This is a genomic window from Pantoea sp. GL120224-02, from assembly GCF_900215395.1.
GTDB classification, from domain to species: Bacteria; Pseudomonadota; Gammaproteobacteria; order Enterobacterales; family Enterobacteriaceae; genus Pantoea; species Pantoea communis.
On record NZ_OBEC01000001.1, the window covers coordinates 1 to 56,148 of the forward strand.

58 protein-coding genes, 1 tRNA gene and 1 pseudogene (1 of these 60 only partly in view) are annotated in these 56,148 nt (G+C 54.8%); 39 read left to right on the top strand and 21 right to left on the bottom strand.

Features of this window, described 5'->3' with window-relative positions; all coding sequences use genetic code 11:
- A pseudogene (locus CRO33_RS00005) lies at positions 1 to 336 on the top strand (IS4 family transposase); the annotation flags it as partial.
- Between the two features lie 37 nt (positions 337 to 373).
- On the opposite strand, the gene CRO33_RS00010 reads toward CRO33_RS00005, so the two are convergent.
- Both CRO33_RS00010 and mgrA read right to left on the bottom strand, forming a co-directional pair.
- Complete coding sequence (locus tag CRO33_RS00010) at positions 374 to 721, bottom strand: DUF2502 domain-containing protein (protein ID WP_058959054.1); 348 nt, start codon at positions 719 to 721, stop codon at positions 374 to 376.
- Positions 722 to 880: 159 nt separating this feature from the next.
- On the bottom strand, positions 881 to 1,873 hold the full coding sequence (gene mgrA / locus CRO33_RS00015) for an L-glyceraldehyde 3-phosphate reductase (RefSeq protein WP_097116532.1): 993 nt from the start codon (positions 1,871 to 1,873) through the stop codon (positions 881 to 883).
- 213 nt (positions 1,874 to 2,086) lie between these two features.
- Between mgrA and CRO33_RS00020 the strand changes: the two genes are divergently transcribed.
- Together CRO33_RS00020 and glk are read left to right on the top strand one after the other, a co-directional pair.
- Positions 2,087 to 3,742 carry an alpha-keto acid decarboxylase family protein gene (locus CRO33_RS00020; RefSeq protein WP_097116533.1) on the top strand — a complete coding sequence of 552 codons (1,656 nt, stop codon included), beginning with the start codon at positions 2,087 to 2,089 and terminating at the stop codon, positions 3,740 to 3,742.
- A gap of 301 nt (positions 3,743 to 4,043) precedes the next feature.
- Positions 4,044 to 5,009, top strand: coding sequence for a glucokinase (gene glk, locus CRO33_RS00025; protein ID WP_097116534.1), 966 nt, complete (start codon positions 4,044 to 4,046; stop codon positions 5,007 to 5,009).
- A 33-nt stretch (positions 5,010 to 5,042) separates the two neighbouring features.
- Here glk and CRO33_RS00030 read toward each other — a convergent pair whose 3' ends face one another.
- The gene (locus tag CRO33_RS00030) at positions 5,043 to 5,768 is read right to left on the bottom strand and encodes a LytR/AlgR family response regulator transcription factor (protein ID WP_097116535.1); all 726 of its coding nucleotides are present in this window, start codon (positions 5,766 to 5,768) and stop codon (positions 5,043 to 5,045) included.
- A complete protein-coding gene (locus CRO33_RS00035; protein ID WP_097116536.1) occupies positions 5,765 to 7,456 on the bottom strand; it encodes a sensor histidine kinase in 1,692 nt (563 codons plus the stop codon). The genes CRO33_RS00030 and CRO33_RS00035 overlap by 4 nt, the downstream gene beginning before the upstream one ends.
- A 457-nt stretch (positions 7,457 to 7,913) precedes the next feature.
- Here CRO33_RS00035 and CRO33_RS00040 point away from each other — a divergent pair, with 457 nt between their 5' ends.
- Together CRO33_RS00040 and alaC are read left to right on the top strand one after the other, a co-directional pair.
- Complete coding sequence (locus tag CRO33_RS00040) at positions 7,914 to 8,438, top strand: GNAT family N-acetyltransferase (protein ID WP_097116537.1); 525 nt, start codon at positions 7,914 to 7,916, stop codon at positions 8,436 to 8,438.
- A gap of 118 nt (positions 8,439 to 8,556) precedes the next feature.
- Positions 8,557 to 9,792 carry an alanine transaminase gene (alaC, locus tag CRO33_RS00045; protein ID WP_097116538.1) on the top strand — a complete coding sequence of 412 codons (1,236 nt, stop codon included), beginning with the start codon at positions 8,557 to 8,559 and terminating at the stop codon, positions 9,790 to 9,792.
- Positions 9,793 to 9,832: 40 nt separating this feature from the next.
- Here alaC and ypdK read toward each other — a convergent pair whose 3' ends face one another.
- The 3 genes from ypdK to CRO33_RS00055 form a co-directional block, all read right to left on the bottom strand.
- Complete coding sequence (gene ypdK / locus CRO33_RS24220; protein WP_100701370.1) at positions 9,833 to 9,907, bottom strand: membrane protein YpdK; 75 nt, start codon at positions 9,905 to 9,907, stop codon at positions 9,833 to 9,835.
- Positions 9,908 to 10,109: 202 nt separating this feature from the next.
- Entirely contained in the window at positions 10,110 to 11,138 is a 1,029-nt protein-coding gene (locus CRO33_RS00050) for an HlyD family secretion protein (RefSeq protein WP_097116539.1), read from the bottom strand.
- Positions 11,139 to 11,143: 5 nt separating this feature from the next.
- Positions 11,144 to 12,745 (bottom strand): MFS transporter, encoded by a 1,602-nt coding sequence (locus CRO33_RS00055; RefSeq protein WP_097116540.1) that lies wholly within the window; start codon positions 12,743 to 12,745, stop codon positions 11,144 to 11,146.
- Between the two features lie 150 nt (positions 12,746 to 12,895).
- Here CRO33_RS00055 and CRO33_RS00060 point away from each other — a divergent pair, with 150 nt between their 5' ends.
- The 4 genes from CRO33_RS00060 to CRO33_RS00075 all read left to right on the top strand — a co-directional run bounded on the left by CRO33_RS00060 (position 12,896) and on the right by CRO33_RS00075 (position 15,491).
- Positions 12,896 to 13,681 (top strand): IclR family transcriptional regulator, encoded by a 786-nt coding sequence (locus CRO33_RS00060; RefSeq protein WP_034825209.1) that lies wholly within the window; start codon positions 12,896 to 12,898, stop codon positions 13,679 to 13,681.
- Between the two features lie 7 nt (positions 13,682 to 13,688).
- Positions 13,689 to 14,141, top strand: a complete 453-nt coding sequence (locus CRO33_RS00065; RefSeq protein WP_034825207.1) for a universal stress protein — start codon at positions 13,689 to 13,691, stop codon at positions 14,139 to 14,141.
- 9 nt (positions 14,142 to 14,150) lie between these two features.
- The gene (locus CRO33_RS00070; protein ID WP_058959045.1) at positions 14,151 to 14,954 is read left to right on the top strand and encodes a hypothetical protein; all 804 of its coding nucleotides are present in this window, start codon (positions 14,151 to 14,153) and stop codon (positions 14,952 to 14,954) included.
- 255 nt (positions 14,955 to 15,209) lie between these two features.
- Positions 15,210 to 15,491 (top strand): lipoprotein, encoded by a 282-nt coding sequence (locus CRO33_RS00075; protein WP_038645632.1) that lies wholly within the window; start codon positions 15,210 to 15,212, stop codon positions 15,489 to 15,491.
- A 68-nt stretch (positions 15,492 to 15,559) separates the two neighbouring features.
- Here the strand turns inward: CRO33_RS00075 and CRO33_RS24480 are convergent, their stop codons facing one another.
- A complete protein-coding gene (locus CRO33_RS24480; RefSeq protein ID WP_166934934.1) occupies positions 15,560 to 15,709 on the bottom strand; it encodes a hypothetical protein in 150 nt (49 codons plus the stop codon).
- 284 nt (positions 15,710 to 15,993) lie between these two features.
- Entirely contained in the window at positions 15,994 to 17,211 is a 1,218-nt protein-coding gene (locus CRO33_RS00080) for an L-lactate MFS transporter (protein ID WP_034825201.1), read from the bottom strand.
- Between the two features lie 266 nt (positions 17,212 to 17,477).
- On the opposite strand from CRO33_RS00080, the gene CRO33_RS00085 reads away from it, so the two are divergent.
- Complete coding sequence (locus CRO33_RS00085) at positions 17,478 to 17,717, top strand: hypothetical protein (protein WP_034825199.1); 240 nt, start codon at positions 17,478 to 17,480, stop codon at positions 17,715 to 17,717.
- Positions 17,718 to 17,754: 37 nt separating this feature from the next.
- On the opposite strand, the gene CRO33_RS00090 is transcribed toward CRO33_RS00085, so the two are convergent.
- Positions 17,755 to 18,654 carry a DMT family transporter gene (locus CRO33_RS00090; protein ID WP_097117238.1) on the bottom strand — a complete coding sequence of 300 codons (900 nt, stop codon included), beginning with the start codon at positions 18,652 to 18,654 and terminating at the stop codon, positions 17,755 to 17,757.
- 182 nt (positions 18,655 to 18,836) lie between these two features.
- Here CRO33_RS00090 and CRO33_RS00095 point away from each other — a divergent pair, with 182 nt between their 5' ends.
- The 3 genes from CRO33_RS00095 to CRO33_RS00105 all read left to right on the top strand — a co-directional run bounded on the left by CRO33_RS00095 (position 18,837) and on the right by CRO33_RS00105 (position 20,597).
- Positions 18,837 to 19,712 (top strand): helix-turn-helix domain-containing protein, encoded by an 876-nt coding sequence (locus tag CRO33_RS00095; RefSeq protein WP_097116541.1) that lies wholly within the window; start codon positions 18,837 to 18,839, stop codon positions 19,710 to 19,712.
- Positions 19,713 to 19,884: 172 nt separating this feature from the next.
- On the top strand, positions 19,885 to 20,157 hold the full coding sequence (locus CRO33_RS00100; protein ID WP_097116542.1) for a hypothetical protein: 273 nt from the start codon (positions 19,885 to 19,887) through the stop codon (positions 20,155 to 20,157).
- A gap of 161 nt (positions 20,158 to 20,318) precedes the next feature.
- Positions 20,319 to 20,597, top strand: coding sequence for a hypothetical protein (locus CRO33_RS00105; protein WP_097116543.1), 279 nt, complete (start codon positions 20,319 to 20,321; stop codon positions 20,595 to 20,597).
- A gap of 119 nt (positions 20,598 to 20,716) precedes the next feature.
- Here CRO33_RS00105 and CRO33_RS00110 read toward each other — a convergent pair.
- A tRNA-Arg gene (locus tag CRO33_RS00110) sits at positions 20,717 to 20,791 on the bottom strand.
- A gap of 86 nt (positions 20,792 to 20,877) precedes the next feature.
- The gene (locus CRO33_RS00115) at positions 20,878 to 21,798 is read right to left on the bottom strand and encodes a formate/nitrite transporter family protein (protein WP_097116544.1); all 921 of its coding nucleotides are present in this window, start codon (positions 21,796 to 21,798) and stop codon (positions 20,878 to 20,880) included.
- A gap of 244 nt (positions 21,799 to 22,042) precedes the next feature.
- Between CRO33_RS00115 and ccmA the strand changes: the two genes are divergently transcribed.
- From ccmA to mlaA, 10 genes are read left to right on the top strand one after another with little or no spacing between them, the layout of a single operon-like run.
- The gene (gene ccmA / locus CRO33_RS00120) at positions 22,043 to 22,657 is read left to right on the top strand and encodes a cytochrome c biogenesis heme-transporting ATPase CcmA (RefSeq protein WP_097116545.1); all 615 of its coding nucleotides are present in this window, start codon (positions 22,043 to 22,045) and stop codon (positions 22,655 to 22,657) included.
- On the top strand, positions 22,657 to 23,316 hold the full coding sequence (gene ccmB, locus CRO33_RS00125; protein ID WP_097116546.1) for a heme exporter protein CcmB: 660 nt from the start codon (positions 22,657 to 22,659) through the stop codon (positions 23,314 to 23,316). The genes ccmA and ccmB overlap by 1 nt, the downstream gene beginning before the upstream one ends.
- 57 nt (positions 23,317 to 23,373) lie before the next feature.
- Positions 23,374 to 24,114, top strand: coding sequence for a heme ABC transporter permease (locus CRO33_RS00130; RefSeq protein ID WP_034825278.1), 741 nt, complete (start codon positions 23,374 to 23,376; stop codon positions 24,112 to 24,114).
- The gene (gene ccmD, locus CRO33_RS00135; protein WP_034825187.1) at positions 24,111 to 24,344 is read left to right on the top strand and encodes a heme exporter protein CcmD; all 234 of its coding nucleotides are present in this window, start codon (positions 24,111 to 24,113) and stop codon (positions 24,342 to 24,344) included. The genes CRO33_RS00130 and ccmD overlap by 4 nt, the downstream gene beginning before the upstream one ends.
- Positions 24,341 to 24,826, top strand: coding sequence for a cytochrome c maturation protein CcmE (gene ccmE, locus CRO33_RS00140; RefSeq protein ID WP_034825185.1), 486 nt, complete (start codon positions 24,341 to 24,343; stop codon positions 24,824 to 24,826). The genes ccmD and ccmE overlap by 4 nt, the downstream gene beginning before the upstream one ends.
- A complete protein-coding gene (locus tag CRO33_RS00145; protein ID WP_045831554.1) occupies positions 24,823 to 26,781 on the top strand; it encodes a heme lyase CcmF/NrfE family subunit in 1,959 nt (652 codons plus the stop codon). Before ccmE ends, CRO33_RS00145 begins: the two co-directional genes overlap by 4 nt.
- Positions 26,778 to 27,335, top strand: coding sequence for a DsbE family thiol:disulfide interchange protein (locus CRO33_RS00150; RefSeq protein WP_038645648.1), 558 nt, complete (start codon positions 26,778 to 26,780; stop codon positions 27,333 to 27,335). Before CRO33_RS00145 ends, CRO33_RS00150 begins: the two co-directional genes overlap by 4 nt.
- Positions 27,332 to 27,787: a cytochrome c-type biogenesis protein gene (locus tag CRO33_RS00155; RefSeq protein WP_034825179.1), complete on the top strand. Its 456-nt coding sequence runs from the start codon at positions 27,332 to 27,334 to the stop codon at positions 27,785 to 27,787. Before CRO33_RS00150 ends, CRO33_RS00155 begins: the two co-directional genes overlap by 4 nt.
- On the top strand, positions 27,787 to 28,998 hold the full coding sequence (gene ccmI, locus CRO33_RS00160; RefSeq protein ID WP_097116547.1) for a c-type cytochrome biogenesis protein CcmI: 1,212 nt from the start codon (positions 27,787 to 27,789) through the stop codon (positions 28,996 to 28,998). The genes CRO33_RS00155 and ccmI overlap by 1 nt, the downstream gene beginning before the upstream one ends.
- Positions 28,999 to 29,033: 35 nt before the next feature.
- Complete coding sequence (mlaA, locus tag CRO33_RS00165; protein WP_045813678.1) at positions 29,034 to 29,801, top strand: phospholipid-binding lipoprotein MlaA; 768 nt, start codon at positions 29,034 to 29,036, stop codon at positions 29,799 to 29,801.
- A 35-nt stretch (positions 29,802 to 29,836) separates the two neighbouring features.
- Here mlaA and CRO33_RS00170 read toward each other — a convergent pair whose 3' ends face one another.
- A complete protein-coding gene (locus CRO33_RS00170) occupies positions 29,837 to 31,348 on the bottom strand; it encodes an MFS transporter (RefSeq protein WP_097116548.1) in 1,512 nt (503 codons plus the stop codon).
- Positions 31,349 to 31,455: 107 nt separating this feature from the next.
- Between CRO33_RS00170 and CRO33_RS00175 the strand changes: the two genes are divergently transcribed.
- On the top strand, positions 31,456 to 32,352 hold the full coding sequence (locus CRO33_RS00175; protein ID WP_097116549.1) for a LysR family transcriptional regulator: 897 nt from the start codon (positions 31,456 to 31,458) through the stop codon (positions 32,350 to 32,352).
- A 45-nt stretch (positions 32,353 to 32,397) separates the two neighbouring features.
- On the opposite strand, the gene fadL is transcribed toward CRO33_RS00175, so the two are convergent.
- Positions 32,398 to 33,681, bottom strand: coding sequence for a long-chain fatty acid transporter FadL (gene fadL / locus CRO33_RS00180; RefSeq protein ID WP_097116550.1), 1,284 nt, complete (start codon positions 33,679 to 33,681; stop codon positions 32,398 to 32,400).
- Between the two features lie 358 nt (positions 33,682 to 34,039).
- Here fadL and CRO33_RS00185 point away from each other — a divergent pair, with 358 nt between their 5' ends.
- The 4 genes from CRO33_RS00185 (at position 34,040) to sixA (ending at position 38,621) form a co-directional block, all read left to right on the top strand.
- Positions 34,040 to 34,336, top strand: coding sequence for a YfcZ/YiiS family protein (locus CRO33_RS00185; protein ID WP_072226461.1), 297 nt, complete (start codon positions 34,040 to 34,042; stop codon positions 34,334 to 34,336).
- A gap of 167 nt (positions 34,337 to 34,503) precedes the next feature.
- A complete protein-coding gene (gene fadI, locus CRO33_RS00190) occupies positions 34,504 to 35,814 on the top strand; it encodes an acetyl-CoA C-acyltransferase FadI (protein ID WP_097116551.1) in 1,311 nt (436 codons plus the stop codon).
- Complete coding sequence (fadJ, locus tag CRO33_RS00195) at positions 35,814 to 37,943, top strand: fatty acid oxidation complex subunit alpha FadJ (protein WP_097116552.1); 2,130 nt, start codon at positions 35,814 to 35,816, stop codon at positions 37,941 to 37,943. The genes fadI and fadJ overlap by 1 nt, the downstream gene beginning before the upstream one ends.
- A gap of 195 nt (positions 37,944 to 38,138) precedes the next feature.
- A complete protein-coding gene (gene sixA / locus CRO33_RS00200; protein WP_034825272.1) occupies positions 38,139 to 38,621 on the top strand; it encodes a phosphohistidine phosphatase SixA in 483 nt (160 codons plus the stop codon).
- Between the two features lie 58 nt (positions 38,622 to 38,679).
- Here sixA and smrB read toward each other — a convergent pair whose 3' ends face one another.
- A complete protein-coding gene (gene smrB, locus CRO33_RS00205; RefSeq protein WP_034825165.1) occupies positions 38,680 to 39,228 on the bottom strand; it encodes an endonuclease SmrB in 549 nt (182 codons plus the stop codon).
- Between the two features lie 156 nt (positions 39,229 to 39,384).
- Between smrB and prmB the strand changes: the two genes are divergently transcribed.
- The 6 genes from prmB (at position 39,385) to CRO33_RS00235 (ending at position 44,259) form a co-directional block, all read left to right on the top strand.
- Entirely contained in the window at positions 39,385 to 40,317 is a 933-nt protein-coding gene (gene prmB, locus CRO33_RS00210) for a 50S ribosomal protein L3 N(5)-glutamine methyltransferase (RefSeq protein ID WP_034825163.1), read from the top strand.
- A 45-nt stretch (positions 40,318 to 40,362) separates the two neighbouring features.
- Positions 40,363 to 41,448 carry a chorismate synthase gene (gene aroC / locus CRO33_RS00215; RefSeq protein WP_097116553.1) on the top strand — a complete coding sequence of 362 codons (1,086 nt, stop codon included), beginning with the start codon at positions 40,363 to 40,365 and terminating at the stop codon, positions 41,446 to 41,448.
- A gap of 7 nt (positions 41,449 to 41,455) precedes the next feature.
- Entirely contained in the window at positions 41,456 to 42,280 is an 825-nt protein-coding gene (gene mepA / locus CRO33_RS00220) for a penicillin-insensitive murein endopeptidase (protein WP_097116554.1), read from the top strand.
- A 130-nt stretch (positions 42,281 to 42,410) separates the two neighbouring features.
- Positions 42,411 to 43,208 carry a sulfite exporter TauE/SafE family protein gene (locus CRO33_RS00225; protein WP_034825156.1) on the top strand — a complete coding sequence of 266 codons (798 nt, stop codon included), beginning with the start codon at positions 42,411 to 42,413 and terminating at the stop codon, positions 43,206 to 43,208.
- Between the two features lie 67 nt (positions 43,209 to 43,275).
- On the top strand, positions 43,276 to 43,821 hold the full coding sequence (locus CRO33_RS00230) for an elongation factor P hydroxylase (protein WP_034825153.1): 546 nt from the start codon (positions 43,276 to 43,278) through the stop codon (positions 43,819 to 43,821).
- Positions 43,822 to 43,977: 156 nt separating this feature from the next.
- Positions 43,978 to 44,259, top strand: a complete 282-nt coding sequence (locus tag CRO33_RS00235; protein ID WP_034825151.1) for a YfcL family protein — start codon at positions 43,978 to 43,980, stop codon at positions 44,257 to 44,259.
- 30 nt (positions 44,260 to 44,289) lie between these two features.
- Here the strand turns inward: CRO33_RS00235 and mnmC are convergent, their stop codons facing one another.
- Positions 44,290 to 46,302 carry a bifunctional tRNA (5-methylaminomethyl-2-thiouridine)(34)-methyltransferase MnmD/FAD-dependent 5-carboxymethylaminomethyl-2-thiouridine(34) oxidoreductase MnmC gene (mnmC, locus tag CRO33_RS00240; protein ID WP_097116555.1) on the bottom strand — a complete coding sequence of 671 codons (2,013 nt, stop codon included), beginning with the start codon at positions 46,300 to 46,302 and terminating at the stop codon, positions 44,290 to 44,292.
- A 155-nt stretch (positions 46,303 to 46,457) separates the two neighbouring features.
- Between mnmC and fabB the strand changes: the two genes are divergently transcribed.
- Positions 46,458 to 47,678: a beta-ketoacyl-ACP synthase I gene (fabB, locus tag CRO33_RS00245; protein WP_034825147.1), complete on the top strand. Its 1,221-nt coding sequence runs from the start codon at positions 46,458 to 46,460 to the stop codon at positions 47,676 to 47,678.
- A gap of 219 nt (positions 47,679 to 47,897) precedes the next feature.
- On the top strand, positions 47,898 to 49,079 hold the full coding sequence (locus CRO33_RS00250) for an MFS transporter (protein WP_097116556.1): 1,182 nt from the start codon (positions 47,898 to 47,900) through the stop codon (positions 49,077 to 49,079).
- Here the strand turns inward: CRO33_RS00250 and pdxR are convergent.
- Positions 49,042 to 50,478, bottom strand: a complete 1,437-nt coding sequence (pdxR, locus tag CRO33_RS00255; protein ID WP_097116557.1) for a MocR-like pyridoxine biosynthesis transcription factor PdxR — start codon at positions 50,476 to 50,478, stop codon at positions 49,042 to 49,044. The two genes, CRO33_RS00250 and pdxR, sit on opposite strands and share 38 nt — an antisense overlap.
- Positions 50,479 to 50,564: 86 nt before the next feature.
- Between pdxR and CRO33_RS00260 the strand changes: the two genes are divergently transcribed.
- Positions 50,565 to 51,008, top strand: a complete 444-nt coding sequence (locus CRO33_RS00260; protein ID WP_097116558.1) for a rhodanese-like domain-containing protein — start codon at positions 50,565 to 50,567, stop codon at positions 51,006 to 51,008.
- A 1-nt stretch (position 51,009) separates the two neighbouring features.
- On the opposite strand, the gene flk is transcribed toward CRO33_RS00260, so the two are convergent.
- From flk to CRO33_RS00280, 4 genes are all read right to left on the bottom strand, one after another.
- Positions 51,010 to 52,041 carry a flagella biosynthesis regulator Flk gene (flk, locus tag CRO33_RS00265; protein ID WP_097116559.1) on the bottom strand — a complete coding sequence of 344 codons (1,032 nt, stop codon included), beginning with the start codon at positions 52,039 to 52,041 and terminating at the stop codon, positions 51,010 to 51,012.
- Positions 52,042 to 52,161: 120 nt separating this feature from the next.
- Complete coding sequence (locus tag CRO33_RS00270) at positions 52,162 to 53,670, bottom strand: tripartite tricarboxylate transporter permease (protein ID WP_097116560.1); 1,509 nt, start codon at positions 53,668 to 53,670, stop codon at positions 52,162 to 52,164.
- Between the two features lie 12 nt (positions 53,671 to 53,682).
- Positions 53,683 to 54,114, bottom strand: coding sequence for a tripartite tricarboxylate transporter TctB family protein (locus CRO33_RS00275; RefSeq protein ID WP_058962348.1), 432 nt, complete (start codon positions 54,112 to 54,114; stop codon positions 53,683 to 53,685).
- A gap of 11 nt (positions 54,115 to 54,125) precedes the next feature.
- On the bottom strand, positions 54,126 to 55,103 hold the full coding sequence (locus CRO33_RS00280) for a Bug family tripartite tricarboxylate transporter substrate binding protein (RefSeq protein WP_097116561.1): 978 nt from the start codon (positions 55,101 to 55,103) through the stop codon (positions 54,126 to 54,128).
- Between the two features lie 120 nt (positions 55,104 to 55,223).
- Here CRO33_RS00280 and tctD point away from each other — a divergent pair, with 120 nt between their 5' ends.
- Positions 55,224 to 55,895 carry a transcriptional regulator TctD gene (gene tctD / locus CRO33_RS00285; protein ID WP_097116562.1) on the top strand — a complete coding sequence of 224 codons (672 nt, stop codon included), beginning with the start codon at positions 55,224 to 55,226 and terminating at the stop codon, positions 55,893 to 55,895.
- Positions 55,886 to 56,148, top strand: partial view of a sensor histidine kinase gene (locus tag CRO33_RS00290; RefSeq protein WP_097116563.1) — the start only. Its footprint extends 1,114 nt past the window's final position; only the first 263 of its 1,377 coding nucleotides appear in the window; it begins with the start codon at positions 55,886 to 55,888; its stop codon lies off the right edge, out of view. The genes tctD and CRO33_RS00290 overlap by 10 nt, the downstream gene beginning before the upstream one ends.

A 56,148-nucleotide genomic window follows, 5' to 3' on the forward strand; every position in this document is an offset into this window, starting at 1 on the left:
CTGACGCTGAGAAGCAAAAAGCCAGAACTTGTGCGTCAGGAGCTGTGGGGCGTGGTCCTGGCCTATAACCTTCTGAGGTTCATGATGGCGCAGATGGCGTACAGCCTGAAAGGCGTGGAACCTTATCAGATGAGTTTTAAGCAGTCCGCACTGTATCTGAGAAGTCATCTGAGCCTGCTACCGGGCATCTCAGGGGGAAAAATACCGCGGATAATGGAAGAGATAATGGCGATGGCGCCAGGGCTGGTGCTGCCGGAAAGAAGAGTGCGGCATTACCCAAGGGCGGTAAAAAAGAAGCCGCAACGTTATCCGCTGCGGCCTCCATTAAGATCTTAACTGACAAGCATTAGGCTATCAGGCCGGGATTTTTGTATTAGTGGTGGTGGTGATCATGCCTGTCATCATGACGATGGTCATGGCGCCAATGCTCACGGCGTTCCCGTTCATGCCAGCGGCGTTCACGCTCACGTTCGTAAGCCTGATGACGACGCCACTCTTCATGACGCCACCAGCGATGATCGTTATAACGATAACGGTCATTCCACCAGCGCGGCTCACGCCAGCGTCCGCCATCCCAATAGTAACCACGACGATCGCGATCGCCGAGATGCAGCGTGACACCCGGAGCCAATGTAAGGGTGGCGCTGTTGGCTTCTGCTGTGTGCATTGCCAGGGGTGAAAGTGTTGCCAGCAAGGCGGCAAACAAAATTGCACGTTTCATAAATTCTCCTTTTCAGTGGCTTATCACTGCCACCGTTGCGCTAGTGTGCCACATCGGTCCAGTGTTGCCTTGAGAGTGAGTCTGAAAACGTTGCGGGAAATCTGAATTGAGAATTTTCTGCTGCGGAAAATACCCGGCCTGAGCCGGGTAGGTAAGCGTTTACACTAATATGTTATGAATCGCTTCGATCTCTTCAGTTGTCAGCTCGGGCTGGCTTAGCATCTCAACGGCATCATCAATTTGCGCAGTTTTACTTGCACCAATCAGCACCGAAGTCACGCGTGCATCACGCAGCACCCAGCTCAGCGCCATTTGCGCCAGCTTCTGCCCACGCTGCTGGGCGATCGCCTGCAGCTTACGTACTTTTTCCATCTTCTCTTGCGTCAACTGGCTCTCATTAAGGAATTTACTGCCACTGGCGGCACGGGAGTCCTCAGGGATGCCTTGCAGATAGCGATCGGTCAGCACACCACCCGCTAGCGGAGAGAAGGCGATGCAGCCGACGCCATTATCACCCAGCACATCCAGTAGACCTTGCTCTTCCGGTGCACGTTCGAACATGGAGTATTTCGGCTGATGAATCAGGCAAGGCGTGCCCAGATCGCGCAGAATGGCAATCGCTACGGCTGCTTTATCTGCCGGGTAATTGGAAATGGCGGCATACAGCGCTTTGCCCTGACGCACCACCTGATCGAGCGCGCGCATGGTCTCTTCCAGCGGCGTTTCCGGATCGGGACGGTGATGATAAAAGATATCGACATACTCCAGCCCCATGCGTTTCAGGCTCTGATCCAGACTGGAAATCAGATACTTGCGTGAGCCCCAGTCGCCGTAAGGGCCGTCCCACATGGTGTATCCGGCTTTGGTGGAGATCACCAGCTCATCGCGCAGCCCGGCAAAATCTTCGCGCAGAATGCGACCAAAATTGGACTCCGCAGAACCCGGCGGGGGGCCGTAGTTGTTGGCAAGGTCGAAGTGCGTGATGCCGCGATCAAAGGCGTGGCGCAGGAGTTCACGGCTATTATCGACGCGCGTGCTGTCGCCAAAGTTGTGCCATAAACCCAGCGAAATGGCCGGTAATTTCAGGCCAGTACGGCCACTGCGACGATATTGCATCTGTTGATAGCGGTCGGGATGAGGAAATACAGACATGCAGCGTTCCTGTCTCAAAAAGGGAGAAAGTGACATCAGCATAGAAGTGTATGCGTTTACACTAAGCCGAAACGCGCCGAAGATCGCAACTTACAGAATTTTCTGTCGTCGTAACGATTGCTTGCCACAAATCACCATGCGCTGATGGTGAAAATCTCGCCAATTCAGCCACATCGCTGATACTTCGATCATCCCCTTAAGAAGGAGCTGTCGATGAAAACCCTCAACGTTGGCGACTATTTACTGCACCGTTTACAGCAAGCTGGCATCCGTCATCTATTCGGTGTGCCGGGTGATTACAATCTGCAATTTCTCGACAGCGTTATCGCTCATCCTGAGATTGCCTGGGTCGGTTGCGCCAATGAACTCAATGCCGCCTACGCGGCGGATGGCTACGGTCGTTGCAACGGTGCTGCTGCACTGCTCACCACGTTTGGCGTGGGTGAACTGAGTGCGATTAATGGGATTGCGGGCAGCTATGCCGAATATGTCCCGGTTATTCATATTGTTGGCGCGCCAGCCAGTCGTGCGCAGCAGCAAGGTGACTGTGTACATCATTCACTGGGGGACGGCGACTTCCATCATTTCCTGCGCATGGCACAAGAGGTAAGTACCGCCAGCGCGGTGCTGACTGCGGATAATGCGGTTGAAGAAATTGACCGTGTGATATCGGAAGCGCTTAACCAGCACCGGCCCGGCTATCTGCTGCTGGCGGTGGATGTCGCGGCGACGGAGATTACGGTGCCTGATGCTCAGCCCGTTGCGCCTGTCCATCAGGAGACCGCCGTTGCGACAGCTTTTACTGCCGCCGCTGAACGCTTACTGGCTCCTGCACAGCGCGTGGCGTTACTGGCCGATTTCCTCGCTTCGCGTTGGCAATTGCAATCGCCGCTGTTTGCACTCCGCCAACTACGCGCCATTCCCGCCGCTACATTACTGATGGGCAAAGGCGTGCTCGATGAACAGCAGCCCGGCTATGTGGGTACCTACGCTGCCGAAGGCAGCAGCGATGCGGTGCGCCGGGCCATTGAAGAGACGGATGTTACGCTGTGCGTCGGCGTGCGGTTTACCGATACCCTGACCGCCGGTTTCACCCAGCAGTTACCCGCAGAGCGCGTTATCGACCTGCAACCGTTTCACGCCACGGTGGGCGGAGAATGCTTTGCGCCGCTTAGCATGGCGCAAGCCCTCGCCGCATTATTGCCCGTTTATCAACGCCACTGCGTACATTGGGCACTGGCCGACACTGCATCTTGCGAAGAAATTGAGCAAAACGATGATGCGGTAATCAGTCAGCGCGCATTCTGGCAGGCGATGCAGCGCTTCCTGCTGCCGGGTGATATCATCCTGGCCGATCAGGGCACGGCCGCCTTTGGTGCCGCCGCGCTGCGTTTACCACCGGGCGCAGAATTGCTGGTGCAACCGCTATGGGGCTCGATTGGCTATACTCTACCGGCGACCTTTGGTGCACAAACGGCACAACCTGACCGACGCGTCATTTTGATTATCGGTGACGGTTCAGCGCAGCTGACGATCCAGGAGCTGGGTTCCATGCAGCGTGACGGGCAACAGCCGATTATTTTCCTGATCAATAACGACGGTTACACGGTTGAGCGGGCGATTCACGGCGCTGAACAGCGTTACAACGACATCGCACAATGGAACTGGACTGCGCTGCCACATGCCATGAGCGTAGAGTGTGCGGCACAAAGCTGGCGAGTGAGCAAAACGGTGCAGTTAACGGCGGTAATGGAGCAATTAATGCGTCAGCGTCGCCTGACGCTGGTGGAAGTGGTGATGGAAAAACAAGATCTGCCGCCGCTGTTGCGTAAAGTCACTGCAGCTCTGCACCAGCGTAACGGCGGCTAGCCACTATCCGGCTTAGGCTTTGTCGTTTTAGACCAGGCGGTGCCTGAAATCCTCACGTACACTCGTTACGCTTCGGTTTCTCCGCATCGTCCGTTTCCTGTGAGGCTGCGTCGATAACGCCTGACGTGATAAGCCCGCAGTTTCGGAAAGTTGCCTCTATACAGTGAAGCCGCTGATTGTCAGGCTGTGGCACGCACCAGAAATGTTTACGCCCATCGTGCTGGTGGGCGTTATTGTTTTATTGGCAGGCTCTTATATAGTGTCCTGCAATTGTTTATGACCCAAGCGGAGCAGCAGAAGAATGACAAAATACGCCCTGGTCGGCGATGTGGGCGGCACCAACGCCCGTCTCGCCCTGTGTGAGGTGGAGACCGGCGCCATCTCCCAGGCCAAAACATTCTCAACATCAGACTACGACAATCTCGAAGCGGTGATTCGTGCTTATCTCGATGAGCAAAAACAGGACATTAAACACGCCTGCATCGCGATTGCCTGTCCAATCACCGGGGATTGGGTCGAGATGACCAATCACGATTGGGCATTCTCAACTCGTGAGATGAAAGAGCACCTGGCATTCGACAGCCTGGAAATCATCAATGATTTCACTGCCGTGTCGATGGCTATCCCGATGCTGGCCGAAGATCAAGTGATTCAGTTTGGTGGCAAAGCGCCGGTAGAAGGCAAACCGATTGCCATTTACGGTGCCGGCACCGGATTAGGCGTGAGCCATCTGGTGCACGTGGATAAGCGCTGGATCAGCCTGCCGGGCGAGGGCGGTCACGTTGACTTCGCCCCGAACAGCGAAGAAGAGGGTGAAATTCTCGAAGTGCTGCGTGCGGAACTGGGTCACGTGTCGGCGGAGCGCGTGCTGTCAGGATCCGGTCTGGTGAATCTCTATCGCGCCATCGTCAAATCTGACAGCCGTGAGCCTGAAAACCTCAAGCCGAAAGATGTCACCGAGCGTGCATTAAAAGATAGCTGCATCGATTGTCGTCGCGCGCTGTCGCTGTTTTGCGTGATCATGGGGCGTTTCGGTGGCAACCTGGCACTCAATCTCGGCACCTTTGGTGGCGTGTACATTGCGGGGGGAATTGTGCCGCGCTTCCTCGATTTCTTCAAAGCCTCCGGCTTCCGCGCCGCGTTTGAAGACAAAGGCCGCTTCCGTGATTATCTGGTCGATATCCCGGTGTATATGATCACCCACGATCAGCCAGGCCTGCTGGGCGCGGGTGCACATTTGCGCCAAACGCTGGGTCGCGTGCTGTAATCTGTTCCGGCGAGCAGCGTCCTGCTGCTCGCTTTACAACCTCATCAACTGGCGAAACGCCTTCACCTTGCTACGGCTCACCGGCACCTGCGCATCCAAATCACGCAACTTCACCAGATAGGTATTGTTAAACCACGGCTCAATCTCACGAATTTTACTGAGATTGACGCAGTACGATCGATGACAGCGGAAAAAGAGCGGTTCCGGCAGGCGACTGCAAAATTCACTGATCGCCATCGACATCACATACGCTTCGCGGCGGGTATAAACAAACGTCAGTTTTTCGTGCGCTTCAACATAATAGATATCGTTGATATCTGTCACGATAATGCGCTCATCTTTCACCAGATTAACGGTTTGCGGCGCGCTTTGCTGAGTGGATGGCTGTGCGAGGTGCTGCTGTGCACTGGCCTCCAGCTTGTTCAGCATGGTGATAATACGCGACTCATGATAGGGCTTAAGGATGTAGTCAAACGCATCCAGTTCAAACGCATCCACCGCATGCTCTTTCCATGCGGTGATAAACACTATCAACGGCTTATGCGCAAATTGGTTAATGTTTTGGGCCAGCAGCATGCCATCCAGTGAAGGAATGTTGATGTCGAGGAAAATGACATCGACGCGATGGTTTTGCAGATACTTCAGCACTTCCAGCCCATCATCAAAACAGGCTTCGATAGTGATCTGACTGTGCTGCTGGATCATCCAGCTCAACTCTTGCTGAGCAAGAAACTCGTCTTCGACGATAATGGCTTTCACGCGCTGGGTTCCGTGATATGGCTCAACGGTGCAGCCAGACGCTGACCGTTTTTGCTCAGAGTGAAGGCGATTTCCGTTCCCGGATGATGACGCGTGATGCTCAGACCCTGACCGGAAAGCAGTTTCACCCGATGATGCACATTAAGCAGCCCGATTTTGTTACCCGGCATCTCATCGCGTGCCACCCGGCCAATGACCTCTTCACTGATACCCGCGCCCGTATCGCGCACCGCAACGCGCACATAATCACCGAGGTCTTTCACACTCAAGGTCACCACCCCTTTGCCACGGCAGGGCTGAATACCGTGCACAATGGCATTTTCCACCAGAGGCTGAATCAGCAAACTGGGCAGCGTGAAGTGGAGATCTTCATCAATGTCATAAATCATCGACAGCTTATCGCCAAAGCGCGCCTGTTCAATCGCGATGTAATCCTTCACCTGCCACAGCTCTTTTTTAATATCGATCAGCTCGTCATCGTTCAGCTCAAGGTTGTAGCGTAAATAGCGCGAAAGATTGATCACCAGCTGACGTGCCGTATCTGGATTGAGACGAATGGAAGAGGAGATAGCATTCAGCGCATTAAACAGGAAGTGCGGGTTAATTTTACTCTGCAACGCACGCAGTTCCGCTTTATTTGCCATCTCACGTAACTGCTCCGCGCGCGATACCTCCAGCTGGGTGGAGATAATTTGCGACAAACCAATGGCCATCTCTTTTAGCGATCCGGTAATGCGATGCGCTCGACGATAATAGATTTTTAACGTGCCTGTGACTTCCCCTTTTTCCCAAAGGGGAATAACCAGCATCGAGTGAATATCTTTGGTGCGATGCGCCTCATCATTATTCTTGATGATGATTTTGCCGCTCGCAATCGACTGCGCCGTGGTAGGGCTGATGCCATCATCCCCGTTGTGATAGTTATGCTCACCGTAGCCGACATAAGCGAGAATCTGCTGAGTATTGGTGATGGCCACGGCATCGGCATGAATATCGCTGCGAATGATATCGCACACCTGACGCAACGACTGGCTATTCACCTGACGAAACAGCGGCAACGTTTTATTGGCAATTTCCAGTGCCAGCTTGGCCTGACGCGCCGCGATCGCCTCTTTTTCTCCTTCCACGCTCTGCACTAACAGTACAATCAAGCCAATGCTCGATGCGCCGAGAATCATCGGTAAAGCGATCTCAGAAACAATCGAAAAGCCCAGCGCCATCGGTCGAGCCCACAGCACAATCAGCAACATGGTGAGGGTTTCGCACAGCATGCCGCCAAGAATACCGGCGCGCCAGCGCTGCTCTTTGCTCACGCGACGATTGATAAACCCAGAAGCGATACCGGCAACGATGCTGGTAATCAGGCAAGGCACAGCCGTGACGCCATCCATATCGATCAGATAACGATGGATGCCCGCGATCACCCCGGTAGCGATACCAACCCACGGGCCAAACAGAATGCCGCCGGACATCACCGCAATCACCCGCACGTTCAGCAGCGAACCATCGACGTTAATGCCCGACCAGGTACTGAACAGCGCAAACAGCGAGAATATCGCCGTCACCACCACTTTCTCTTTGATCGAATGCTCATCTTTTTGCAGCAGCTGACGGAATACCCGCGTGCGGGTAAGGAAGAACAGACAAATCAGCATCAGCGCAGCGCGGTCAAATACCGCCAGCAGCATGTCGAAGTGGGAAGGCAAGGGCATCTCTCGGAGTGAATCAGGGTGAGGTTATGATAAAAAATGTGATCAAGATCTGCCAGCGCCGCGACACCCGCAAAACGCTTCTCATGGTTTAGATCAATTTTCCGGCCAAATTCTCACTGGTGTTTTAAAACAGCAACGCATTCAGCTCAAGGCCAGAAAGGGCCAGCCCGAAGAGCAAAGCGTCTGGGCCACGGATGGCCCAGCCGATCTGCAGGGATGCGTGTTGTCTTTGCGATAGGGCTGGCCCGTTCTGGCCCTGGCACCCAACCAACAGCGACTATCAACTCAACTCCCAACTCCCAAAATCCCCAACACTCCCCAAAAAGAGGAAAACTTGAGTAACAAAAAGAGGATTAGTAATCCCTACGCAGAACGCTGGTTGTAAATCACGCGGTTTGCTATGTTGCCATGAGTTATTTCGCGGAGCGCAGCAATGCAACTTCTTACCCCTCGCTTGTCCCTGACACGCTTACAACCCGAAGACTGGCAAATCTTCAAAGCCGTACACGAAGATCCCGGCACCATGACCTGGGTCAGTGAAATCCCTGATGAAAACGACATACGCCAGCGCTTCACCGAACGCCTCGCGCCCTGGCAAGTCACCAGCTTCCACATGCTGTGCCTGGTGGCACGCCTGCGCGAAACCAATGAACCTATCGGCCTGTTTGGATGCAGTGCCGAATGGCAGCCTTATCGGCAAGCTGAGGTCGGCTACATGCTCTGCCATCGCTTCACCGGAAACGGCTATGGCAGTGAAGCGCTCAAGGCACTGTGCGACTTCTTGCTACAGGCAGAATTTCATAAACTCAAAGCGCTGGTCATAGAGGGGAATTGGCCGTCCCGACGCATTCTGGAAAAGAATGGTTTCACACTTGAGGGCACTCTACGGGATAATTATCTGCTAAACGACCAATGGGTAAACGATTGGGTGCTGGGTCGCCTGAATCCGCAACATTAAAAAAATATTCTGTTGCTCTCGACAATTCTGTTATCAGCGCGTTATGTTCTTACCTCGGTCACCGCAGTGACCAGCGTCGCTCGGACGGTCCGGGCGCCTACGTAAACCAGAGGACATCATGGCTGATAACAGCACACCCCGTCGTTTCTCGCGTATTGAACGCCTTCCCCCGTATGTATTCAACATCACCGCTGAATTGAAGATGGCTGCGCGTCGGCGCGGCGAAGACATCATCGATTTCTCAATGGGGAATCCGGATGGGCCCACGCCGCCACACATCGTGGAAAAACTCTGTCAGGTAGCGCAACGCGAAGATACGCACGGTTACTCCACCTCGAAAGGCATTCCTCGCCTGCGTCGCGCCATCTCGCGCTGGTACGCAGATCGCTATCAGGTGGAGATCGATCCCGAATCAGAAGCCATTGTCACCATCGGTTCCAAAGAAGGGCTGGCGCACCTGATGCTGGCGACGCTCGACCATGGCGAGACCGTCCTGGTGCCCAATCCTAGCTACCCGATTCACATCTACGGCGCGGTGATCGCCGGTGCGCAAGTGCGTTCCGTACCCTTGGTGGCAGGCGTTGACTTCTTCAACGAGTTGGAACGCGCTATCCGCGAAAGTTATCCGAAACCGAAGATGATGATCCTCGGCTTCCCTTCGAATCCCACTTCACAGTGCGTCGAACTCGACTTCTTCGAACGTGTAATTGCGCTGGCGAAACAGTACAACGTGCTGGTCATCCACGATCTGGCTTACGCTGACATCACCTATGATGGCTGGAAAGCGCCGTCGATTATGCAGGTGCCGGGTGCGCGCGACGTAGCGGTGGAATTCTTCACCCTGTCGAAAAGCTACAACATGGCAGGCTGGCGTATCGGCTTTATGGTGGGTAACAAAGAATTGGTATCCGCGCTGGCGCGTATCAAAAGCTACCACGATTACGGCACCTTCACCCCGCTGCAGGTCGCGGCGATTGCCGCACTCGAAGGCGATCAGCAATGCGTACGTGATATCGCTGAACAGTACAAACGCCGTCGTGATGTGCTGGTGAAAGGGTTGCATGAAGCGGGCTGGATGGTCGATCTGCCAAAAGCCTCAATGTACGTCTGGGCGAAAATTCCCGATCACTATGCGCATCTCGGTTCGCTGGAGTTTGCCAAACTGCTGCTGCAGGAAGCCAAAGTGTGCGTCTCACCGGGCATCGGCTTTGGTGACTACGGTGATACCCATGTGCGATTTGCTCTGATTGAAAACAGCGATCGTATTCGTCAGGCGGTACGTGGCATCAAAGCCATGTTCCGTGCGGATGGTATATTGCCGGGAACGGTAAAAGCGCTGGAAGAAGAAGAGTAAAACTAAGAAGGGCGACTTTGGTCGCCCCGCCTGGCAGGATTTATTTGAGCATCAGCACGAAAGTGCCTACCCAGATTAACAGGAAGAAAGAAACTCCCATCAAAGCATATCTCACAAAACGACTCCTCTGAGCGGTTACCATGCTGGTGATCCCACTCCAGCGTAACCCGAACAGAATAAGAGAAAGGTGAAGTTCATAACCGCTGCACGCTTTCTTCTCAGGTGGTTCCAAGCGAACTCAGAACAGGATCGAGCGCTAATTTACGCGCAATCGATCCGAAAATAAATAGGCCAGTTCTGAGAGATTGCTCACATTTTCATCGGGCGTCAATTTCCGGTATCGCGGACATGCCCACACGCAGTTGCGCCAAATCGGGTTGGTTGGCATCCAGCACAATTTTCACCGGTAAACGCTGCACCACCTTGGTGTAATTACCGGTGGCATTGTCCGGTGAAATGGCGGAGAAGGTCGCGCCCGTCGCCGGTGCAATGCTGTCAACATGACCGGTAAAGGTCTTGCCAGGCAGCGCATCGACTCTCACCACCGCTCTCTGTCCCGGCTGCACATCGGCCAGCTGAGTTTCGAGATAGTTGGCGGTGATGTAGGTTTGCTGCAAGGGCACCACCGCCAGCAAACGCGTTCCGGCGCTAACGTAAGCGCCCAATCGCACCGAACGCTGACCCACCATACCGTCTACCGGTGCCACAATCCGCGTATAAGAGAGATTCAACTTCGCCTGATCCACGCTGGCCTGCGCTGCTGTCACATCGGCCTCTGCCTGACGTACGGCCGCTTGTAACACACCAACCTGTTTCATCGATGCAGCCAGTGCAGCTTCACTCTGGCGCACAGCAGCAGACGCTGAACGTTGGGTTGAACTGGCTTTCTGCTGCTCATCTGCGGCAATGGTGCCGCTTTTATACAGCTGGTTATAACGCGCCGCACTCTGTCCTGCGTATTGCGCAGACGCCTGGCTCGCCGCCAGGGTCGCTTTGGCTTCATCAATGGTTGATTGCTGCTGCTCCAGTTGAGCCTGGCTGCTCAGGCGTTTGGCATCGCTGACCTGCAACTTCGCCTGCGCCGTTTCCAGCGCCACGCGGTAATCGCGATCGTCAAGCGTGGCCAGCAGTTCGCCCGCTTTTACTCGCTGGTTATCCTGCACATTCACACTGGCGATATAGCCGGACACTTTCGGTGCCACCAGGGTGTAATCCGCATTTACATAGGCATCATCAGTGCGATGATCGTTGCCGGTCATTGATGACCAGACAAAAAAGGCCATGGCTAGCAACACGATTAATAGGGCACTCAACAGCACCGTTCTTTTCAAGGCAAAAGCTTGCATATCAGTTATCTCGACGTCGTCGTAACAGGTTGAATCAGGGTTTGTGGCGGCCAGACACGTTTTGGCAACCAGGCAGTCAGTAGTAAAAGCAGGGCGGCGAAACCAATCAGCATTTGGTAGCAGTCACTCAGGCTGAGCACCATCGCCTGATGCTTCAGCAGTGTCGCGAAACCGCTCAGGTTCTCTGCGCTACTGGCGCTGCCATCCGGTAATAAAGGAAAGCTGCTGCTGGATTGGGCGCTGCTGGGCGCGGTCATCAGCCAGGGGCGACTGGCGGCATTGCCCACCAGCACGCTAGAGTGAAACTGTTCCCGGTGGCTGATAAACCATTCCACCAGGGTGCTGGCGGCAATGCTGGAGAAACCGCGCACCGTATTGAACATCGCGGAGGCAAATGGGCCTTCCGGTGGCGCAACCACGCTGGTGGCGCTCATCAACACCGGCAGAATCACCATCGGTTGACCGAAAGCCTGCAAAATTTGGATGACCCAGAAATTCTGTCGCGCCCAGTCACTGGTAATGTTCATGCCCATCAGGCAGGAGATCACCAGCAGCGTCACGCCAGCAGTTAGCATCCAGCGGCAATCAATCCAGCGGATATTGAGCAGTGCTGCCACCAGTGGGGCGATCAGTAATTGCGGCAAGCCGATGGTTAACGCCAGCGGCGCGAATTGCAGTGTGCGAAAACCTTCTACCTGGCCAAGATAGGCGGAGGGCAGCGCGGATCCGGAAAGCGACAGAATCAACACGCCCGCCAGCGCCAGCAAACCGTGTGCGAGATTGTGACGGCGCAGCATCTGCAATTTGAACAGCGGCAACGGGTGAAACCATTCATTAATAAAGAACACAGTCAGCAATGCCAGCGCGCTCAATAATAGCGCAGCAAACAGCGGTGAACTGAGCCAGTCAAGGCGTTCCCCTTGCGTCAGCGCCAGAATCAGCAGCGCCATGCCTGAGCAACCGGTCAGCATGCCGAACAGGTCTATCTGCTTAAAACGCTCGAAGCGCAGCGGGTCTTGAGGTAAGCCCCAGCCAATCAACAGCATGGCGATCAGCATTGACGGGATAACTTGCCAAAACACGAACATCCAGCTCACTTCATCGGTCCAGAAAGCGGCGAGCGTGGCGGCGAGATTGGGACCAAAGGTGGCGGTTAGCGCGTAGGCACCAAGGCCATAAAGTTTGATCGGCGGCGGCAGAAAACGCAGTGCCACGGTCATCAGTAACGGTGGCAATGCACCGCCAAACAGACCCTGAATCAGGCGCAGCGCAATAAACAGCGTGGCGTTCGGCATTAAAGGCAGCAGCAAACCGCACAGCATAAAGCCAGCGGAAACCGTCAGAGCAAAACGACGCAGGGAAAAGGTCACGGCAAACCACGGCGCGATCATCATCGCGGCCACTTCTGCCGCCTGATAAGCGGAAATGATCCAGCTGCCTTGATCGTAGCTAATGCCGATGGCGGCACGGATATCCGCCAACGCAATATCCGTCACGCGGTCATTTAATCCGGAGGTGAGCGCAGCAATCAGCACGCCAACCAATCCCAGCGCCAGGCGCAGGGTAAACGGATGGGGAGCCGGAGCCGCAACAGGCTGGGCGTTCATAACAGGTGTCTCGTTTTATTATTGATGCAGTGTATTGCGATGTGATACATGTCGCATCTTACATCTCGGTATGATGTATTGCAATGTGATACAGGGTGTAAAAGTGCGGTCATTCGCGCTAAAGTAGGGCAGGCCAAAAAGGAACGCACAATGGTTGAACTTCCCTCAAGCCGTGAGGATGAAAAAGCGGGTGGCATTCAGGTCATCGCGCGTGCGGCAAAAATTCTGAATGCGCTTGGTGAACATCCGGGCGGCATGAGTCTGGGCGAAATTGCGCAGGTGGTTGATCTGCCACGTTCAACGGTACAGCGTATTATCGCCGCGCTGGATAGCGCGCAACTGGTGCGCAGCAGCGGGGCGGGCGGGCTTCGTCTGGGACCGGCACTGCTCAAGCTGATCTCCAGCGTGCACAGTGATGTGGTCGAAATCGTCCGTCCGTTTCTGGAACAACTCTCAGCCGACATCAACGAAACCGTTTCGCTGGCACGCGCCAGTGGCACGCAGTTAGCGATTGTTCACTATGTGGTGGCATCCCGGGAATTGCGCGTGGTGCCACGCATCGGTTTGAATCTCCCGCTCTACAGCACTTCAGGCGGTCGTGCACTGCTGGCACTGGAAAGTGATGAAGATGTGCGCGTGATGGTCGGCGAAGCGTATAAAGAGTTGACCGAAATGACGGTGAAAACTTTGCCACAACTGCTGGAGCTGATTGCTGAGGTGCGTAACAGCGGTCTGGCCATTGATCGTGGCGAAACGCTTGAAGGAATTTCCACCATGGCGGTGGCGATTGACACGCTATTCGGTCGCTTCTCCATTTCGCTGCTGGTGCCGACGGCGCGTTTTCATAAACAGGAAGCGCGTTATCGTGATGAAATCATGAAATGCAAAGAGGCGCTGATTCGCGAAATTGGCAAAATGACCGCTGTGGAAGGATAACCAACTGATGAAAACCTTGCTGATGGCCATTGATAATTCACCGGTGGCAGAAAAAGTCATCGCGTTAACCATTGAACAAGCGCTGGCGCAACAGGCTCAGGTCACGGTGTTGTGCTGTGTTGATCCCGCTTATTCATCCTGCAATCAGCCGATCGAAATCGATGCGGGCGAAGATCCAGATGATTTCGTCGCGGCAAAAGATGAACAAAATACCGCTGAAATGGTGGTGCGTCACGCGCTGGCCCCGCTACTGCGTGCCGGTGTGGCTGCCAAAGGTTTGATTCTGGCCGGTGAAGCCGCGGAAACCATTGTGGCGCAGTCCAATGCACTGAAGGCCAGCATGATCATCATCGGTCGCCGTCATCTTTCTCCTTTTAATCGCTTACTTAAAGGTTCGGTGAGTGCGGCTGTGATTGAGCGCGCCAACTGCCCGGTTCTGATTGACGTTCGCAAGGATTAATCACGCTCCATGTTTTCCCTCTTACCTATCACGCTGGCGGCGTTTGCGCTGCTGGCGGTGATTATCATCGTTCTGATCCGCACCACGGCACTCCGCTTATGGCAGGGGTTAGTGCTGTTTTTACTGCCGTTAATCCTGGCGAACATGCTGTGGTTTAGCTGGTTACATCCACGTCAGGAGCGACAGGCGCTGGAAAGCGAGGTGGCAAATCAGTTAAGCCTCGCACCCGGCTATCGTCAGCTCAAAACACAGGAGCCGGCGCTGTGGCAAATGCTTAATCGCGAGTTACTGCACAAGCGTATGGAAGGCGTGCCTGCTGACCAGGCGCTGGGCGAGTTACGTGGATGGCTGATGGATCTGGTTAATCAGCGTATGGCGCGTGCAGATGACGAGACGCTGCTCAATTATTTGCGTGTGTCAGTGCAGGAGATGCAGGCACTGCAGCAGCCGGAGCCACAACGCTGCTTCCGCTTCCTGTACCCGCAGGTGAATGGCGGCATCAATTTGCAACAAGCGCTGTCACCGACGTTGTACCAGCGAGATGCCCTGGCTTTAGATATGCTCCTGAAAAACAGCACAGGCGAAGAGCGACCGATTGATCAGCAGGGCGCACAACGTGATTTGCAGAGCGTCGTGGAGAAACTTTACGGCAAGTGGGGTGATAAACTTCAGCAACTCAACATGCCTGCTGATACTGCCGTTGATCGCAGCGCCATGTGTGCCATGTCGATTGATCTTTACAGCGGCATTCTCGCATTGCCTGCCAAACAGTCCGCCAACCTTTTGCGTAAGATGGTCAGCCTTACCGGTTAGGTTTACGCGTAAAAAAAAGCCCGCTCAGCGCGGGCATAAAGGTCACTTTCCGTTTTTTTTCTCGTGTCACCTGGTGTGGTGCAGACTTCGTGCTGTCTGAAAGCATCATGGCATCGGTTAAGTGATATGAAAAACCGTTTGGTTTTATTGATTTGATTGGTAAAAACTTTTTAAAAATGACTATTTCGCGCCAGTTTCCTATAGATGCGTGCGGCATTGGCATTTAGACTGCTTCGCCTGGAAGAGGACACCCTAATGAAAAAAATGCTTATTAGCGCACTCGCGCTTTTTATGCTGGCCGGTTGTAGTGTCAGCAAACCCGGTGGATTTGAACGTGTCGATGAAGATAAAAGCTCAAATACCGTGCAATATCGTTATGACCCGCAAACGTTGAATAAAGATGCGATGGAAGTCGATCTGGCGAATTATTGTAACCAGCGTGGATTTGATAAAGTGGAATCGCTGCCGGCACAGGACAGTCATCTGCCCGGATTAAAGAAAGCCTGGTATCAATGTAATTACGCGGTAAAAAGCTAAAAGAAAGGGCGGGATAAATTCCCGCCCTTTTTGTTTTTTTTATTATGTGCTGTGTGTGCTTTGCCCAATTACCAATGGCGACCATGATAACCATGGTCATGATGCCAGCCGCCACCGTGGCCCCAGCCCGGTCCGCGACCATATCCGTCATGAACGATACAACCACTCAACATCGTCATAATGGCAACAACCGAAGCCGCTTTAATAAGTGTTTTCATGGAGAGTCCTCCTCTTTTCCAATGAAGCCAGATTACCGGGGAAAAGTGGAGTGAAGATGCAGTAAATGTAGAGTTATTTCTGGATCTATTGCCAGATATGTCAATTTAAAGCTAAAAACGTCAAGGCGGGAAATAAACCAATCAGATAAAACCGAATGCCTGATGATAATAACGCGAATAGTCTGAAATGCAATCCTAAATAACAGCCGTTCTCAACTCTTAAAACATGACGCAGAAAAGATGGAGAAAATAGATGCCGCACAGTGATGCGGCATCTATTGAGATTAATTATGCAGCAAAGGTTCAGTCACGTTTTGACGATTTGGCAGACGGATGCTGAGCGACAACACCAGTGAAATCACCAGCAGTGTCATGATCAAGCTGAAGGTCACGGTAAAACCACCAAACACAGAAGCCACCAGTGAACCCATCACGCTGCCGATACCGAATCCCAGGTAAATCAGCCCGTAATTTTTCGTCAGATTATTAAGACCAAAGAAATCGCTGACCAGGGAAGGGAACACAGTGATGGTGCCACCAAAGCTAAAGGCAACACAGGCCAGTGACAGGAAGAAGGTGGTTTCATTCATCCGGGTAAACAACAAAATGCTCATGCCCACCAGTGAAACGATCTGTGCCAGTGAAATGACGCGAATACGTGCCATTTTATCGGAGAGTACGCCGAGAATAAGACGGCCACTCAGGTTAGCAATCGCGATGACAGTCACGGCATTAGCAGCGGTTTGCGTGGTCAAATGAACCATCCCTTCGCCGATGTCTTTCGCCACGCCAATCACATACAGTCCGCTCATGCAGGCAGTGAGGAACATCAGTGCCAGCATCCAGTACTGTGGCAAGCGTACGGATTGCGCCAGCGTGTAATCTTTTTCCAGCACTTTCGCGTTACCGCTGCTTTGCTGGATAGGGGCATCGCGCATCATCAGCGCACCCACAATGATCATACTCATCGCCAGCACACCCCAAATCATAAAGGTGTTCTCCAGACCGTAAGTGCTGAGCAGCGCGCCACAGATAAATTTGAAGCCGAGGCTACCTAAACCGTAAGCACCAATCGAGCAGGCGGAGATTAATCCTTTGCGCTCCGGGAACCACTTCACGCAGTTTGACAGCGTCATCAGGTATCCTGCGCCATCCGCTAAACCGACCAGGATGCCGGCGCTGAGATACAGCATCATCAGGTTATCGGCATGAGCGGTCAGCCAAAAGCCAATCGCCATTAAAATCCCGGCGCCGATGGTGACGTTACGCACACCAAAGCGCTCCTGTAATTTTCCCGCCAGTGACGATGCAATCGCCAGGCCCAGGCTGAGTAAACCAAACGAGAAGGCAACCTGACTGATTGGCGCATCAAGCTTATGCGCCAACTGGCCGTTAAACAGGCTCCAGGTGTAAACCGAACCCAGTGCAAACTGAGTGATGATGGTGCCGATAAGGGTAAGCATGCGGGTGCGCTGCAACTGCGCGGATAGTTCTGTTTTCATTTTTATCTCTCCCCTCAGGGAATGCGGAATCTGCAGCGATAATAGGCAGCTTACGCGCGCGTGGGGCGAAGCAGGGCATCAAGAGACAGGATGAAGGAATGAAATGCAGTAATACGGGTATGAATGGCATTGGGTCACAGTGATGTCAATTTAAGCGTAGCGGTTGCCATGGGTAAGCATGTGTAACCGGGTGTTATAAGGGTACCGATTTCGCTGCAAGATGACAGTTTTTTGCCAGGCTTAAGATTCACTCAATAGGAGGAAATATGACAGACCGAGCATATGAATCCGCGTCAAGCGAGGATGAAGTTTGCTGCATCATCGGTCAGGCGGTGATCGAGTTAAGCGATGAGCATCAGCCTGTGAATAAATCCACGCTGTCGCTGAAATTACTGGCTATGGCCGATCGCGACAGAGATGATGAACGCGTTCTGCTTTACTGGATTGCCAGAAAAGCCATCAATAAACCTCACCAGCTCAATATCGGCGTTCAGGGCTGGCGCTAGAGGACCAAAGAGCGGGCGCAATGCCCGCTCTCGCTATTCATGCCAGGCGTAATTTGCGTGCCGTGGGCCAGCGCACAAACATCACCATATTCCCCATCAGAATCATCGACAGACCCACGATGGCATTGCTGTGCCACTGATATCCCTCATAAATGGTCGACAACGTCAGTGCCACCAATGGGAAAAGCAGTGTGCAGTAGGCGGCCTGGCTGGCTCCGATACGGCCGACAAGCGTGAAATAAGCGCCAAATCCCAGCACAGAGCCAAAAATGGCCAGATAACTCATCGAACCAAGCCACTGCAAATTCAGCGCAGGCGCTAATGAATCGCCATTCAATAGTGCGATGATTGCCATAACAATTGCACCATATAACATGGCATAGCTGTTGGTGGTTAGCACATCACGTTGACGGCGCTGATGGCGAGTCGAAATCATGTTACCCAAAGAGAATCCAAGCGTGCCCAACGCGCTCAGCCCAACGCCCCACAGCAGTTGCGGAGCCGGGTGTGCTGCCTGAATGTCATTCCAGAACAAGGCAACAATTCCCCCCAAACCAAGCACGGCCGCGGGCAACAGGCGAAACGGTGGGCGCTGACGGAAAAAGATCCAGCTGTTGAGCGCGTTATACAGCACGGCCATGGAGAAGATGACCGATTCCAGGCCACTGCTGATCCACGCTGCCGCATGATAGAAACAAACGAAGTTGAAGCCAAATACGCAACAGCCTTGCATTAAGCAGAAAAGGTGATCCTGCTTATCCAGCGGGCGCAGACGTTTAATCAGTTTCAGGATCACCAGCATCAGTATTGAGGCCAGCAAAAAGCGCCAGAATACTGCTACCAGAACCGGCGTGTTAGCCGCTTCTTGTTGCAGGAATATCGCAATCCAGGTCGTGCCCCAAATCAACACCACCGCAAGGTACAACATAATGTTCATCGCATTCTCTCCAGCAAAATCATTGCCTGAAGTGTGACGATCATGATGGCCATCTGCTTGCACGCGGTTGCGCGCGAATTGCAAAATCTTGCGCTTTTTACACGGATGTCCCGCGTTGGCCTGTTTTCTGGCCGTGGAGATCCGTAAACTGTGCGTTATTAACTTGTGAGTGGATGCCTTTGATGCCCGATTATCAAACCTTCGACATGCTGCAGCGCCATAAAGCGCAATTGCGCGATAGCGTGCAGCTTTCGGGTGGCATCAAGTTGGCGGCCTGGTTTAATAGTGGCGATCGTGTCACTAATCTTAGCGATCACCATACGCTCAGCCTGTATACCGCTGATGGCTATGACACCTGGCATAAAACTCAGCATGGTTGGCGCAACGGCGGTGGTCCGGATCGCTTCTGCCTGATGCCTTCTGGTATTGAATCCACCTGGGATTTACGCGCCGATTTGTCGTTCGTACATCTCTACTGTACTGACGAGCACTTGCGTCATCTTGGCGAACAAATTTGGGATCGCAGCCCCGCCCAACTTAACCTGCATGAAAAGATCTTTGCCGACGACGATCGCATCACGCAACTTTATCGCCATTTCCTGCTGAGCGTTGACTGGCAGCAACCCGCCAATCAATTGATGCTGAGCAGTGCCTCAACGTTGTTAATGACGCATCTTTTGCAGCGCTACAGTGAAGTGCAGTGGCAGGCGCCACAGGTGCGCGGCGGATTAGCCCCCGCGGTATTGCGGCGCGTGTTGGCTTTTATTGATGCACAGTTGGATCAGCCGTTGACGCTGGCGCAATTAGCTGCGGAAGCTTCATTGAGTGAGTATCACTTTGCTCGCATGTTCCGCAGCAGCGTGGGCGAAGCGCCACATCAGTTCGTGATGCGTCGTCGTATGGATACCGCACTGCAACTGCTAAAGTTCAGCGCTCTGCCGTTAACTGAGATCGCGCTGCGTTGCGGTTTCCACTCTTCCAGTCACTTCAGTAACCGTTTCCGCCAGTTGCATGGTGTCACCCCTTCCGCATGGCGCCAAAACGCGCACCAGCTTTGATTCCGCTGTAATTACCTGAAACAGCCAGTTTCTACCTTCGAGAAACGTATCAGATTCATTCACTCTCATGCTAATTGTGATGAACTTTTCTTAGCCTTAGATACAATGCCATCCATTAACATGTTGTTTTTGATGTAATAATTACATGTTTAACTTATGCGGAGTGGTAACGATGGAAATGCGCGTTTCAAAGCTTGAAGCCGATGTATTTGAAATGAAGGCAGATATTAAAACGTTGAAAACCGATATGGAAACGGTGAAAACCGACCTGGCGGTGATCAAGTCTGACTACGTAACGAAAGCCGATTTACATCAGGAAATCGCTGAAACTCATGTAGAGATCGCCAAAATTCACATAGAGATGACCAAACAAACCAAATGGATCCTGGGTGGAATAATGAGCGCAGCTGGACTCAGCTTAGGTATAGCGCGCTGGCTGTTTTGAGGGATTAGACCTAAAGCCAATATGAGGGAATGATGAACACTGCAAGCTGCCCTTCGTCACATCCAACGTCCATTCAGATTCGCATGTTTACCAGGAGTAGATTTCTGCCTGGGGATGGCATTGCTTATGATCAGAATTATAGTTACCAGGCTGGAGGAAACATGCTTGAAGTGCGCGTTGTAAAACTTGAATCTGACGTCAGTCATATTAGACGTGACGTTGAAGAGCTAAAGGCCGATGTAAAATCAATCGATAGAAACATGGCTGCCGTGCTTGAAAAACTAGAAGGTCTCAAAGAGTCACTCGCTAAAAAGCCTTTGACAGATGCAGTTGATAAAAAGATCTCTGAAGCGAAGTTGGCTGTTTTACTCGGTGTTCCAGCCTTAATCGCTATTGGCACTTCGGCCTACAAGTTGATAGCGCATTTCTATTTCTCATGAAGACCCGTAGCCGTCTTGGTTTAGTTAAACCCACCGCCACTCATCGAAAATCTTTGCGTGCCAATGATTCGGCGATTGCCTGATATAAAGGGGGATGAGGAGGGCAGCGAACGGCTATATGGTGTCCCCTGCAGGAATCGAACCTGCAACTAGCCCTTAGGAGGGGCTCGTTATATCCATTTAACTAAGGAGACGCGGCGCGCAGTATAGCGTACCGACCAGCAGAATTTAACCGTGTAAATCCTGTTTGCTCAATCTATCAACAATGGCGTGCCACAGATCACTGTTGTTTCTTCTGCGCTTTCTCTTTGCGCTTCTGTTCCGCCTTCGCTTTGGCCTTCGCCGCCTCGCTCATATCGTTGCGAATTTGTGCGTGGCTTATCAGTGCAAAAATCAACGTGCCGCCGGTGATATTTCCCAGCAGGGTAGGCAGCGCAAACGGCCAGAGAAACTCCTGCCAGGGCAGTGTGCCGGCAAACACCAGATACAGCACTTCTACTGAACCCACCACGATATGGGCCAAATCTCCAAGCGCCACCAGCCAGGTCATCATCACGATCACCACGATTTTGGCTGCTCCCGCGTAAGGGAACATCCAGACCATGGTGGCGATAATCCAACCTGAAATCACGGCATTGGCAAACATTTCGCTGGGGGAGTTGTCCATCACCTTTTCGCTGATCACGGTGAAGGCCTGGCGAGTTGCCTCGTCAAAAATCGGCATATGATTAAACGCCAATGCGCCGAGCGCCGTACCGATCAAATTTCCTGCCAGCACTATGACCCACAGACGAAATAACAGCATAAAATTACCGCCGGTGGGTTTGTGCATCACCGGTAATACGGCGGTAACCGTGTTCTCAGTGAACAGTTGCTGGCGCGCCATAATGACGATGACAAAGCCGAAGGTATAACCCAGATTCTCCAGCAGGAAACCGCCTGGCACATCGGCCAAATGCACATGGAAAATCCCTTTGGCCATCAGCGAAGCGCTCATGGAGAGCCCCGCAGCCACGGCAGACCATAATAAGGCCATGCCGTCGCGCTCTAGCTCTTTCTCGCCATCCTGGCGGATCTCTTCATGAATGGCAGCAGCCCGTGAGGGCAGGGCATCTTCATCCACTTCTATCTCTTTCCCCTGGTCCTTTTCGTCGCTCTCGACATCATTGTCATGTTCTGAAATGGATGGTGATTGCTTCATGTTTTCCCCTGGTGATAATGCTAACGCGTAATAAGCGTAGACGGTTTTATCAAGAGCGAAATGTTACGAAGATTCAATTTAAGAGTAACAAGATTTTAACTGAGGCGATTTTTTGCGCAATTCCTTGATCTGATGCGCACGAATACCCCCTTTGGGGGAAGTGAGAGCTACCTCACAGACTTCGGCCCACAGATTCATTGTGGTATTATCCCCGCCTTATTTCACAGCTGCGATTCCCTCTTTCATGCTCGAAGTCATTAATCTCTCATGCGTTCGTGATGAGCGAACCCTGTTTCATGGTCTGAGCTTCCAGGTGCAACCGGGTGACATTGTGCAAATTGAAGGCCCTAACGGGGCAGGAAAAACCTCACTGCTGCGTCTGCTGGCTGGATTAAGCCGGGCAGAAGAGGGCGAGGTGATGTGGCAATCGCAGCCGATTCGTCAGCAGCGCGAAATATGGCATCAAAACTTGCTCTATCTTGGCCATCATCCTGGTGTGAAGTCGGTACTCTCACCTCTGGAAAACCTGCATTTCTGGCACGGCGATCGTGATGAAGAAGTGATTTTCGACGCGCTGGAGCAGGTGAACTTGCTGGGATATGAAGAGGTGCCGGTTGCGCAGTTGTCCGCAGGGCAGCAACGGCGTGTAGCCCTGGCTCGCCTGTGGCTCAGCCCGGCAAAAATCTGGATTCTGGATGAACCGCTCACGGCCATTGATAAAGGCGGCGTGGAAAAATTAATGGCGCGTTTCGCTGAACATGCCGATAACGGAGGCGCAGTGATTTTGACTACCCATCAGGATTTGCCTGATGAGAGTGAACGCGTGCGCAAAATCCGCCTCATCTCGGAGTGGGTTTGATGTTAGGTCGCGTGATTCAGCGTGAGTTGAAAATTGCATTTCGCAGCGGTGCCGAGGTGATTAACCCGCTGTGGTTTTTCCTGATTGTTATCACGCTGTTTCCGTTAGGTATCGGGCCGGATCCTCAGCAACTGGCGCGCATTGCGCCAGGCGTGGCGTGGGTTGCGGCATTGTTAGCCTCACTGCTGGCGCTTGAACGACTGTTCCGTGATGATTTTCTGGATGGTTCGCTGGAGCAACTACTTTTGCTACCGACACCGTTGCCCGTCACGGTGCTGGGAAAAGTGATTGCTCACTGGCTGATTACGGGCTTGCCACTGATTTTACTGTCGCCTCTGGCGGCACTCCTGCTGTCACTGGATTTTGCTGGCTGGCGCGCGATGGCGCTGACGCTTTTACTCGGCACGCCAACCTTGAGTTTTCTTGGTGCGATTGGCACCGGTCTGACCGTTGGGCTGCGGCGTGGCGGCGTACTTCTGAGTTTACTGGTATTGCCGTTGTCGATACCTGTTCTGATCTTTGCCAGCGCGGCCATCGATGCCGCCGGTCAGGGATTGCCGATCGGAGGCTATCTGGCAATTCTTGGCGCGATACTGGCAGTGAGCGCAACACTTTCGCCGTTCGCAACTGCCGCGGCTTTGCGCATTAGTCTGCATTAATCCGTGCTGCCCCAGAGCCGCCGGTATCCGAATTCTTTTTTATTGTGAGCTATGCAAATGTGGAAATGGTTACACCAGTGGGCAAAGCCTGAGCGGCTTTACCAGCTATGCGGTCGCTTAATTCCGTGGTTCGCCGTGCTTGGCGTGGCAACGCTGCTGCTTGGTTGGGTGTGGGGCTTCGGCTTTGCACCGGCCGATTATCAGCAAGGCAACAGCTTCCGTATTATGTACATTCACGTGCCAGCCGCGATGTGGTCAATGGGCGTTTACGCATCCATGGCGATTGCCGCGTTTATCGGCCTGGTGTGGCAGATGAAGATGGCGGATCTGGTTTCGGCAGCGATGGCGCCTATTGGTGCGGTGTTTACTTTTATCGCGTTAGTGACGGGTTCCGCCTGGGGCAAACCGATGTGGGGCACCTGGTGGATTTGGGATGCGCGCCTAACCTCGGAACTGGTGCTGCTGTTCATCTATATGGGCGTGATTGCGCTCTATCACTCGTTTGAGGATCGTCGCACCGCCGGTCGTGCCGCAGGCATTCTGATTCTGGTGGGCGTGGTTAACTTGCCCATCATCCACTTCTCGGTACAGTGGTGGAACACCCTGCATCAGGGATCGTCAGGCATTTTGCAGCAGGCAATTGCGCCGAGTATGCGGACGCCGCTGCGTTGGGCCATTCTCGGTTATCTGCTGGTGTTTGGCGCGCTGACGCTAATGCGCCTGCGTAACCTGATCCTGTTCAGCGAGCGCCATCGTCCATGGGCGATCGATGTGGCTCAGGGAGGGCGCAAAGCATGACACCGGCTTTCTCATCATGGAGCGACTTCTTCGCCATGGGCGGCTATGCCTTCTATGTCTGGCTCGCCGTCATCCTCACGTTAATCCCTTTATTCGGTCTGGTGCTGCATACCCTGTTGTTCCGCCGCCGTTTGCTGGCAGAAATTCGCCAGCGTCAATCCAGGGAGCGCCGCATTCGCGCGGCCAAGTCGAAAAAAGCTGCCAGTGAAGCAGCAGGAGAAACCGTGTGAATATCCGTCGTCGTAACCGCCTGTATGTGGTGGTCGCGATTTTGGTCGGCTTAGGCCTGGCCACATCGCTGGTGATGTATGCGCTGCGTTCCAACATTGACCTGTTTTACACCCCGAGTGAAATTCTGTACGGCAAAGGTGAAGCGCATCAGATGCCGGAAACCGGGCAACGTCTGCGCGTCGGCGGCATGGTGATGCCTGGCAGCGTGAAGCGCGATCCGAAAACGCTGGCTGTCTCTTTCAAGCTGTATGACGCCAACGGCGTGATCAGCGTAAGTTACGAAGGCATCTTGCCGGATCTGTTCCGTGAAGGGCAGGGCGTGGTGGCGCAGGGCGTGCTGGAAAGCGGCAACCTGGTCAATGCCAAAGAAGTGCTGGCAAAACATGACGAAAAATACACCCCGCCAGAAATTGAAGATGCGATGAAGAAAAACCACACAGGACCTGCAGCGACTTATCAGCAGGCAGGTGCTCAATCATGATGCCGGAAATTGGCAGCTTTCTGCTTTGCCTGGCGCTGGGACTCGCGCTGCTATTAAGTATTTATCCGTTGTGGGGCGCAACGCGTCAGGATGCACGTTTGATGGCGATGGCACGTCCGCTGGCGTGGGGCATGTTCGCCTGTATCGTTGCCGCCTTCGTGGTGCTGGTACATGCGTTTATCGTTAACGATTTCAGCGTGGCCTATGTCGCCACCAACTCCAACACCCTACTGCCGGTTTACTACCGCATCGCGGCCACCTGGGGCGCGCATGAAGGTTCACTGCTGCTGTGGGTGCTGTTGCTCAGCACCTGGACGGTAGCCGTCGCGATTTTCAGTCGCGGCATGCCGCAGGATGCACTGGCGCGCGTGTTGTCAGTCATGGGGATGATCAATCTCGGCTTCCTGCTGTTTATTACGCTCACCTCGAATCCGTTTACCCGAACCCTGCCGAACTTCCCGGTTGATGGCAGCGACCTCAATCCGATGCTGCAGGATATCGGGCTGATTTTCCATCCGCCTCTGCTTTACATGGGCTATGTCGGTTTCTCGGTGGCATTTGCGTTTGCAATTGCGTCATTGATGGCAGGGCGCCTCGATACCGCATGGGCGCGCTGGTCACGCCCGTGGACCACCGCAGCCTGGGTTTTCCTGACCATTGGTATCGTGCTCGGTTCTGCGTGGGCCTATTACGAACTGGGCTGGGGCGGCTGGTGGTTCTGGGATCCGGTCGAGAATGCTTCGTTCATGCCATGGCTGGCCGGTACGGCGTTGATGCACTCGCTAGCGGTGACAGAAAAACGTGGTAGCTTCAAATCCTGGACGGTGCTGCTGGCGATCACGGCATTCTCATTAAGCCTGCTGGGCACTTTCCTGGTGCGTTCAGGCGTGCTGGTGTCAGTGCACTCATTTGCTTCCGATCCGGCGCGCGGCATGTTCATTCTCGCCTTCCTGGTGATCGTGATTGGTAGCTCGCTGCTACTTTATGCCATCAAAGGTGGCAAGGTGCGCAGCCGCGTGCAGAGCGAAGCCTGGTCACGCGAATCCTTCCTGTTGGGTAATAATGTGCTGTTAATTGCGGCCATGCTGGTGGTGCTGCTGGGCACGTTGTTGCCGTTAGTCCATAAGCAGCTTGGACTGGGCAGTATTTCTGTCGGCGAACCCTTCTTCAACACCATGTTTACCTGGTTGATGGCACCATTCGCTCTGATGCTCGGCATTGGGCCGCTGGTGCGCTGGCGTCGCGATGAGCCGCAGAAGTTGTGGAAACGCCTGGGTGTCGGTTTGCTGGTCACACTGATCTTGTCGATCGCGCTGCCGTGGCTGCTGCAGGACCGCATTGAAGCGATGACAGTGATTGGCTTGCTGATGGCGATCTGGGTGATTCTGCTGACGCTGATGGAACTGCACGAGCGCGCTACCCATCGCCACAGCTTCTTCAAAGGTCTGCGTCATTTAACCCGCAGCCATTGGGGCATGGTGCTGGGTCATTTAGGCGTTGCCGTAACAGTGGTGGGTATTGCTTTTAGCACTCAGTACAGCGTTGAGCGCGATGTGCGCATGAAGTCAGGCGATACCGTGGATATCCACAACTATCACTTCATTTTCCGCGACGTACACAATTTGCAGGGACCGAACTACAGCGGCGGTGTCGCCATTATCGATGTGACGCGTGACGGAAAATTTGAAGCGGTACTGCATGCTGAAAAACGGTTCTATACCGCAGCCCGTACCATGATGACCGAAGCGGCAATCAGCGGTGGTTTCACTCGCGATCTCTACGCGGCATTGGGCGAAGAGCTGGATGACGGTTCCTGGGCGGTGCGCATCTATTACAAACCGTTCGTGCGCTGGATTTGGTTCGGCGGCGTGTTTATGGCGGTCGGCGGCCTATTGTGCCTGCTGGACCCACGTTATCGTTCGCGCAAAAAAGCGCAGCAGGAGGAGCTGGCATGAGCAAGAAAATCCTGTTCATCCCGTTAGTGCTGTTTCTGCTGCTGGCGGCGGCGCTGTTGTGGCAGTTGTCTCGCAACGCTAATGGGGATGATCCCACGCGTCTGGAATCGGCGCTGATTGGTAAGCCGGTACCGGTTTTCAAACTGGAAGCGCTCGATAAGCCGGGCAAAATCTACGATCAGCAAGTTCTGACCGACGGCAAACCGATCCTGCTCAATGTCTGGGCCACCTGGTGCCCGACATGCCGTGCTGAGCATCAGTATCTCAACACGCTGGCCGAGAAGGGCATTCGCGTCGTCGGGCTGAACTACAAAGATGATCGCACCAAAGCGGTCACCTGGTTGAACACGCTGGGCAACCCTTACGCGCTGAGCCTGTATGACGGTGACGGCATGTTAGGGCTGGACCTCGGCGTCTACGGTGCACCCGAAACCTTCCTGATCGACGGCCATGGCATTATTCGTTATCGCCACGCGGGCGATATGAATGACCGCGTGTGGAACGAAGAAGTGAAACCGTTGTGGGACAAATACAGTAAAGGGGCGGGCGCGTGAAACGGCTTCTTTTGTTAATCGCGGGCATTCTGCTCAGCACCAGCCTGTGGGCTGCCATTGATACTTACCAGTTCGATTCGGTACAGCAGGAAGAGCAGTACCGCGATCTCACCGGTTCACTGCGTTGCCCTAAGTGTCAGAACAACAGCATTGCCGACTCCAATGCGATGATTGCCGCGGACATGCGTCTGAAAGTGTATGAGCTGATGAAGCAGGGCCAAAGTCGCCAGCAGATCATCGATTACATGGTGGCGCGCTACGGCAACTTCGTCACCTATGAACCACCGGTTACCCCTTCAACGCTGATTTTGTGGGTGGGGCCGGCGCTGTTTGTGGTGCTGGGCGGCTTGATTATTATTCTGCGCAATCGCCGGGGGAAAACCCGTAGCGATCTCGACGACGATGAACAACAGCGCCTTGCGGCGATTCTTAAGCGTGACGGGAAGCCGTAATGACTGGATTCTGGATTACCCTGATTATTTTGCTGGTGGCGGCCTCGGCGCTGTTTCTCAGTGCAGGCTGGCGTCAACGTCAAGCCACTAGCGGCGATCGCGATCGTCTGAATACCGATTTCTACCAGCAGCGCCTGCGCGAATTAGCGCGTGATGAAGAGGAAGGCGTGGTTGCCGAGCGCCCGGAGATGGTGCGTGAACTGCAACAAACGCTGCTCACCGATGTGCCGAACGAGCACGCCGCGCGCATCCATAGCAGTAGCCGTTGGGTGCTATTGCCGGGACTGATTGTATTGTTGCTGGTGTCGGTTGGCTTTTACCTGAAGACAGGTGGACTGGCGCAACTGGCCGGTTGGGTTAGCGTGCAGCAGGAATACCCCCAGTTGCGCGCCCGTGTGATGGATCCCAAAGCGGCGCCCTTAACCATGGAAGAGTTGGCTCGCCTACAATTAGGGTTGCGCACCGCTCTGCAAGACGATCCGCAAAACCTCAATGACTGGACGATGCTGGGCCGCCTTGGCATGGTGCTGAATAACGCGACGAATGCCAGCCAGGCCTTCCAGCGCGCATTGCAACTGGCACCTGATAATCTGGAACTGCAGCAGGATTATGCCGAAGTCCTGACGCGCTCCAGCGATCCGCAGGACAACCGCCAGGCCAATGTGATGCTGAAAGATCTGCTAAAACGCGATCATAGCAACGTGCGCACCCTGAGCTTGTTGGCATTTAATGCTTTTGAGCAGCAGCAATATGATCAAGCGATTGGTGCCTGGCAGGTGATGCTGAAGCTTCTGCCCGCGGGTGACAAGCGCATTACCATGATAGAGCGCAGCATTGAACAAGCGAAAACTGATGCGGGACAGCAAAATAGTCACCTGGCATTGACGGTGAGTTTAACTCCGCAGGCAGAAAAAATGTTACCGCAAGGCGGAGTGTTGTATATTTCTGTGTCTGACGGTGTTTCACCGGTGCCTGTGGCTGTGAAGCGTTTACCGCTGAGCCATTTCCCGTTATCGCTCACGCTGGATGACAGCAACGCAATGATGCCCGATCGCCTGCTTTCGGCGCAGCATCAGGTGCAGGTCAGGGTGCGTATATCGCGCGATGGTAGCGCCAATCCTCAGTCGGGAGACTGGTTTGGCTTAAGCGCGATCACCCCCTGGGATGGTCATCAGCAACTGGCTGTTGAGATTAATCAACAGCAGCCCTGAAGCGATACACTATTCAACCGCACAGGGAGATAAGAATGAATAACCGCCTGACCGGTCTGGCGCTGGCCAGCTTGCTGCTGGTGGGATGTGCCAGTTCCAAACCGGCCGATCCAACGCAGCCTGCCCAGCGTAGCGATCCGCTCGAAGGCTTTAACCGCACCATGTTTAACTTCAACATGAACGTGCTGGATCCTTATGTGGTGCGCCCGGTTGCGGTTGCCTGGCGCGATTACGTGCCGGTGCCTGCGCGCAGTGGTATGAGCAACTTCCTCGGCAACCTGGACGAACCGGCCAGCATGCTGAACTCGATTCTGGTGGGTGAACCGCGCCAGGCAGGAATCCACTTCACGCGTTTCTTCCTCAATACCGTATTGGGCTTGGGCGGATTTATCGATGTGGCGGGCAAAGCGAATCCTGAATTGGCGCGAGAAGTCCCGCACCACTTCGGTAGCACGCTGGGTCGTTACGGTGTGGGCTACGGTCCTTATGTGGTTCTTCCGGGTTATGGCAGCTTCACGGTGCGTCAGGATGGCGGCGACTATGTCGATACGCTTTATCCGGTACTGAGTTGGCTGACCTGGCCGATGTCGATTGGTAAATGGACACTGGAAGGTGTGGAAACACGTGCACAGCTGTTGGATTCCGACGCCATCCTGAAACAGCAGCAGGATCCCTATGCGTTTATCCGCAACGCCTACTTCCAGCGTAATGATTTCCTCGCCAACGGCGGGAAGTTAAAACCGGAAGAGAATCCGAACGCCAGTGCGATTCAGGATGATTTGAAGGACATCGATTCGCAGTAAAATTGAATGGCGGCTTTCTCAGCCGCCATTGTTTTTTATTCCCGTTTGACGGGTTGCTTTAGCAAAATCCCCACCGCATTTGCGCATCCGAATGTGATGGCTGCCAGGCCATAAAGCAGTATCTGATACGCATGCTGCACGTTGAGTCTCAGCAGTGATGCGGAAATCTGCGGCAGTAATTCCTGTGCTTGATGAATATGACTTCCGGATAACCACACGGCAGCGTTGTCACGCGTGACGACATCCACGTCTGGTAAGCGCTGCTGTAGACCAAAGCGATTGAGCAGTGCCAGCATCGCCATGACGATCGCCAAAGCAATGCCTTCTCCAGCCACGCGCACGGTATTAAACAATCCCGCAGCCATGCCTGCGCGATCTACGGATACCGCCGAGACGGCGAGGCCATCCATTAATCCCCATGGCAAGGCGGCTCCCGCACCAGTGATGACCATGGAAAAGGCAAGTAGAGTCAGCTCATTCAGGGTGATGGCATACCCCATGCCGAACAATCCAAGCGTGGCCAGCAACAGGCCTGCTACCGAAATTTTACCCGCATCAAACCAACGCGTTAATCCAGCCGCAACGCTGGGGAACAGCAGCATCGGTGCCGTCAGCGACAGCAAAATAATTGCGCTCTGGGTTTCGCTGACATGACGTGCGCCCATTAAAAAAAGTGGGATAACGATCAGCAAAACCACATAGCAATAGCAGGTGGCCACAGGCAACAGCAACACCCCAGCAAAGTGCGGCTGACGTAGCAATGACAGGCTAAACACGGGATGGGCGATACGCTGCGTATGGCGAATGAAGCGCCAACCCGCCAGCAACGTCACGACAATGCCGACGATCGCGGCTGAGGACGATACGCCATATTGGGGTAACAGGATCAGCGTGGTGGTGAGCGCAAGGAGAGCGAGACTAAACAATGCCGTGCCGCGAATATCTGCCGGTGGGGAATGTGTTGCTGGCGCGGACACCACACTGAACTGACCCACCAAACCCACGATGGCCGCCAGAGTGGACAGCAGCGCATACACCCAACGCCAGCTGAATGCATCGGTGATCACGCCCATTAACAGTGGACCAAACGCCAGCCCGACGCCAAATAGTGTGCCGAGCAAACTAAATGCCCGCGTGCGAGCCGGTCCACTATAAAGATGGGCCAGTGCCGTTGCTCCGCCGGCCAACGTAAGTGCTGCGGCGATGCCCTGTAATGCACGATAAATACCGAGGGTAAAGGTGCTGTCTGTTAGGGCAATCAGCAATGAGCTGAGGGAGAAAAGAGCCAGCCCTGCGATGAACACCCGCTTGTAACGCAGTTTGTCTGCCGCCACACCCGCCGCCAGCAAGCCGCTGCCGAAGGTCAACATAAAACCGTTAGTTAACCATGCCAGCGATAGCGGCCCACCGTGTAAGGCGTGGCTGATGGCGGGAGTGGTGACCACGCCGCCAGTAAAACTTAATGGGAGTAACAGTGCCGCCAGCAAAATAGCCAGGGTTGCGCTAATCCTGACGCCTGTCAAAGAGGGAGAACTGATTTCTGCCATCGTTTATCTCGCAAATGTTGGGATAGATGACGCCGCATATTATTGAGGATATAAAAGGGGATAAATGGGGTTTGGCTCCAGACTTTGCGGACAAAAGGTTTCTTATCATGGACAGTATTTCGGCATTAACCTCCTTTGTGCGCACGGCTGAAACGCTCAGTTTTGTGCAGGCGGCGCAGCAACTGGGAATTTCTGCTTCGGCAGTGGGGAAAAATGTTGCCCGGCTTGAGCAACAGTTGGGCGTGCGGTTGTTCAACCGCAGTACGCGCAGCGTGAGCCTGACGGTTGAAGGTGCGTTGCTATTGGCACGCACGCGTCCCATTTTGGAACAGCTGCGTGATGTTGAGGCCGAGATGACTCAAACGGTGGCGCATCCGAGCGGTAAACTGCATGTGTCGCTGCCAGTGGTGGGATATCGACTCATCACGCCACTGTTGCCTCAATTTAGTCAGCTCTATCCTGATGTTGAATTGGATTGTGATTTTAGTGATCGGCTGGTCAATGTCATCGATGAAGGTTTTGACGTCGCGATTCGCAGCGGCGAGATGCAGGATTCACGTTTACAGGCGAGAGCGTTGGGGCCTTTTCGTTTTGTGCTGTGCGCCAGCCCAGCCTATATTGCCGCGTACGGCAGGCCAGCATTAAGCGCAGATCTTATCGATCACCACTGTATCCTTTTCCGCTTTCCCGCCACGGGATTGATTCAACATTGGGAGCTGGACGATCTGCGGGTGACGGGGGATTTCCAACCCGTAAAAAAGCTGACGGTGAATAACATTGAAGCCATGGTGCAGAGTACGCTGGCCGGAATGGGGATCAGCTATGTGCCGGATTTCGTCGTCCGGGAATTACTGGACCAGGGCGAGTTGATTGAAGTGCTGCCGGGAAGCTGTATCCGCGAAAGTGGTTTTTCGGCCATTTGGCCAGGGCGTTATTTATCACCGCGCGTACGTTGTTTTATCGATTTTCTGGCAGAACACTGGCCGGTGTCGCGCCGGCAATAAAAAACGGCGACATCACTGTCGCCGTTTTTAACACTGTTTTCAGCATCAGAACTTGTAGTTAAAGTTCGCGCCGTACAGCCAGGCTTTACCTTCGGAGTTAAAGGTGTAAGGGCCTTCTTTCACCGTGACTTTCTGGCCGTGCATGTAAGAGATACCAAGGTCGACTGACGCATTTTCGTTGAAGGCGTAAGAAGCACCGGCACTCAACCACAGACGGTCCTGATCCGGAATTGAGATTGAGCGTTTATCGGCAGGAACCGGGCTGTCATCAAACGCGATACCAGTACGGAACGTCCAGTTATCGTCGTAGAAGTAAGTGGTACCCAGCGCGATGCGATACGCATCCTTGAAGCCTTCATCTTTATAGAACAGCGTCTGACCGTTGCTGCCCGTGGCCTTCAGCTCCTGGAACTGGCTCCAGCTGGTGTAGGTCAGGCTATAGTGTACGGCCCACTGTGGTGCCACTTTATGCCAGCCCGACACTTCCCACATCTCTGGCAAGTTCAGCGTGAGTGAACCCGGAATGGTCTGGCCGCTGGTGCCGTAAGGCAGACCTAAAGCAATCGCCTGCGGTGTACCGTTGTAAGCGGTGGGAATGCTGCTCTTGTAATCGCCGTCAAAGTCAATTTTGACTTCTGAACGATAGGTGAAGCCGAAGCGGTTGTTCTTATCCACTTCATACAGGATGCCAGCGTTCCAGCCGTAACCCCATTCATCACCTTTCAGGTGGGCAACCTGAGTATCCGCTGGCATGCCGACGCGAGCGCCGGCTTCACCCGCATAACGTTCGATTTTTGCTTTAGCGTAAACCGCATCAAAGCCAACACCAAAGCTGAAGTGCTCATTCAAACGATAAGCGGTGCTAAGGTTAAAGTTACCGGTCATCAGGTCGGTTTTACCACCGTAACCGCCAGCGGTGTAACCGTCATTGAACTCTGTCGCCAGACCATAGTTAGAGGTGACGGATGCGCCTACCCACCACTGATCGTTAATCGGATGAACGTAATGGAGGTTAGGGATCCACTGATTCGGTGCGATGTTTTTCGCATTCAGGCTGTTGCCGGTTGGGCTCTGGCCGCTGATATCCACTTCTGGATCAATATAAACGGTACCGATGGAGAAAGAAGGGCGATCCATCAATGCCATGGTCGCCGGGTTACGACTGGCAGATGCGGCGGTATCGCCCATCGCACCTTCACCCGAATAAGCACGACCTAAACCAATTGCTGAGAATTCATTAAGTTGAAAGCCTGCGGCGTAAACCTGGGAAGAGATAAGCGCCAATGCAGCTGCCACAGCTGACTTTGCAAACAGGTTCTTATGGTTCATGACCACAACCTCATCTAGATTTATTATTAAACGTTGTTACGTCGCGTAACAAAGGACGGCGGATTGTAGGGACTGATGACAAAGGCACATATCAGACCAGTGCGACGAGTATAGGTCTGACCTGTGTATTTGTTGCAATAATGTTTTTTAAATATTTCCGATTTGATCGATAAAATCAGATCTGCTTAACAAAATCTTGTCGATGCCCATCTAGCATAGCGGTCAAATTTGTTCTGGATCAATTTTTAGTGTGATATTCGTCACTTAGCCGCTGAGAGATAGAAGCCAGGCCGCGCGGGGCGTACACTTTGTGTCAGAAAATGATCCGATTGTGTCGATTTATCGTCAGGAGAAAACAATGACTGATGCCATTAAAAAATGCAGTGCCACGGAAACGGCGGCGTGCTGCTGCGTAGATGTAGGCACCGTAATGGACAATACCGATTGCACGGCGAGCTGGTCTGGCGCTTTTGCCGATCGTCATGCGGCTGAAGCGATGCTGAAGCACCTGACGGACAAAGCGCGTCAGGTTGAATCCGAGCCTTGCGAGATTCACGCAGAATTCGTTGAAGAAGCGCCAGGGCTTCGCCTGAATGTTGATTTCACTTTTGCCTGCCAGGCCGAAACCTTGATTTTTCAACTCGGCTTACGCTAATCCTGTCGCTGCCGGAAGCCCTTCCGGCAGCGTTTTCTCTTTTTCGTGTCTTCCCTCGCACTTTTTTTCTTCTGTTATTGGCGACTTAGCAACACCTGGTTAACACTGATGATCAGGTCAGACCTGTTTGGCAATGATGCTACGGTCGTAAATTACAGGTGAGTGCAATGAGCAAAGCGCAGCCGCTGCTGACGCGTCAGGGCGAACGAATCGCCATAACCCATGGATTACGCACGCCTTTCGCCCGTCAGGCGAGTGATTTTCATGGCATTCCCGCGCTGGAGTTGGGGCGCATGGTGGTGTCAGAGTTGATGGCGCGCAGCGAATTGCCGGTCGACGTTATCGATCAACTGGTATTTGGCCAGGTGGTGCAAATGCCGGAAGCGCCCAATATTGCGCGCGAAATCGTGCTGAGCAGCGGATTGAGCGTGCACACTGATGCATACAGCGTCAGTCGTGCCTGTGCTACCAGTTTTCAGGCGGTGGCGAATGTGGCGGAAAGCCTTATGGCGGGTACCATTGATGCGGGTATTGCCGGCGGTGCAGACTCCTCATCAGTACTGCCCATTGGCGTCAGCAAGATGCTGGCGCGCGCGCTGGTCGATCTCAACAAAGCACGAACCTTCAGCAAAAAGTTGCAAATCTTACGCCGTCTTCGCCCACGCGATCTGTTGCCCGTGCCGCCTGCGGTTGCAGAGTATTCCACCGGCTTACGCATGGGTGATACCGCCGAACAAATGGCGAAAACCCACGGCATCACACGTGAACAACAAGATGCTCTGGCGCTGCGCTCACATCAGCACGCAGCACGTGCCTGGCAGTCAGGCGTGCTGGCGCAGGAAGTGATGGCGGCCTTTGTGCCGCCGTGGAAAGCACCGATTGAGCAGGACAACAACATTCGCTTTAACGCCAGCGCTAGCGATTACGCAAAATTGCGACCGGCCTTTGATCGTCGCCACGGTTCCGTCACGGCAGCCAACAGCACACCGCTGACCGATGGCGCGGCCGCGGTGATTTTGATGCGTGAAGGCCGTGCACGAGAACTGGGAATTGCGCCGCTTGGCTATCTGCGCAGCTACGCGTTTACTGCGATTGATGTCTGGCAGGATATGTTGCTGGGTCCCGCTTATGCCTCACCGCTGGCGCTGGATCGCGCTGGCATTACCCTCAACGACCTGACGTTGATCGATATGCACGAAGCCTTTGCGGCACAGACGCTGGCCAATCTGAAAATGTTCCGTGATGAGCGTTTTGCGCGAGAGGTACTGAATCGCCCGCATGCCTTGGGTGAAGTGAATGAAGAACGTTTCAATGTGTTGGGCGGCTCCATTGCTTACGGCCATCCGTTTGCTGCCACTGGCGCGCGCATGATCACCCAAACGTTGCATGAACTGCGGCGGCGCGGCGGAGGATTAGGACTGGTGACCGCCTGTGCAGCGGGCGGATTAGGCAGCGCAATGGTTCTGGAGGCCGAATAATGAGCGCATCTGCATTCCATTTACACATGCGCCTCGATCATGTCGGCATCATTACCATCGACGTGCCGGGCGAAAAGATGAACACGCTGAAAGCGGAGTTTGTCCCACAAATAAAAGCGGTGCTGGCTGAAGCGCGCAGCAATCCGAAGCTGGCGGGATTAGTGCTGATTTCGGGTAAAAGCGATAACTTTGTCGCCGGTGCGGACATCAGCATGATCGCCGATTGCCAGACGGCAGAAGAAGCGGAAGCTTTAGCCCGCCAGGGGCAAGAGGTAATGGCGGAGATTGCGGCGCTGCCTTTCCCGGTGGTCGCGGCGATCCACGGTGCCTGTCTCGGCGGCGGCCTGGAGTTGGCGCTGGCCTGCAGCGCACGTATCTGCACGCTGGATGATAAAACCCGCCTGGGCCTGCCGGAAGTGCAGTTGGGCCTGTTACCTGGCTCAGGCGGGACGCAGCGCCTGCCAAAACTGATTGGGGTGCCGCAAGCGCTACCGCTGATTCTGAGTGGTAAGCAGCTGCGTGCTAAACAGGCACTGAAACTGGGTATCGTTGACGATGCGGTGCCTCAATCCATCTTGCTGGAAACGGCGATTGCGCGTGTGCATAAAGGAAAGGTTGTTCGCCGTGAGTTGTCACGTCGCGATCGTCTGATGCAGGCGCCACTGGCGCGCTCGCTGTTATTCGCGATGGCAAAACGTCAAACCGACCGCAAAACGCAGGGGAATTACCCGGCGGCGGATCGCATTCTGCAAGTGGTGCGCACGGGGTTGGAGCAGGGCAGCCACGCCGGACACGCGGCGGAGGCGCGCGCCTTCGGCCAACTGGCGATGACCCCTGAATCTGCGGCACTGCGCAGTCTGTTTTTTGCCTCGACCGCGATCAAGAAAGAAGCGGTGGCCGAGGCTGAACCGCGCGCATTAAAACACATCGGCGTGCTCGGTGGCGGATTGATGGGCGGGGGTATTGCCAGCGTAACGGCGCTGAAAGCCGGTTTTCCGGTGCGAATTAAAGACGTCAATCTCAATGGTGTGAACCATGCATTGCAATACAGCTGGGACCTGCTGAGTCAAAAAGTGAAGCGGCGCCAGCTGAAACCCGCTGAGCGTCAACAACAGATGGCGCGCATCAGCGGCGGTATCGATTATCAGGGGTTCAGCCAGCGCGATCTGGTGATTGAAGCGGTATTTGAGGATTTGACGTTGAAGCAGCAGATGGTAGCGGATATCGAAAGTCATTGTCAGCCGCACACTATCTTTGCTTCCAACACCTCTTCGTTGCCGATTGGTGATATTGCCGCCAACGCGCAGCGCCCCGAGAATGTGATTGGTCTGCATTACTTCAGTCCGGTGGACAAAATGCCGCTGGTGGAGGTGATTCCGCATGTGGGCACCTCGGCTGAAACGCTGGCGACCACGGTTCAGCTGGCGCGTCAGCAAGGCAAAACAGCGGTGGTGGTGGCCGATAAACCCGGTTTTTACGTCAACCGCATTCTCGCGCCCTATATAAATGAAGCCATGCGCTGTTTGCTGGAAGGGGAGCCGGTGGACCATATCGATCGCGCGTTAGTGAAGTTCGGTTTTCCTGTCGGGCCGTTACAGTTGCTGGATGAAGTGGGCATTGATGTCAGCAGCAAAATCAGTCCGATTTTGCTGCAGGCTTATGGCGAGCGTTTCAGCGCACCCGAGGCGGTCAATGCCATCCTGGCCGATGGCCGCAAAGGGCGTAAAAACCAGAAAGGATTTTACCTTTACAACGCGGCTCGCTGGCCGGGAAAACGCAAAGTGGATGCCTCTATCTATGGCCTGATTAACGTCAGGCCGCAGGCAAAGCAGAACGAACAACAGATTACGCAACGCTGCGTGATGATGATGCTGAATGAGGCCGCACGCTGTCTGGACGAGTCCGTGGTGCGCAATGCTCGGGATGGTGATATCGCGGCGGTATTTGGCATCGGATTCCCGCCCTTTCTCGGCGGGCCGTTCCGCTATATGGATCAACGCGGCGTCAGCCAAATCGTCAATACATTACGTGCATTAATGCAGCAACATGGCGATCGTTTCGCGCCCTGTGACGCTTTAATGGCAATGTCAGAAGCGCAAACGAATTTTTACACTTCTGCACAAATATGAATAGGCGCACAGATTCAGCGGGTTAGTTATGGTGCCATGAAGAAGGTGGTGCGGCACCATTCTGAGATGTGCTTATTTAATAAACAACCGGTTGACTATACTGAAGCCATTGGGGTAAAACACAGCGTTCATTCGCAGAATGAAGCGTCTGGTGCTGTGGTACCCGACGATATCGACAAACAACAGCGGTGCTTTATGCAAGTTTTTATCATGCGTCATGGTGATGCAGCTCTGGAAGCAGCGAGTGATTCAGTACGCCCACTCACAATCTGTGGCTGTGACGAATCGCGCCAGATGGCGAGCTGGCTAAACGGCCAGGCGCTGGATATCGAAAGGGTGTTAGTGAGCCCTTATCTCCGTGCAGAGCAGACGCTCGCCACGGTTCGTGAGGCACTGAAGCTGCCAGAAGGGCAGGACGTGCTACCAGAACTGACGCCAGGTGGCGATCCGGGCATGGTGGCCTGTTATCTGCAGGCACTGGCGCAGCAGGGTGTGAAATCAGCCTTAGTCATTTCGCATCTGCCGCTGGTGGGCTATCTGGTTTCAGAGCTTTGCCCGCAGGAAGCGCCACCGATGTTTGCTACGTCGGCAATTGCTTATGTGAACTTTGATGCAGACGCCTGTGAAGGCAAACTGGAGTGGCAGGTCAGCCCGTCAAAACTGGCCAAAGCGATGTAATGTCGCCAAAAGTCATATCTCTATGGGCCGCCTTCTGCGGCCCTTTCCTTTTTTAGCGTCAAGGCAGTTCTGGCGGTTGCCACTCTTCGACTTCAATCAGCACCAGCAGCGCGGCATCGCCGCCAAATAACTTCGGTGCCTGGTGAAATGCCATCACATGCGGATGTTGCGCCAACCACAGCGGTGTTTGCTGCTTGAGGATATGCTTGCCGTGCCCGGTCATCACGCTGGCACAGAACAGGTGTTCACGGCGGCAGGCGGCAATGAGCGCCCCCAGCTCCTGTTTGGCCTGCTGCTGTCTTAAACCATGAAGATCGAGAAAAATTTCCGGCGTGTAATCGCCGCGTCGCAATTTCTTCAGCTCGTAATGACTGACATCCGCGCGCACATAACGCATCGGCCCCTCGCTGGAGAGCAAAGGCTGAAACTCATCTGAGAAGTAGTGACTGTTATCGGCTTGCTCGGAAAGCAGTCTTTTCAGCGGGACTTCGCGGGTTTTCACTACCGGTTTGTGCACGATAGTGTCTTGTTTCAGCTTACGCGTTCCGCTCATTAACTCACGAAACAGCGCCTGATCGTCCTGGTTTAGGGGCGTCTTCTTACTCATGGCTCAAATTAGGGTTAAAGGGCTGGTTAATAGCCGGTGGCATACCTTAACGCTTAGCGTTAACAAATGTCAGCTTTTTCGCCTCGCTGCGCTGAATTCTGCCCGGCTTCGTGGCAAACTAACGGCCGATTGATTTTAAGGCCTGCGGAGGGCTACGTGGACAAGATTTTCGTCGATGAGGCAGTGAGTGAACTGCACACCATTCAGGATATGCTGCGCTGGGCTGTCAGCCGTTTTTCGGCGGCAGGCATTTGGTACGGCCACGGCACGGATAATCCCTGGGACGAAGCAGTCCAACTGGTTCTGCCCACGCTCTGGCTGCCGCTGGATATCCCAGAAGATATGCGCAATGCGCGCCTGACGGCCAGCGAGCGTCACCGCATTGTTGAACGTGTGATTCGCCGCGTTAACGAGCGCATTCCGGTGGCTTATCTCACCAACAAAGCCTGGTTCTGCGGCCATGAATTCTATGTCGATGAGCGTGTGTTAGTGCCGCGTTCACCGATTGGCGAGCTGATTGAAAACCGTTTTGCCGGTCTGGTTGGTGAACAACCGCACCACATTCTCGATATGTGTACCGGCAGTGGCTGCATCGCGATCGCCTGTGCTTATGCCTTCCCGGAAGCGGAAGTCGATGCGGTGGATATCTCCACTGATGCGCTGGCCGTGGCCGAGCAAAACATTGAAGAACACGGTTTGATCCACCACGTCACGCCCATTCGCTCCGATCTGTTCCGTGGCCTGCCGCAGGTCAAATATGATCTGATCGTCACCAATCCACCGTACGTGGATGCGGAAGATATGGACGATCTGCCGAATGAATATCGCCACGAACCAGAACTGGGTCTGGCAGCAGGCAGTGATGGTCTGAAACTGGTGCGCCGTATTCTTGCCTGTGCCCCGGATTATCTGAGTGAGCAGGGCGTGCTGATTTGCGAAGTGGGCAACAGCATGGTGCATATGATGGATCAGTACCCGGATGTGCCGTTTACCTGGCTGGAGTTCAATAACGGCGGTGACGGTGTGTTTATGCTGACGCGCGAGCAGATCGTCGCGGCACAGCATCACTTCTCCTTCTACAAAGACTAAAAATGGGGCGAGATATCGCCCGCAACATCGCAACAAGGAACCACAATGGCCGGTAACAGCATTGGACAAGTTTTTCGCGTAACCACCTTTGGCGAGTCGCATGGTATTGCGCTGGGCTGCATCGTTGATGGCGTGCCGCCAGGCATTCCTCTTACGGAAGCGGATATTCAGCACGATCTCGATCGCCGCCGTCCGGGCACATCGCGCTACACCACCCAGCGCCGCGAACCGGATCAGGTGAAAATTTTGTCCGGCGTGTTTGAGGGCGTCACCACCGGCACCTCTATCGGCCTGCTGATTGAAAATACTGATCAGCGTTCACAGGATTACGGCGCAATCAAAGATCTGTTCCGCCCCGGCCATGCGGATTACACCTACGAGCAAAAATATGGCCTGCGCGACTATCGCGGCGGTGGCCGTTCCTCTGCGCGTGAAACCGCGATGCGCGTGGCGGCGGGTGCGATTGCCAAAAAGTATCTGCAAATGAAGCACGGCATTCAGGTACGTGGTTATCTGGCACAGATTGGTGATGTAACCTGCGAGCTGAAAGACTGGAGCATCGTTGAAGAGAACCCGTTTTTCTGCCCGGATGCCTCGAAGCTGGAAGCGCTGGATGAACTGATGCGCGGCCTGAAGAAAGAGGGCGACTCGATCGGCGCTAAAGTCACGGTGATGGCAGAGAACGTGCCACCGGGACTGGGCGAGCCGGTATTTGATCGTCTCGATGCCGATTTGGCTCATGCGTTGATGAGCATCAACGCGGTAAAAGGCGTGGAAATCGGTGACGGTTTCGCAGTGATTAACCAGCGCGGTAGCCAGCATCGCGATGAGATTCGTGCCGACGGTTTCCAGAGCAATCACGCGGGTGGCATTTTGGGTGGCATCAGCAGCGGCCAGACCATCAGTGCGAACCTGGCAATGAAACCGACTTCCAGCATCACCGTGCCGGGTAAAACCATCACGCGTGAGGGCGAAGAAGTGGAGATGATTACTAAAGGTCGCCACGATCCGTGCGTGGGCATTCGTGCGGTACCGATTGCCGAAGCGATGATGGCGATTGTGTTGATGGATCACCTGCTGCGCCAGCGTGCGCAGAACGGTGACGTCAACAGCAGCGTTCCGCGCTGGTAAGCCACGGATGCGCCGCCTGCTCACCACCATTGTCGCGCTGTTGTGCAGTGCGGCCGCGTTTGCTGCCACGCCCTGGCAGCAAATCCATCAGCCGATTGCTGGCAGCCCACAGTCGATTGGCGGGTTCGCCAACGGCTGTATTGTCGGTGCACAGCAACTGCCACTCAATTCACCCAATTATCAGGTCATGCGTCAGGATCAGCGGCGTTATTTCGGCCATCCCGATCTGATTGCCTTTATTCAGCGTCTCAGTACCCAGGTGCATCAACTGCAGCTGGGGCAGATGTTGATTGGTGATATGGGCATGGCGGCCGGCGGGCGCTTCAGCAGTGGGCATGCCAGCCATCAAACCGGGTTGGATGTCGATATCTGGTTGCAGCTGCCGCAAAACCGCTGGACGGCGCAGCAGCTGCTGAAGCCACAGCCACTGGATTTGGTGGCACCGGATGATAAGCAAGTGATTGCGCGTCATTGGCAGCCGCAGATCGACAGCCTGATCAAGCTGGCGGCGAAAGATAATGAAGTGACACGTATCTTTGTCAATCCGGCGATTAAAAAGCAGCTTTGTGCGGATGCCGGAAGCGACCGCGCGTGGCTGAATAAAGTGCGGCCGTGGTTTGCCCATCGTGCCCACATGCACGTGCGTCTGCGCTGTCCGGCAGGCAGTCTGGAGTGTGAAGATCAGGCTGCACCGCCGCCGGGTGATGGTTGTGGTGCAGAGTTAGACAGTTGGTTCCTGCCGAAAAAACCGGGTAGCACGCCGCCTGTGAAGAAAACGCCGCCGCCGTTGCCGCCATCCTGTCAGGCACTATTGGATCGTCATTTACTCTAGCCGTGACGCTTCCTGTTGCAGCAGTATTGGCAACGTTCTCTCTCCCAGACACAGATATGTGTGAGACCAGGAGAGAGCACGGATGCCCAGCCTGCAATAAGAATGGTCGGGTTAACTTTACGAGAAAAAAATGGACCTCTTTGTTGTTAGCCCACTATTGCTGGGCGTGTTGTTTCTGGTTGCGGTGCTGGCAGCGTTTATCGACTCCATCGCCGGCGGCGGTGGCTTACTCACCGTTCCTTCATTACTCGCTGCGGGACTCTCTCCTGCTCAGGCTTTAGCCACCAATAAGTTACAGTCGGTGGGCGGATCTTTCTCTGCCAGCCTCTACTTTGTGCGTCGCGGCGCGGTGAATCTGCGCGAACAGCGGCTGAACATTGCCATGACCTTTATCGGTGCGGTGTGTGGCACGGTGCTGATTCAGCATATCCAGGCGGATGTACTACGACAGATTTTGCCGCTCCTGCTGATCAGCATCGGTTTATGGTTCCTGTTAATGCCGCGGCTGGGCGAGTCGGACCGTGAGCATCGCCTGCAGGGGATCGCTTTTGCGCTGGTCGGCGGTGGTTGCGTCGGTTTTTACGACGGCTTTTTTGGTCCGGGTGCCGGTTCATTCTATGCATTGGCGTTTGTGACGCTGTGTGGCTTCAATCTTGCCAAGGCCACCGCCCACGCCAAAGTCCTAAATTTCACCTCCAATTTCGGCAGTCTGCTGTTCTTTATGTTCGGCGGAAAGGTAGTGTGGGGCACGGGCGTGATCATGTTGATTGGCGCATTCGTGGGCGCGCGTATCGGCGCCAGACTGGTGCTGAGCCGGGGTCAGAAGCTGATCCGCCCGATGGTGGTGACTGTATCCGCTGTGATGAGCGCCAAATTATTGTGGGATAGCCATGGCAGCGCGTTGCTGGCGTGGATAGCCACGCTGTAAAGCAGTACTCGTCAAGAACGGCTGCCAATGCGACAATGGCGCTAATTTTTTTAAAGATTAAAATATTATGAGTACAGAACATCATTACCAGCAGCTGGTGGATATTTTTGATGGCTGCTTTGTTGAAGACTTTCAGACCCGTCTAATTAAAGGTGATGACGAACCTATTTATCTTCCAGCGGATGAGGAATCGCCGTGGAACCGCGTGGTGTTTGCTCACGGTTTCTACGCCAGCGCGCTGCACGAAATTTCTCACTGGTGTATTGCCGGTGAAGCGCGCCGCAAGCTGGTGGATTTTGGTTATTGGTACTGCCCGGATGGGCGGGATGCGCAAACGCAAAGTCAGTTCGAGTCAGTGGAAGTCAAGCCACAGGCGCTGGAGTGGCTGTTCTGTGTCGCGGCGGGCTTTCCCTTCAATGTCAGCTGTGACAACCTCGAAGGCGATTGTGAACCCGATCGTATCGCGTTCCAGCGCAAGGTCCATGCTCAGGTGATGACTTATTTTGAGCAGGGTATCCCGGCACGTCCGGCACGTTTTATCGATGCGTTAGCCAGCTATTACGGTACGCCAGCGCTGACGGCGGCACACTTCCCGTGGCCGGAAGATCTGTGATTCGCAAACATATTATTAATGACCCAAAGTCACCCGCGTTGCAGCATAACGGCGAATGAACGACCCCCGGGAACGCGAACCAGCGTGTAACGGGGCAAGAGCGTGAAGCCAGCGCAGTAGCGGCGCGGCGTATCAAGGGCAATAAGGAACAAGACGATGATCGTAGAATTCGAATCCCGCATCCTGGCATTGATTGACGATATGGTTGATCACGCCAGTGACGACGAGCTGTTTGCCGGTGGCTATCTGCGTGGTCATCTGACCCTGGCGGTGGCTGAGATTGAAATCAGCGGTGAGCACACGCCAGAAGCGCTGCAAATCCATGTGACCAACAGCCTGCAAAATGCGATTGCCGCAGGTGAACTGTCACCACGCGATCAGGCGCTGGTGATTGGCATGTGGGATAATTTGTTCCAGCAGGCGCGTCAGACCGCCTGATAAGTCGGGGCGGCCGCTCGCCCCGCCATCCTAGCGTCCCGCTTTCTTACCTTTCAGCAATTTTCTTACCCAGTAACGATTCGGATTCAATGCCGCCAGCGTGGTGATATCCAGCGGTTGCGGCTCACCACTCATCTGTGCCGCCAGTACTTCCGCCGCCAGCGGCGCGCTGCACAAGCCGCGTGAACCCAGCGCACCCAGCACAAATAAACCGGCATGAACCGGTGCATCGGCAAGGGTTTCACCCCGTGCTCGTTGCCCCGGCAAATCAGCATATTGCACCAGCGTTGCGGCGTAATCAGGCGCGCTGCCACTCATCGGTAAGTGATCGCGCGTGGCGCAGCGCACGCCAACACGCGCCTCGTTATCACTGATATCCACCTGCTGTGGCCACTCTGCATCCGGCAGACAGTTCACCAGGCGCTGGCGGTTTTCCTGCTGATCGTCAGCACGGAAATCGGTTGTGGTATCGCCACGATGGTAGCTGGCCCCGATGCAGTGGGTGCTGAAATTCGGGCTGACTGGCGTGAGATAGCCGTCATAGCAGAGTACGGTATTTAACGCGCCCAGCTTAGGATTGGTCGGCACATGACTGACCTGACCCGCCACCGCATAAACGGGCAAGTCTTTGCTTTGCTCAATTTCCAGCAGCGCATGGCCATTGGCGAGCACCACCTGCTGATGATTTACCGAGGGTTGCTCGCTGAAGTTCAGGGTCCAGCCCTCAGTCGTGGTTTCCAGCGTGGTGACGCGATGCAGCCAGTGCAGGCGTAAACCCAGCGTTTGCGCATGCTCCAATAGGTTGCTGGTCAGTTGCGACGGAGAGAGCCAGCCGCCCTGAGGATAGAAAATGCCACCACTACCGGTTTCGACGCCCGCTAATTGCTGCGCGTCCTCCTGACTTACGCCGTACGCCACATCATGCGGCAATCCCATCTCCAGCATTTGGGCGATCTTATCGGCACTTTTACTGTCCCAGCCGAGTTGCAATACACCGCTCCAGTCATGCTCGAACATCACCGGTAGCTGGTCATACAAACGGCGGGCAAAGGTGAACGCCGCAGGGAAGAACGTGGCGAGAGCGGGATCGTGCTGATTGAGCAGCGGATAAAGTGCGCCCTGACGGTTGCCGGAAGCACCGAGCGCAGGTGCTGCATCCGCGCAATAAAGCGTCACCTTCCAGCCCCGGCGCAACAGCGCCAGCGCCAGTACGGCACTCGCCACGCCACCGCCAACCAGCGCCACTTCCTGAGTGCGAGCCGCAGGGCGGGCATACCACGGTTGGCTATGGGGCAGGGCAGCAACCTGCTCCATTACGCTCGTTAGCATTTCGCGTTTGTGACCAAAGCCTTTGCGCTTAGCCACGGTAAAACCTGCTTCCTGTAATCCCCGACGGACAAAGCCTGCCGAGGTGAAGGTCGCCAGCGTCCCACCCGGCCGGGCCAGACGGGCCATGGCGGCGAACAGTTCCGGCGTCCACATCTCCGGATTTTTAGACGGCGCAAAACCATCTAAAAACCATGCATCCACCTGAGCATTGAGACTGTCATCAAAGGTATTAATTAGCGCGTTAATATCACCGAGCCAGAGATCGAGCGTGACTTTACCGTTGTTGAACAGTAAACGCTGGCAACCCGGCAGCGCCTGTGGCCACTGTTGCTGTAACTGTTCTGACCAGTGCGCCAGCTCAGGCCAGTGTGCGTGCGCTGCGACCAGATCGGTTTGCGTCAGTGGGAATTTTTCGCAGCTAATGAAGTGCAGTCGCTTAAGTGTCGCGTCGGGATGTTCGCTACAGAAGCGATCGAACGCTTGCCACAAGGTAAGAAAGTTCAGACCCGTCCCAAAACCGCTTTCCGCGACAATAAAAATATCGCGTGAATGTTGAGCGAAACGGACAGGAATTTGGTTGCCGTTGAGGAAAACATAGCGCGTCTCCTCCAACCCGTTGTCGTTGGAGAAATAGACGTCATCGAATGCTCGGGAAACAGGTGTACCCTGATCATTCCAGTTTAATTGCGCGTGTTCAACCGGGGCTAATTTCACGGGAAAGGCTCGTTTTTCAGGCAGTGGCGCGATTTTAACGACTGCCGTCACATGACGCAAATTTACAAAAGGAAATGGCTGATCGGACTTGTTCGGCTTACAACTGTAAGCTAGAGTGCACGTCAATCCAAAAGAAGTGGAATGAGGACTATTGAATGAAACGTGCAGTGATTACTGGCCTGGGTATCGTTTCCAGCATTGGTAATAACCAGCAAGAAGTGCTGGCTTCTCTGCGTGAAGGCCGTTCGGGTATCACTTTCTCTGAAGAGATGAGAGATATCGGTATGCGCAGCCACGTATGGGGCAACGTCAAACTGGATACCAACGGGCTCATCGATCGCAAAATCGTGCGTTTCATGAGTGATGCTTCAATCTACGCTTACCTGTCTATGGCAGAAGCGATTCAGGATTCCGGCCTGACTGACGAGCAGTATCAGAACAACCCACGCGTGGGTCTGATTGCCGGTTCAGGCGGTGGTTCTCCGCGTTACCAGGTCTTCGGTGCCGATGCGATGCGTGGCCCGCGTGGTCTGAAAGCCGTTGGCCCTTATGTGGTGACCAAAGCCATGGGTTCAGGTGTATCAGCTTGTCTGGCTACCCCATTCAAAATCCACGGTGTGAACTACTCAATCAGCTCTGCTTGTGCCACTTCCGCACACTGCATCGGTAACGCGGTCGAGCAGATTCAGTTGGGCAAACAGGACATCGTGTTTGCTGGCGGCGGCGAGGAGCTGAGCTGGGAAATGGCCTGTGAGTTCGATGCGATGGGCGCACTGTCTACCAAATACAACGAGACGCCAGAAAAAGCTTCCCGTACCTATGATGCGAACCGTGATGGTTTCGTTATCGCTGGCGGCGGCGGCATGGTGGTGGTTGAGGAGCTGGAACATGCTCTGGCACGTGGCGCACACATTTACGCAGAAATCGTTGGCTACGGCGCGACCTCTGACGGTGCTGATATGGTGGCACCATCAGGCGAAGGCGCAGTGCGTTGCATGAAGATGGCGATGCAGGGCGTTGATACCCCAATCGATTACCTCAACACCCACGGTACTTCTACACCTGTCGGTGATGTGAAAGAGCTGGGTGCGATTCGCGAAGTGTTTGGTGACAACTCACCGTACATTTCTGCTACCAAAGCCATGACCGGTCACTCACTGGGTGCAGCGGGCGTGCAGGAAGCGATCTACACCTTGCTGATGCTGGAGCATAGCTTCATCGCACCAAGCATCAACATCGAAGAGATTGATGAAGCGGGTAAAGGCCTGAACATCGTGACGCAGCCGACTGAAAAAGCGCTGACCACCGTGATGTCCAACAGCTTCGGTTTCGGCGGCACCAACGCCACCTTAACCATGCGTAAGCTGCCAGCTTAATAGCGTGATCACCGTTTTCCAGGGGCCGGTCTATCCGGCCCCTGTTGTTTTTGACAATTCACCCGCCGCTTGCCTACACTCATCCCATCTTGCCTGAAATAAAATAATCGTTTGCGCACGTTATGAACCAAATAACCCGTTTTCGTCCGGACCCAGGACGTAAGCGTGTGTTGGGTTGTCGCCTGTCGCGCATGCTCTGAACAAGGAGTTCATACCATCATGACCACGGCTGCTGATACGCAGACGCAATCTGTGCTGCCTTTGGGTTGCATATCCTTTGCGGTGTTTCTCACTTACTTAACCGCAGGCCTGGCGCTCCCGGTTATCCCGCTGTACGTGCATCAGGAATTGGGCATGAGCAACCTGATGGTGGGCGTCGCGGTGGGCATTCAATTCTTCGCCACGTTGCTGACGCGCAGCTTCGCCGGACGCCGAGCCGATCAGCACGGCGCGAAGCTCACCACCCAACACGGTATGATCGCCATCGCGCTGGTGGGTGTGGCGTATCTGGCCGCGGCGTTGTTGCCGGTTTCGCCGTGGGCAAAATTTGGTTTGCTGGCAGTGGGGCGTTTGTTACTCGGATTTGGTGAAAGCTTGCTGCTCACCGGCAATCTGACCTGGGGCATGGGGCTGGTGGGAAGCAAACGATCCGGCCTGGTGATGTCGTGGAACGGTATGGCGATTTATGGATCGCTGGCGGCGGGCGCACCGCTGGGTTTGTTGATCAATCAACATGGCGGATTCGCGGCACTCGGTGCTGTCGCGCTGCTGTTGCCACTGCTCTCGCTGGCGATCAATAGCTGGGTCAGTAAAGTGCCGGTGGTGGGTGGCGAACGTCCTTCTCTGTTCAGCGTGGTGAAAACCATCTTTCAACCCGGCATCGCGCTGGCGTTACAGGGCACCGGCTTCGCCGTGATCGGCACTTTTACCTCGCTCTATTTTGCCGCAGAAAACTGGGGCAATGCCGGTTTTGCCCTGACCGCATTTGGCTGTGCTTTTGTATTGGTGCGCGTGTTCTTTGGCGGCCTGCCGGATCGTCACGGTGGCGTCCGCGTCGCAATGATCTCGCTGCTGGTGGAAACTGCCGGTTTGCTGGTGCTGGCGTGTGCAAGCTCTGGCTGGATGGCGCTGGTAGGCGCCGCGCTCACCGGCTGCGGCTGTTCACTGATTTTCCCGGCGCTCGGCGTCGAGGTGATCAAACGTGTCTCGCCGCAAATTCGTGGCACGGCGCTGGGCGGTTTCTCCGCTTTCCAGGATATCGCTTACGGTGCCAGCGGCCCACTGACCGGCCTGCTCGCCACGGCGTTGGGTTATGGCTCGGTCTACCTTGCCGGTGCCTGCTGCGCAGCCCTGGGCATTCTCGTCACCTGGTCGTTTGCGCGTAGCGCGACAACAGCGTAACCAGCTTATCGCAGGCGCTGACAATCTCACCTGGCGTCAGCGCGGCAAAGCCCAGCAGCCAGCCCGATTGCGGCTGACTGTTGCTGTACAACGGCGACAGACGTGGCAGCAGCAGACCGATTTCCCTGGCCTGTTGCGTGAGCTGTGCTTCCTCACCCTGATGCAATGCTACCGTCAGCTGTAGCCCGCCAGACGCCTGTAGCGGCGTCAACCACGGCTGCAGGCGCGTGTTGATCTGCTCCAGCAATCGGTCGCGGCGGCTGTGGTAAAGCTGGCGCATCAGCCGCAGGTGGCTGGCAAAATGGCCTTGTTGGAGGAACTCAGCGGTAATCGCTTGTGGCAACAGCGCGCTGTGCCCATCCAGAATGCTACGGGCGCGACCCATGGCATCTACCAGTGTTGGCGGCACGACCATCCACGCCAGCCGCAGGGAAGGGAAGAGCGTTTTGGAAAAAGTGCCAAGGCAGATAACCCGGCTGTTATCCTCCAATCCCTGTAAGGCGGGAAGCGGGCGATCGTCATAGTGAAACTCACTGTCGTAATCATCCTCAATTAACCAGCTTTGCTGCTGGTGCGCCCAGTCGAGCCACTGCAGGCGGCGGGCAAGGCTCATCGCGGTACCGGTGGGATAGTGATGTCCCGGCGTCAGATAAACCAGCCTCGCGTCTCCTTCAAGCGGCATCGCGCCTTCGCTATCCAACGGCATCGCGCGGCAGTGTGCACCCGCAGCGAGGAAAGCGTTACGCGCGCCGGGATAGCCAGGCTCCTCAAGCCACACTTCATCATTGGCATCCAGTAACATCAGCGCCAGTAACTGCAGGGCCTGCTGTGAACTGGTTAGGATAACGACTTGCCAGGCAGCACAGCGCACCCCGCGTGATAACGCCAGATAATCCGCCACCGCCTCACGAAGCGGCATAAAGCCTAGTGGATCGCCATAACCCATCACCTGGCTGCCCAGCGAGCGCTGCACGCTGTTACTGATCCGGCGCCATTGGGTATGCGGGAAAGCGCGTAATTCAGGCGAACCGGCGGCAAACGCATGGGGGAAGGGCGGATCCTGGCAGCCACCTGTCGCCAGGATCTGCTCGCCGCGTCGGGAAAATCGGGGTGAACCCTGTGCGGGTGTGGTCGCCGCCCGTGCAGGCATTGCAATCGATACAAAAGTACCCCGACCCGCCCGTCTCTCCAGATAGCCTTCACTCTCCAGCTGCGCATAAGCGGCTTCCACCGTCACTCGCGACAATGATAAATCCTCGGCTAACTGACGGCTGGAGGGTAAGCGTTGTTGATGGTGCAAATGGCCGCGGGTTATGGCCTCACGTAGCGTATGGCATAAACGTTCACGTAAGCCGCCGGATGACGTGTGATTAAACAAGGCTAAAAAAGAGTGGCGCATGGTGGTCTTATCACTGTGGCGAAACTGGTATCAGATTGCAGACCACTTTGCCGTAAACTCAGGGAAAATTACACAAGGAGAATGCGATGTCATCAGTCTTACTCTTCCCTCCTGCGGATCCTCAGGAAAGCGTGGCGTATCTGCAGCACAAACTGAGTTATTACACCGATGCCTGGGATTTGGCAGAGGATCTGGCGCAAGGCGTCAATGCGATAGTGGTGGTTGATGCGCGATCCACTGATGTCTATCTGGCGGGGCACATCACCGGGGCGATTTCGTTTCCGCATCGCACTATGAATGCCGACTCCACTGCACAGTTGGATCGCAGTAAGGTGTATATCACATACTGCGATGGCATCGGCTGCAACGGCTCAACGAAAGCGGCATGGAAACTGGCTTCGCTGGGTTTTCAGGTCAAAGAGTTGATCGGTGGACTGGATTTCTGGAAGCGCGATGGGCATCCATTAACGTGGGGAACGTCTCCGGGCGAGTGGCCACAGGCCGCATCCGGCGCGCACTGTGGCTGCTAAATTACAGGAACAGCCAGAGTAAAAAGAAGAACAGTGCCAGGCCCAGAATCAATGTCAGTGCCGGGCGCTGTGCCAGCGGACGCGGCAAAATCTCAATCCACGGCGACCAGATCGGCTGCGGACGTAAATCACTGGCGGCGTGCGGCTGCTCCAGCGTTTTCTCGACGCGGCGGCTAAACAGCAAGTTGATAAGATCTTGCGTTTGCGCGGGCGTCAGTACCGTCTGCGGCGTGGCCTGGAAACGCTGCTGGCTATAATCCTCCAGCAGCCGTTGCTCGTCATGTGTCAGCGGCTGCTTCAGCGAAGTTTCCAGCATTTGTAAGGTCGGTGCGCTGTGTTGACCCAATGTCTGACGTACCTGCAAATATTGTGTCAGCAGCGGGAAGTGGCGAGAGGGAATTGGATCGCCACTCTTCAGATTGACCAGTTTCAGCGCTTCAGACAGCAGCTTGACCGGTGATTCGCCGGTCGTGGCCGCAAGGCGCGTAACTTGTTGATTCAGCGATTGCTGTTCAGCTGGCAGCAGCGTGCGATCGGACGCGCGCGTTTGCTGCGGCTGCGGGATCGCCATCTGCCCATTTTGCAGCATGGTCAGCACCTGATGTAACTGGTCTTGCGACAGCGCACTCAGCACCGTTTGGTTAAATTGCTGACGAATAAAATCACTCACCGCCTGGCGATTATTGCCCTGCGGCAGCTTTTCCAGCAGCTGCTGCAACAGCTGACGTGTGGCAAGGCTGTTCTGTACCTGGGTCAGACGCCCATTCAAATGCTGTTCGGCAGCAGGAAAATGACGCGATTGCAGCTCAGCATCATTCTTCACGCCTACTTCATGGCGTACGCCAGCCCACAATTCCGGGGCTTTCAAGGTACTGAGTGACATGATGCGCACAATCAGACGTTCCAGCGTGGTGCGCTGGGCAGGGGAGAGCGGCTGTTCGCCCGCCGGTCCGCCAGGACGAGTTGGGCCAGTCGCATTAGTGAGCGTTGAACGATCGCCCGCAGGCACACCGGGACCGCTGAGAGGTTGCATGGCGGAATCCTTGAAAAACGAGGTCAGATCCGGGTGCGCCGGAAAAAAGAGGCCATATGATAGCAAAAGCCCCCGGGAAATCCACGGGGGCAGTGAGGGGAAATCGCGTCAGTTCTGGATTTATTCAGCTTCAGCCAGTTTGAGACGCTTACGACGCCAGCGTTTCCACAGTGGCGGCACGATCAGGACAGCGATCGCCAACACCAGCAACACTTTGCAGATCAGGCTTTCCCATAGAATCGGCAGGTTGCCGTTACTGATGGAGAGCGCACGGCGCAGGTTTTGCTCCAGCATCTCTCCCAGCACGAAGCCCAGTATCAGCGGCGACATCGGGAAATCCATTTTACGCAAGATATAGCCAAAGATACCCAGTCCGACCATCAGCAACAGATCAAAAGTGGTACTGTGCACGGCGTAAACGCCCACTGCAGAGATCGCGGCGATGGCGGGTACCAGGAACCACAGCGGGATGGTCAGCATGCGGGCGAAGATGTTGATCATCGGGATGTTCATGATCAGCAGCATGACGTTGCCAATCAGCAATGCTGCAATCAGACCCCAGACGATATCCGGCTGTTCGGTAAACATCGCCGGGCCGGGTGTGATGTTGTACAGCGTCAGCGCACCGACCATCACCGCCGTGGTGCCGGAGCCCGGAATACCCAGCGTCAGCATCGGAATAAAGGAGCCACAAGCCGAGGCGTTGTTGGCCGCTTCAGGTGCCGCCACGCCGCGAATATCCCCTTTACCAAACTGGTCGCTGCCGCTGATTTTTTTCTCGCTCATATAAGCGATGGCACTGGCGATGGTGGCACCGGCGCCGGGCAGTACGCCAACAAAGAAGCCGATAAAGGAGGAACGCAAGGTAGCACCGGTTGCCTGCGCCGCTTCTTTCATGTTGAACATCATGCGGCCACTGGCGCGAACCAGTTTCTGCCCGCTGCTGGTGGATTCCAGCATCAGCAGTATTTCACTGACAGAAAACAGTCCGATCACCACGACCACAAACTGGATACCGTCGGAGAGGTGCACGCTGTCGAAGGTGAAACGATAGACGCCGGTATTGGCATCGACGCCAACGGTGGCCATACCCAAACCGATCAGCGCGGCTAAAAACGATTTCAACGGATTGTGGCTCATCATGCTGCCCAGACAGGCAATCGCAAACACCATCAGCGCGAAATACTCCGCCGGACCAAAGGCCAGTGACCAGTTGGCCAATATAGGGGCAAAGAGAATAATGCCGAGAATGGCGATCGTGGATCCAATAAATGAACTCACTGCTGAGATCGACAGGGCCACGCCAGCTTTGCCCTGTTGCGCCATCGGGTAGCCATCCAGCGCGGTCATGATTGCCCCGGCATCGCCTGGCACGTTAAGCAAAATAGAGGAGATACGACCACCGTACTCGCAACCGATGTAGACCGTAGCAAGCAGGATCAGCGCGGACTCGGCAGGTAAGTGCAGAGCAAACGCCAGCGGCATCAGGATCGCGACACCGTTAATCGGCCCGAGTCCGGGCAGTAGGCCAACAATGGTGCCAATAAAGCAGCCGATGAGTGCGATCATCAGGTTTTCCGGCGTCATCGCGACGGCAAACCCTTGCATCAGAAAAGACCAGGTATCCATGTGAGACTCCCGTTAATTGAACCAGCTGCCGACGGGCAAGGTGACATCGAGCAGGCGGTCAAAGGCATAAAACAGTGCTATGCCCATCACCACACCGGACACCGCAGCCGCCCACCAGCGCGCGCCAAACAACAGCCCAATGCCAAAGGTCAGCAGCGTGGTGCATGCAGCAAAACCCAGACGCTCAAACAGCCAGCCATATACCATCAGCATGACGCACATCAGCACTAACTTTTTCAGTGTGGTGGCGGAAGGCCACTGCACCAGATCGGGTTTGCGCAGTAACATCATCACGGCGCAAATCGCCATTAATCCCAGCAGCAGCATCGGGAAAGGGCGTGGGCCGACCGGTTCATAGCTGTATTCACTCTGGATTTGCCAGGCAATAAACAGCCCGGCAATGCACAGCAGCAGCCAGATACCGGCGAAGATACGATCGCTCATCATCGACTCCTTTATTTGGCCAGGCCAAAGGATTTGGCTTTTTCGCGATAATCAGCCACCTGTTTTTTCACGTAGGCATCCAGCTCGCTGCCGAACATGTTGAACTCAAACAGTCCGCGCATATCTCGCTGTTGCTGAAACTCTTTGGTGGTCACCAATTTTTTGAACGCGTCTTCCCACCACTGATATTCCGCGTCAGTCACTTTTGGACCAAGGTAATAACCGCGAATAATCGGCCACTCGACGTTATAGCCTTGCTCTTTGGCGGTCGGCACATTCGCCAGTTCACCCGGTAAGCGTTTGTCAGACATCACTGCCAGCACGCGCAACTTGCCGGCTTGCAAATGTGGCACCATCTCGCTCATATCCCCGGAGACCACCTGAATATGGTTGCCAAGCAGAGCCGTTACCGGCTCGCCACCGCCCTCAAACGCGACATAGCGCATCTTGCGTGGGTCGATGCCCGCTTCGCGAGCCAGCAGGGCGGTTTTCATCCAGTCCTGACTCCCGATCGATGCACCTGCGCCGACCACCACTTTGGTGGGATCGCTCTTCATGGCTTCCATCAGTTCACCAAGGTTTTTCCATGGGGCGTCATTGCGTACCGCGACGATGCCATAATCGGTGCCGACGGCAGCCAGCCACTTCACGTCACTTTCTGAATAGCGGCCAAACTTGCCCTGAGAGAGATTGAGCAGCGAACCGCCGGAGAAGGCCACCAGCGTGCCTGCTTCGGCGGGGCGCTGAGCAATGATGGCGTTGTAAGCCACCGCTCCCACACCGCCGGGCATGTAGGTCACGCGCATCGGTTTACTGATTTCGCCGGTTTCCTGCATGGAAACCTGAATCAATTTACAGGTCAGATCAAAGCCACCGCCGGGTTTGGCGGGGGCGATACATTCTGTCCGGTCTGGCGCTTCTGCCAGCGCAGAAGAGATCGACAAAGCCACGAGGGTTGAGGCGAGGGCGAGGGGTAAGATTTTTTTCATTATTCGCTCCATTCATGCTTCCAGAGTGTGACAACTGCCGAACATTCGGCGTTGCTGAATTGTTAATGGTGTAACCTTTCATTTACCTTTCAGTGCTCGGGAAAAGTATCAGGATGTGATATGCGTCTCTTACTGGTGGAAGATACGGTTGACCTGGCCAGCTGGCTGCAAAAAGCGCTGACACAGAAAGGTTTTGCCGTGGATTGGGTTGCGGATGGCCTGGCGGCAGACCATGTGTTGCAGAGCGAAGACTATGCGGTGGTGGTGCTGGATGTATCACTGCCACGGCTGGATGGTCTGGCGGTGCTGGCGCGTTTGCGTAAGCGTGGGCAAACCACGCCGGTATTGTTGCTCACGGCTAAAAGTGCGCTGGAACAGCGCGTGCAGGGCCTCAATGCGGGCGCGGACGACTATCTCACTAAACCCTTTGAACTGGATGAGCTGGAAGCGCGCCTGCGGGCGCTGTTGCGTCGCAGCCAGGGGCAGACTGCGCAATCGCAGACCGTGGGCCAGCTGGAGCGCGACGGCGAAGGCTATTTTCTGCTGAATCATAAACCGTTGATGCTCACCCCGCGTGAAGCCAGCGTGCTCTCGACTTTGATGCAACGCCCTGGACGTCCGGTGTCACGCCAGCATCTTTATGAACAGACCTTTACCTTAACCGATGAAGCCAGCCTGGAAAGCATTGAACTGTATGTGCATCGGGTGCGGAAAAAGCTGCAGGGCAGCGATGTTGCCATCGTGACGCTACGTGGGCTGGGATACAGTCTGGAGTGCCAGCCGTGCGCCTGAGCCATTCACTGCGTGGTGAACTGCTACTGTGGTTGGGCGCTCCGTTGATGTTGCTGTGGGGGTTGTCGGTTTATACCCATTACCAGAGTGCGCTGCAGGCGGCGAATCAGGCCTACGATCGTTCACTTCTCGCCTCGGCACGCACGGTGGCAGAAAGGCTGGTGGTGCGACAGAACCATTTGGAGGTGGATGTGCCCTGGGTGGTACTCGACAGCTTTGAGCGCAACATGAACGATCAGTTGTTCTATCAGGT

Coding starts and splice junctions, on each gene's coding strand:
- CRO33_RS00130 (WP_034825278.1), top strand. CDS start 23,374: ATGTGGAAATGGTTACACCAGTGGGCAAAGCCTGAGCGGCTTTACCAG.
- fabB (WP_034825147.1), top strand. CDS start 46,458: ATGAAACGTGCAGTGATTACTGGCCTGGGTATCGTTTCCAGCATTGGT.
- CRO33_RS00275 (WP_058962348.1), bottom strand. CDS start 54,114: ATGAGCGATCGTATCTTCGCCGGTATCTGGCTGCTGCTGTGCATTGCC.
- CRO33_RS00260 (WP_097116558.1), top strand. CDS start 50,565: ATGTCATCAGTCTTACTCTTCCCTCCTGCGGATCCTCAGGAAAGCGTG.
- CRO33_RS00175 (WP_097116549.1), top strand. CDS start 31,456: ATGGACAGTATTTCGGCATTAACCTCCTTTGTGCGCACGGCTGAAACG.
- CRO33_RS00020 (WP_097116533.1), top strand. CDS start 2,087: ATGAAAACCCTCAACGTTGGCGACTATTTACTGCACCGTTTACAGCAA.
- smrB (WP_034825165.1), bottom strand. CDS start 39,228: ATGAGTAAGAAGACGCCCCTAAACCAGGACGATCAGGCGCTGTTTCGT.
- sixA (WP_034825272.1), top strand. CDS start 38,139: ATGCAAGTTTTTATCATGCGTCATGGTGATGCAGCTCTGGAAGCAGCG.
- mlaA (WP_045813678.1), top strand. CDS start 29,034: ATGAATAACCGCCTGACCGGTCTGGCGCTGGCCAGCTTGCTGCTGGTG.
- fadI (WP_097116551.1), top strand. CDS start 34,504: ATGAGCAAAGCGCAGCCGCTGCTGACGCGTCAGGGCGAACGAATCGCC.
- CRO33_RS00060 (WP_034825209.1), top strand. CDS start 12,896: ATGGTTGAACTTCCCTCAAGCCGTGAGGATGAAAAAGCGGGTGGCATT.
- CRO33_RS00090 (WP_097117238.1), bottom strand. CDS start 18,654: ATGAACATTATGTTGTACCTTGCGGTGGTGTTGATTTGGGGCACGACC.
- CRO33_RS24480 (WP_166934934.1), bottom strand. CDS start 15,709: ATGAAAACACTTATTAAAGCGGCTTCGGTTGTTGCCATTATGACGATG.
- ccmA (WP_097116545.1), top strand. CDS start 22,043: ATGCTCGAAGTCATTAATCTCTCATGCGTTCGTGATGAGCGAACCCTG.
- CRO33_RS00250 (WP_097116556.1), top strand. CDS start 47,898: ATGACCACGGCTGCTGATACGCAGACGCAATCTGTGCTGCCTTTGGGT.
- fadL (WP_097116550.1), bottom strand. CDS start 33,681: ATGAACCATAAGAACCTGTTTGCAAAGTCAGCTGTGGCAGCTGCATTG.
- CRO33_RS00010 (WP_058959054.1), bottom strand. CDS start 721: ATGAAACGTGCAATTTTGTTTGCCGCCTTGCTGGCAACACTTTCACCC.
- CRO33_RS00230 (WP_034825153.1), top strand. CDS start 43,276: ATGAGTACAGAACATCATTACCAGCAGCTGGTGGATATTTTTGATGGC.
- ccmI (WP_097116547.1), top strand. CDS start 27,787: ATGACTGGATTCTGGATTACCCTGATTATTTTGCTGGTGGCGGCCTCG.
- CRO33_RS00150 (WP_038645648.1), top strand. CDS start 26,778: ATGAGCAAGAAAATCCTGTTCATCCCGTTAGTGCTGTTTCTGCTGCTG.
- ccmD (WP_034825187.1), top strand. CDS start 24,111: ATGACACCGGCTTTCTCATCATGGAGCGACTTCTTCGCCATGGGCGGC.
- alaC (WP_097116538.1), top strand. CDS start 8,557: ATGGCTGATAACAGCACACCCCGTCGTTTCTCGCGTATTGAACGCCTT.
- CRO33_RS00270 (WP_097116560.1), bottom strand. CDS start 53,670: ATGGATACCTGGTCTTTTCTGATGCAAGGGTTTGCCGTCGCGATGACG.
- flk (WP_097116559.1), bottom strand. CDS start 52,041: ATGCAACCTCTCAGCGGTCCCGGTGTGCCTGCGGGCGATCGTTCAACG.
- glk (WP_097116534.1), top strand. CDS start 4,044: ATGACAAAATACGCCCTGGTCGGCGATGTGGGCGGCACCAACGCCCGT.
- CRO33_RS00115 (WP_097116544.1), bottom strand. CDS start 21,798: ATGAAGCAATCACCATCCATTTCAGAACATGACAATGATGTCGAGAGC.
- aroC (WP_097116553.1), top strand. CDS start 40,363: ATGGCCGGTAACAGCATTGGACAAGTTTTTCGCGTAACCACCTTTGGC.
- CRO33_RS00080 (WP_034825201.1), bottom strand. CDS start 17,211: ATGAAAACAGAACTATCCGCGCAGTTGCAGCGCACCCGCATGCTTACC.
- tctD (WP_097116562.1), top strand. CDS start 55,224: ATGCGTCTCTTACTGGTGGAAGATACGGTTGACCTGGCCAGCTGGCTG.
- CRO33_RS00280 (WP_097116561.1), bottom strand. CDS start 55,103: ATGAAAAAAATCTTACCCCTCGCCCTCGCCTCAACCCTCGTGGCTTTG.
- fadJ (WP_097116552.1), top strand. CDS start 35,814: ATGAGCGCATCTGCATTCCATTTACACATGCGCCTCGATCATGTCGGC.
- CRO33_RS00225 (WP_034825156.1), top strand. CDS start 42,411: ATGGACCTCTTTGTTGTTAGCCCACTATTGCTGGGCGTGTTGTTTCTG.
- CRO33_RS00035 (WP_097116536.1), bottom strand. CDS start 7,456: ATGCTGCTGGCGGTATTTGACCGCGCTGCGCTGATGCTGATTTGTCTG.
- CRO33_RS00055 (WP_097116540.1), bottom strand. CDS start 12,745: ATGAACGCCCAGCCTGTTGCGGCTCCGGCTCCCCATCCGTTTACCCTG.
- CRO33_RS00075 (WP_038645632.1), top strand. CDS start 15,210: ATGAAAAAAATGCTTATTAGCGCACTCGCGCTTTTTATGCTGGCCGGT.
- CRO33_RS00145 (WP_045831554.1), top strand. CDS start 24,823: ATGATGCCGGAAATTGGCAGCTTTCTGCTTTGCCTGGCGCTGGGACTC.
- CRO33_RS00065 (WP_034825207.1), top strand. CDS start 13,689: ATGAAAACCTTGCTGATGGCCATTGATAATTCACCGGTGGCAGAAAAA.
- CRO33_RS00105 (WP_097116543.1), top strand. CDS start 20,319: ATGCTTGAAGTGCGCGTTGTAAAACTTGAATCTGACGTCAGTCATATT.
- mepA (WP_097116554.1), top strand. CDS start 41,456: ATGCGCCGCCTGCTCACCACCATTGTCGCGCTGTTGTGCAGTGCGGCC.
- CRO33_RS00170 (WP_097116548.1), bottom strand. CDS start 31,348: ATGGCAGAAATCAGTTCTCCCTCTTTGACAGGCGTCAGGATTAGCGCA.
- ccmB (WP_097116546.1), top strand. CDS start 22,657: ATGTTAGGTCGCGTGATTCAGCGTGAGTTGAAAATTGCATTTCGCAGC.
- mgrA (WP_097116532.1), bottom strand. CDS start 1,873: ATGTCTGTATTTCCTCATCCCGACCGCTATCAACAGATGCAATATCGT.
- CRO33_RS00085 (WP_034825199.1), top strand. CDS start 17,478: ATGACAGACCGAGCATATGAATCCGCGTCAAGCGAGGATGAAGTTTGC.
- CRO33_RS00100 (WP_097116542.1), top strand. CDS start 19,885: ATGGAAATGCGCGTTTCAAAGCTTGAAGCCGATGTATTTGAAATGAAG.
- CRO33_RS00185 (WP_072226461.1), top strand. CDS start 34,040: ATGACTGATGCCATTAAAAAATGCAGTGCCACGGAAACGGCGGCGTGC.
- CRO33_RS00070 (WP_058959045.1), top strand. CDS start 14,151: ATGTTTTCCCTCTTACCTATCACGCTGGCGGCGTTTGCGCTGCTGGCG.
- CRO33_RS00050 (WP_097116539.1), bottom strand. CDS start 11,138: ATGCAAGCTTTTGCCTTGAAAAGAACGGTGCTGTTGAGTGCCCTATTA.
- CRO33_RS00040 (WP_097116537.1), top strand. CDS start 7,914: ATGCAACTTCTTACCCCTCGCTTGTCCCTGACACGCTTACAACCCGAA.
- CRO33_RS00095 (WP_097116541.1), top strand. CDS start 18,837: ATGCCCGATTATCAAACCTTCGACATGCTGCAGCGCCATAAAGCGCAA.
- pdxR (WP_097116557.1), bottom strand. CDS start 50,478: ATGCGCCACTCTTTTTTAGCCTTGTTTAATCACACGTCATCCGGCGGC.
- CRO33_RS00235 (WP_034825151.1), top strand. CDS start 43,978: ATGATCGTAGAATTCGAATCCCGCATCCTGGCATTGATTGACGATATG.